This is a genomic window from Blautia argi, assembly GCF_003287895.1.
Lineage (GTDB): Bacteria > Bacillota > Clostridia > Lachnospirales > Lachnospiraceae > Blautia > Blautia argi.
In genome coordinates this window covers 1,031,201-1,088,871 of record NZ_CP030280.1, presented here as the reverse complement: position 1 = coordinate 1,088,871, position 57,671 = coordinate 1,031,201, and the positions used below count along the sequence as shown (strand labels likewise).

General features: G+C 43.0%; 55 protein-coding genes and 6 pseudogenes (2 of these 61 running past the window's edge). 4 read left to right on the top strand and 57 right to left on the bottom strand.

Features of this window, described 5'->3' with window-relative positions; genetic code table 11:
* From DQQ01_RS05320 to DQQ01_RS05260, 13 genes and pseudogenes are all read right to left on the bottom strand, one after another.
* Window positions 1-624, bottom strand: partial view of a LytR/AlgR family response regulator transcription factor gene (locus tag DQQ01_RS05320; protein WP_111919005.1) — the 5' portion only. Its footprint begins 75 nt before the window's first position; 624 of the gene's 699 nt are visible here — the first part of the coding sequence; the start codon lies at window positions 622-624; the stop codon falls past the left edge of the window.
* Window positions 625-788: 164 nt separating this feature from the next.
* The gene (gene gdhA, locus DQQ01_RS05315; RefSeq protein WP_111919003.1) at window positions 789-2,123 is read right to left on the bottom strand and encodes an NADP-specific glutamate dehydrogenase; all 1,335 of its coding nucleotides are present in this window, start codon (window positions 2,121-2,123) and stop codon (window positions 789-791) included.
* A 193-nt stretch (window positions 2,124-2,316) separates the two neighbouring features.
* Window positions 2,317-3,873, bottom strand: a complete 1,557-nt coding sequence (locus DQQ01_RS05310) for an ABC-F family ATP-binding cassette domain-containing protein (RefSeq protein ID WP_111919001.1) — start codon at window positions 3,871-3,873, stop codon at window positions 2,317-2,319.
* Window positions 3,874-3,879: 6 nt separating this feature from the next.
* Window positions 3,880-4,413 carry a 2-C-methyl-D-erythritol 2,4-cyclodiphosphate synthase gene (gene ispF, locus DQQ01_RS05305; protein WP_278278187.1) on the bottom strand — a complete coding sequence of 178 codons (534 nt, stop codon included), beginning with the start codon at window positions 4,411-4,413 and terminating at the stop codon, window positions 3,880-3,882.
* Between the two features lie 23 nt (window positions 4,414-4,436).
* Window positions 4,437-6,997: pseudogene (locus DQQ01_RS05300) on the bottom strand (heavy metal translocating P-type ATPase).
* 15 nt (window positions 6,998-7,012) lie between these two features.
* Window positions 7,013-7,273, bottom strand: coding sequence for a metal-sensing transcriptional repressor (locus DQQ01_RS05295; protein WP_111918997.1), 261 nt, complete (start codon window positions 7,271-7,273; stop codon window positions 7,013-7,015).
* A 97-nt stretch (window positions 7,274-7,370) separates the two neighbouring features.
* Window positions 7,371-8,150, bottom strand: a complete 780-nt coding sequence (locus DQQ01_RS05290; RefSeq protein ID WP_111920838.1) for a ZIP family metal transporter — start codon at window positions 8,148-8,150, stop codon at window positions 7,371-7,373.
* A gap of 131 nt (window positions 8,151-8,281) precedes the next feature.
* The gene (locus tag DQQ01_RS05285) at window positions 8,282-8,971 is read right to left on the bottom strand and encodes an L-ribulose-5-phosphate 4-epimerase (RefSeq protein ID WP_111918995.1); all 690 of its coding nucleotides are present in this window, start codon (window positions 8,969-8,971) and stop codon (window positions 8,282-8,284) included.
* Window positions 8,940-10,084, bottom strand: a pseudogene (locus DQQ01_RS18365) (substrate-binding domain-containing protein). The gene DQQ01_RS05285 and the pseudogene DQQ01_RS18365 overlap by 32 nt, the downstream one beginning before the upstream one ends.
* 56 nt (window positions 10,085-10,140) lie before the next feature.
* A complete protein-coding gene (locus DQQ01_RS05275) occupies window positions 10,141-10,395 on the bottom strand; it encodes a YlmC/YmxH family sporulation protein (RefSeq protein WP_111918993.1) in 255 nt (84 codons plus the stop codon).
* Window positions 10,396-10,471: 76 nt separating this feature from the next.
* Window positions 10,472-11,495 (bottom strand): annotated as a pseudogene (locus tag DQQ01_RS05270) (sugar kinase).
* Between the two features lie 161 nt (window positions 11,496-11,656).
* Entirely contained in the window at window positions 11,657-12,682 is a 1,026-nt protein-coding gene (locus DQQ01_RS05265) for a sugar kinase (protein ID WP_111918991.1), read from the bottom strand.
* 46 nt (window positions 12,683-12,728) lie between these two features.
* Window positions 12,729-13,370, bottom strand: coding sequence for a bifunctional 4-hydroxy-2-oxoglutarate aldolase/2-dehydro-3-deoxy-phosphogluconate aldolase (locus DQQ01_RS05260; RefSeq protein WP_111918989.1), 642 nt, complete (start codon window positions 13,368-13,370; stop codon window positions 12,729-12,731).
* Between the two features lie 197 nt (window positions 13,371-13,567).
* Here DQQ01_RS05260 and DQQ01_RS05255 point away from each other — a divergent pair, with 197 nt between their 5' ends.
* Window positions 13,568-14,326, top strand: a complete 759-nt coding sequence (locus tag DQQ01_RS05255; protein ID WP_111918987.1) for an IclR family transcriptional regulator — start codon at window positions 13,568-13,570, stop codon at window positions 14,324-14,326.
* Window positions 14,327-14,563: 237 nt separating this feature from the next.
* Here DQQ01_RS05255 and DQQ01_RS18075 read toward each other — a convergent pair whose 3' ends face one another.
* The 3 genes from DQQ01_RS18075 to DQQ01_RS05240 form a co-directional block, all read right to left on the bottom strand.
* Complete coding sequence (locus DQQ01_RS18075) at window positions 14,564-14,752, bottom strand: type II toxin-antitoxin system antitoxin (protein ID WP_111920837.1); 189 nt, start codon at window positions 14,750-14,752, stop codon at window positions 14,564-14,566.
* Between the two features lie 22 nt (window positions 14,753-14,774).
* Window positions 14,775-15,743 (bottom strand): SPFH domain-containing protein, encoded by a 969-nt coding sequence (locus tag DQQ01_RS05245; RefSeq protein WP_111918985.1) that lies wholly within the window; start codon window positions 15,741-15,743, stop codon window positions 14,775-14,777.
* A 73-nt stretch (window positions 15,744-15,816) separates the two neighbouring features.
* A complete protein-coding gene (locus tag DQQ01_RS05240) occupies window positions 15,817-16,476 on the bottom strand; it encodes a DUF4318 domain-containing protein (protein ID WP_242980596.1) in 660 nt (219 codons plus the stop codon).
* Between the two features lie 172 nt (window positions 16,477-16,648).
* Between DQQ01_RS05240 and DQQ01_RS05235 the strand changes: the two are divergent.
* Window positions 16,649-18,101 (top strand): annotated as a pseudogene (locus DQQ01_RS05235) (IS66 family transposase).
* Window positions 18,102-18,360: 259 nt separating this feature from the next.
* Here DQQ01_RS05235 and DQQ01_RS18070 read toward each other — a convergent pair.
* From DQQ01_RS18070 to aroD, 13 genes are all read right to left on the bottom strand, one after another.
* Entirely contained in the window at window positions 18,361-18,489 is a 129-nt protein-coding gene (locus tag DQQ01_RS18070; protein ID WP_278278186.1) for a LytTR family DNA-binding domain-containing protein, read from the bottom strand.
* Window positions 18,431-18,796 carry a LytTR family transcriptional regulator DNA-binding domain-containing protein gene (locus tag DQQ01_RS16860; RefSeq protein WP_278278172.1) on the bottom strand — a complete coding sequence of 122 codons (366 nt, stop codon included), beginning with the start codon at window positions 18,794-18,796 and terminating at the stop codon, window positions 18,431-18,433. Before DQQ01_RS16860 ends, DQQ01_RS18070 begins: the two co-directional genes overlap by 59 nt.
* Window positions 18,783-18,914, bottom strand: coding sequence for a hypothetical protein (locus DQQ01_RS16855; RefSeq protein ID WP_278278171.1), 132 nt, complete (start codon window positions 18,912-18,914; stop codon window positions 18,783-18,785). Before DQQ01_RS16855 ends, DQQ01_RS16860 begins: the two co-directional genes overlap by 14 nt.
* Window positions 18,915-18,921: 7 nt before the next feature.
* On the bottom strand, window positions 18,922-19,671 hold the full coding sequence (locus DQQ01_RS05225) for a copper homeostasis protein CutC (RefSeq protein WP_111918983.1): 750 nt from the start codon (window positions 19,669-19,671) through the stop codon (window positions 18,922-18,924).
* Between the two features lie 122 nt (window positions 19,672-19,793).
* Window positions 19,794-21,236: an N-acetylglucosamine-specific PTS transporter subunit IIBC gene (gene nagE, locus DQQ01_RS05220; RefSeq protein ID WP_111918981.1), complete on the bottom strand. Its 1,443-nt coding sequence runs from the start codon at window positions 21,234-21,236 to the stop codon at window positions 19,794-19,796.
* Window positions 21,237-21,359: 123 nt separating this feature from the next.
* A complete protein-coding gene (locus DQQ01_RS05215) occupies window positions 21,360-21,848 on the bottom strand; it encodes a PTS sugar transporter subunit IIA (protein WP_111918979.1) in 489 nt (162 codons plus the stop codon).
* Window positions 21,849-21,866: 18 nt separating this feature from the next.
* Window positions 21,867-22,910, bottom strand: a complete 1,044-nt coding sequence (locus tag DQQ01_RS05210) for a hypothetical protein (protein WP_242980595.1) — start codon at window positions 22,908-22,910, stop codon at window positions 21,867-21,869.
* A complete protein-coding gene (gene ptsP / locus DQQ01_RS05205) occupies window positions 22,910-24,529 on the bottom strand; it encodes a phosphoenolpyruvate--protein phosphotransferase (protein ID WP_111920834.1) in 1,620 nt (539 codons plus the stop codon). The genes DQQ01_RS05210 and ptsP overlap by 1 nt, the downstream gene beginning before the upstream one ends.
* 19 nt (window positions 24,530-24,548) lie before the next feature.
* On the bottom strand, window positions 24,549-24,806 hold the full coding sequence (locus DQQ01_RS05200; RefSeq protein ID WP_111918977.1) for an HPr family phosphocarrier protein: 258 nt from the start codon (window positions 24,804-24,806) through the stop codon (window positions 24,549-24,551).
* Window positions 24,807-24,841: 35 nt separating this feature from the next.
* Window positions 24,842-25,660 (bottom strand): PRD domain-containing protein, encoded by an 819-nt coding sequence (locus DQQ01_RS05195; protein ID WP_111920833.1) that lies wholly within the window; start codon window positions 25,658-25,660, stop codon window positions 24,842-24,844.
* 250 nt (window positions 25,661-25,910) lie between these two features.
* Entirely contained in the window at window positions 25,911-26,636 is a 726-nt protein-coding gene (sigE, locus tag DQQ01_RS05190; protein WP_111918975.1) for an RNA polymerase sporulation sigma factor SigE, read from the bottom strand.
* A 13-nt stretch (window positions 26,637-26,649) separates the two neighbouring features.
* On the bottom strand, window positions 26,650-27,516 hold the full coding sequence (locus DQQ01_RS05185; RefSeq protein WP_111918973.1) for a sigma-E processing peptidase SpoIIGA: 867 nt from the start codon (window positions 27,514-27,516) through the stop codon (window positions 26,650-26,652).
* A gap of 146 nt (window positions 27,517-27,662) precedes the next feature.
* Complete coding sequence (gene aroD, locus DQQ01_RS05180) at window positions 27,663-28,442, bottom strand: type I 3-dehydroquinate dehydratase (protein WP_111920832.1); 780 nt, start codon at window positions 28,440-28,442, stop codon at window positions 27,663-27,665.
* A gap of 124 nt (window positions 28,443-28,566) precedes the next feature.
* Here aroD and DQQ01_RS05175 point away from each other — a divergent pair, with 124 nt between their 5' ends.
* Window positions 28,567-29,439 (top strand): shikimate dehydrogenase, encoded by an 873-nt coding sequence (locus DQQ01_RS05175; RefSeq protein WP_111918971.1) that lies wholly within the window; start codon window positions 28,567-28,569, stop codon window positions 29,437-29,439.
* Between the two features lie 147 nt (window positions 29,440-29,586).
* Here the strand turns inward: DQQ01_RS05175 and ftsZ are convergent, their stop codons facing one another.
* From ftsZ to DQQ01_RS05095, 16 genes are all read right to left on the bottom strand, one after another.
* A complete protein-coding gene (gene ftsZ, locus DQQ01_RS05170; RefSeq protein ID WP_111920831.1) occupies window positions 29,587-30,753 on the bottom strand; it encodes a cell division protein FtsZ in 1,167 nt (388 codons plus the stop codon).
* 190 nt (window positions 30,754-30,943) lie between these two features.
* On the bottom strand, window positions 30,944-31,930 hold the full coding sequence (locus tag DQQ01_RS05165; RefSeq protein ID WP_111918969.1) for a cell division protein FtsQ/DivIB: 987 nt from the start codon (window positions 31,928-31,930) through the stop codon (window positions 30,944-30,946).
* 11 nt (window positions 31,931-31,941) lie between these two features.
* Window positions 31,942-33,198, bottom strand: coding sequence for a UDP-N-acetylglucosamine 1-carboxyvinyltransferase (murA, locus tag DQQ01_RS05160; protein WP_308778961.1), 1,257 nt, complete (start codon window positions 33,196-33,198; stop codon window positions 31,942-31,944).
* A gap of 68 nt (window positions 33,199-33,266) precedes the next feature.
* On the bottom strand, window positions 33,267-34,358 hold the full coding sequence (locus DQQ01_RS05155; RefSeq protein ID WP_111918965.1) for an FtsW/RodA/SpoVE family cell cycle protein: 1,092 nt from the start codon (window positions 34,356-34,358) through the stop codon (window positions 33,267-33,269).
* 67 nt (window positions 34,359-34,425) lie between these two features.
* Complete coding sequence (murD, locus tag DQQ01_RS05150; RefSeq protein WP_111918963.1) at window positions 34,426-35,802, bottom strand: UDP-N-acetylmuramoyl-L-alanine--D-glutamate ligase; 1,377 nt, start codon at window positions 35,800-35,802, stop codon at window positions 34,426-34,428.
* 10 nt (window positions 35,803-35,812) lie between these two features.
* Window positions 35,813-36,772, bottom strand: a complete 960-nt coding sequence (gene mraY, locus DQQ01_RS05145) for a phospho-N-acetylmuramoyl-pentapeptide-transferase (RefSeq protein ID WP_111918961.1) — start codon at window positions 36,770-36,772, stop codon at window positions 35,813-35,815.
* 60 nt (window positions 36,773-36,832) lie between these two features.
* Window positions 36,833-38,494, bottom strand: a complete 1,662-nt coding sequence (locus tag DQQ01_RS05140; RefSeq protein WP_199797997.1) for a peptidoglycan D,D-transpeptidase FtsI family protein — start codon at window positions 38,492-38,494, stop codon at window positions 36,833-36,835.
* Window positions 38,495-38,614: 120 nt separating this feature from the next.
* Window positions 38,615-40,768, bottom strand: coding sequence for a peptidoglycan D,D-transpeptidase FtsI family protein (locus DQQ01_RS05135; protein WP_242980593.1), 2,154 nt, complete (start codon window positions 40,766-40,768; stop codon window positions 38,615-38,617).
* Between the two features lie 12 nt (window positions 40,769-40,780).
* A complete protein-coding gene (locus DQQ01_RS05130) occupies window positions 40,781-41,263 on the bottom strand; it encodes a hypothetical protein (protein ID WP_111918959.1) in 483 nt (160 codons plus the stop codon).
* A 30-nt stretch (window positions 41,264-41,293) separates the two neighbouring features.
* Window positions 41,294-42,235 (bottom strand): 16S rRNA (cytosine(1402)-N(4))-methyltransferase RsmH, encoded by a 942-nt coding sequence (gene rsmH, locus DQQ01_RS05125; RefSeq protein ID WP_111918957.1) that lies wholly within the window; start codon window positions 42,233-42,235, stop codon window positions 41,294-41,296.
* An 18-nt stretch (window positions 42,236-42,253) separates the two neighbouring features.
* Window positions 42,254-42,685, bottom strand: a complete 432-nt coding sequence (gene mraZ / locus DQQ01_RS05120; protein ID WP_111920828.1) for a division/cell wall cluster transcriptional repressor MraZ — start codon at window positions 42,683-42,685, stop codon at window positions 42,254-42,256.
* 259 nt (window positions 42,686-42,944) lie between these two features.
* Window positions 42,945-43,094, bottom strand: coding sequence for an aspartyl-phosphate phosphatase Spo0E family protein (locus DQQ01_RS05115; RefSeq protein ID WP_111918955.1), 150 nt, complete (start codon window positions 43,092-43,094; stop codon window positions 42,945-42,947).
* A 20-nt stretch (window positions 43,095-43,114) separates the two neighbouring features.
* Window positions 43,115-44,212: a redox-regulated ATPase YchF gene (gene ychF, locus DQQ01_RS05110; RefSeq protein ID WP_111918953.1), complete on the bottom strand. Its 1,098-nt coding sequence runs from the start codon at window positions 44,210-44,212 to the stop codon at window positions 43,115-43,117.
* A gap of 83 nt (window positions 44,213-44,295) precedes the next feature.
* A complete protein-coding gene (locus DQQ01_RS05105; protein WP_009262838.1) occupies window positions 44,296-45,426 on the bottom strand; it encodes a tyrosine-type recombinase/integrase in 1,131 nt (376 codons plus the stop codon).
* Between the two features lie 99 nt (window positions 45,427-45,525).
* Window positions 45,526-45,726 carry an excisionase gene (locus tag DQQ01_RS05100; RefSeq protein WP_111918951.1) on the bottom strand — a complete coding sequence of 67 codons (201 nt, stop codon included), beginning with the start codon at window positions 45,724-45,726 and terminating at the stop codon, window positions 45,526-45,528.
* A gap of 160 nt (window positions 45,727-45,886) precedes the next feature.
* Window positions 45,887-47,374 (bottom strand): AAA family ATPase, encoded by a 1,488-nt coding sequence (locus DQQ01_RS05095; RefSeq protein ID WP_334293941.1) that lies wholly within the window; start codon window positions 47,372-47,374, stop codon window positions 45,887-45,889.
* 150 nt (window positions 47,375-47,524) lie between these two features.
* Here DQQ01_RS05095 and DQQ01_RS18065 point away from each other — a divergent pair.
* A pseudogene (locus tag DQQ01_RS18065) lies at window positions 47,525-48,975 on the top strand (DDE-type integrase/transposase/recombinase).
* 269 nt (window positions 48,976-49,244) lie between these two features.
* Here DQQ01_RS18065 and DQQ01_RS05085 read toward each other — a convergent pair.
* The 12 genes and pseudogenes from DQQ01_RS05085 to rsgA form a co-directional block, all read right to left on the bottom strand.
* Window positions 49,245-49,676, bottom strand: coding sequence for a hypothetical protein (locus DQQ01_RS05085; RefSeq protein WP_242980591.1), 432 nt, complete (start codon window positions 49,674-49,676; stop codon window positions 49,245-49,247).
* A 15-nt stretch (window positions 49,677-49,691) separates the two neighbouring features.
* Window positions 49,692-51,239 carry a MobQ family relaxase gene (gene mobQ, locus DQQ01_RS05080; protein WP_111918949.1) on the bottom strand — a complete coding sequence of 516 codons (1,548 nt, stop codon included), beginning with the start codon at window positions 51,237-51,239 and terminating at the stop codon, window positions 49,692-49,694.
* Window position 51,240: 1 nt separating this feature from the next.
* Window positions 51,241-51,663: a DUF3847 domain-containing protein gene (locus tag DQQ01_RS05075; RefSeq protein ID WP_111920827.1), complete on the bottom strand. Its 423-nt coding sequence runs from the start codon at window positions 51,661-51,663 to the stop codon at window positions 51,241-51,243.
* Window positions 51,664-51,865: 202 nt separating this feature from the next.
* Window positions 51,866-52,270, bottom strand: a complete 405-nt coding sequence (locus DQQ01_RS05070) for a single-stranded DNA-binding protein (protein WP_003019276.1) — start codon at window positions 52,268-52,270, stop codon at window positions 51,866-51,868.
* A gap of 337 nt (window positions 52,271-52,607) precedes the next feature.
* A complete protein-coding gene (locus DQQ01_RS16015; protein ID WP_165854708.1) occupies window positions 52,608-52,778 on the bottom strand; it encodes a glycine zipper domain-containing protein in 171 nt (56 codons plus the stop codon).
* Between the two features lie 27 nt (window positions 52,779-52,805).
* A complete protein-coding gene (locus DQQ01_RS05065; RefSeq protein WP_111918947.1) occupies window positions 52,806-53,018 on the bottom strand; it encodes a helix-turn-helix transcriptional regulator in 213 nt (70 codons plus the stop codon).
* Window positions 53,018-53,332 carry a DUF6442 family protein gene (locus DQQ01_RS05060; protein ID WP_111918945.1) on the bottom strand — a complete coding sequence of 105 codons (315 nt, stop codon included), beginning with the start codon at window positions 53,330-53,332 and terminating at the stop codon, window positions 53,018-53,020. Before DQQ01_RS05060 ends, DQQ01_RS05065 begins: the two co-directional genes overlap by 1 nt.
* Before the next feature lie 182 nt (window positions 53,333-53,514).
* Complete coding sequence (locus DQQ01_RS05055; RefSeq protein ID WP_111918943.1) at window positions 53,515-54,033, bottom strand: ClbS/DfsB family four-helix bundle protein; 519 nt, start codon at window positions 54,031-54,033, stop codon at window positions 53,515-53,517.
* A gap of 796 nt (window positions 54,034-54,829) precedes the next feature.
* A pseudogene (locus tag DQQ01_RS05045) lies at window positions 54,830-55,651 on the bottom strand (IS256 family transposase); the annotation flags it as partial.
* 591 nt (window positions 55,652-56,242) lie between these two features.
* Window positions 56,243-56,878, bottom strand: coding sequence for a thiamine diphosphokinase (locus DQQ01_RS05040; protein ID WP_242980590.1), 636 nt, complete (start codon window positions 56,876-56,878; stop codon window positions 56,243-56,245).
* A gap of 13 nt (window positions 56,879-56,891) precedes the next feature.
* A complete protein-coding gene (rpe, locus tag DQQ01_RS05035) occupies window positions 56,892-57,551 on the bottom strand; it encodes a ribulose-phosphate 3-epimerase (protein WP_111918941.1) in 660 nt (219 codons plus the stop codon).
* A 5-nt stretch (window positions 57,552-57,556) separates the two neighbouring features.
* Window positions 57,557-57,671, bottom strand: partial view of a ribosome small subunit-dependent GTPase A gene (gene rsgA, locus DQQ01_RS05030; RefSeq protein WP_111918939.1) — the 3' portion only. The gene runs 764 nt beyond the window's last position; the window shows 115 of its 879 coding nt (coding positions 765-879); its start codon lies off the right edge, out of view; it ends in the stop codon at window positions 57,557-57,559.

Genomic DNA, 57,671 nt, shown 5'->3' with positions numbered 1-57,671 from the left:
TACAGAAGCAAATTTAATTTTTCCTTTGTTGTATTCCTGAATATAAAACAAGTTGACACAGTACTGCTTGTTAATCCGGTAAAAGCATCGGGAATCCAGCACTTTCTCTAGAACATTTAAAGAACACTCTTTTCTGTATCTTTGGTTGCCAATAGAAAATTCCGTATATCCATTATATGCTTCTGCATACAAAATCTTAGATTGCACAATACTATATTCCACTCTGTCTTTATATACACTTATTTTTTCTCTTCCGATAAGCTGCTGCTCATATGATTCTAATGCTTCCTTGATTTCTTCTCTATCAAATGGTTTTGTGACAAACCGGAATGCTCCAAATTTAAAAGTTTCCTTGAATCGCTCTACCCGGCTTGTTGCCATCACGATTTTACAGTCAGCATAAAGACTGTGAATTTCTTTTCCTGCCGAAATTCCATCTATTTCCGGCATTTCTATATCAAGAAAAATCAGATTCAGATTTGCTATATTTTTCAACAAGTCTGATGCTGAAAAATAACAAAAGATTTCATATTCTGTATTGATATCCTGCAAAATATTTTCCAGAATCTCTTTTAGCTGATAAACCACTGCTTTCTCATCGTCACATATTCCTATCCTTACCATGAAAATCCCCTCTATTTCAAAGTTCTAAAAAAAGGATACCTCTTCTTTTTTTCTTTTGCAACCTTTTCCCCTCAAATGCGACCACCCCGGTAAGAGAGTTTCCTCTCCCACCGGGGCAGTCTTATGCGGAGTTCTATTCTATTTCTCAAATTTGATTCACTGTATTAGCAAATACCCTGTGCAATCATAGCTTCTGCAACCTTCTCAAAGCCTGCTGCATTAGCACCTACTACATAATTGCCTTCAAAACCATATTTCTTGGCAGCGTCTGCCATGTTGTGGCAGATATTTACCATAATACCCTGTAATTTTGCATCTACTTCTTCAAAACTCCAGCTTAAACGCTCGCTGTTCTGGGACATTTCCAGTGCGGAAGTAGCCACGCCGCCTGCGTTTGCAGCTTTACCGGGTGCAAAGATTACACCGTTTTCCTGAAGGTATTCGGTAGCCTCCAGTGTTGTCGGCATGTTTGCGCCTTCTGCCACTGCAAAGCAGCCGTTTGCCACCAGAGCCTTTGCATCTTCCAGAGTCAGTTCGTTCTGTGTTGCACACGGAAGAGCTATGTCACATTTTACAGTCCATACGCCTTTTCCTTCGTGGTATTCTGCGTTTGGTCTGTAGCTTGTATATTCGCTCAGACGGGCACGTTTTACTTCTTTGATGTCCTTTAATGCTGCCAGGTCAATGCCTTCCGGATCGTATACCCAGCCTGTGGAATCTGAACAGGTCACTGGTTTTGCACCTAACTGGTACGCCTTTTCAATAGCATAAGTTGCCACATTTCCGGCTCCGGATACTGCAACGGTTTTTCCTGCCAGTTCTTTTCCATTGATTTTCAACAATTCCTCTGTAAGATACAGAAGTCCGTATCCTGTTGCCTGTGTTCTTACTAAAGAACCGCCATAGGTCAGACCCTTTCCTGTCAGCACGCCTTCATATGCATCACGGATTCTCTTATACTGTCCGAAAAGATAGCCGATTTCTCTTGCACCGACACCAATATCACCTGCCGGTACGTCTGTGTCCGGACCAATGTGGCGGTATAATTCTGTCATAAAGCTCTGACAGAATGCCATAACCTCTCTGTCAGATTTGCCTTTTGGATCAAAGTCAGAGCCACCTTTTCCGCCACCGATAGGAAGGCCTGTCAGGGAGTTTTTGAATACCTGTTCAAAGCCCAGGAATTTAATAATTCCCAGATATACAGACGGGTGGAATCTCAGACCGCCCTTGTAAGGTCCGATTGCGCTGTTAAACTGTACGCGGTAGCCTTTGTTTACCTGTACGTTTCCTTTGTCATCTACCCATGGAACGCGGAACATAATGACTCTTTCCGGCTCTACCAGACGCTCCAGAAGCGCTTCCTTACGGTATTTTTCTTCATTGGCATCTACAACCGGTCTTAAAGAATCCAGAACTTCCTTTACTGCCTGGTGAAATTCCGGTTCTCCCGGATTTTTTTTAACAACTGCTTCAATAACCTCATCTACATATGACATGGCCGTTCCTCCTGTTAAAAGATATTGTATTCACTATGTTTTGTATTATAATGCCATACTCTCAATTTTGCAAGTTTATTTTTCAATTCCTGCATATTTTTTGATTATACCTTATATTCCACATTTTTATGAAAACGAATTGCATGTTTTATTTTTTACTGTTTCATTTTCTTTTTCACAGTAACGCGTGGCCTTACTGTATTCTCGTACTCCAGGATGAGCAGTCCCAGACATCTGTGGCAAGCCCTTCATAAAATTCCGGTTCATGGCAGACCATGAGAATGGTTCCCTTATATTCCTTTAAAGCCCGTTTCAGTTCATCCTTTGCGTCCGCGTCCAGATGATTGGTGGGCTCATCCAGAATCAGCACATTGCTCTCCCGGTTGATAATTTTGCACAGACGCACCTTTGCCTGCTCGCCACCGCTTAACACCCGCACCAGACTTTCGATGTGCTTTGTAGTCAGTCCGCATTTTGCCAGGGCTGCCCGCACCTCATATTGCGTATAGGAGGGAAATACGTCCCAGATTTCCTGAATACAGGTATTTTTATTTCCTTTTGGCATTTCCTGCTCAAAGTATCCGATTTCCAGATAATCGCCCAACTGTACCTTTCCGGACAACGCCGGAATCAGACCCAGAATGCTTTTTAAAAGCGTGGTCTTTCCGATTCCGTTAGAGCCGGTGAGTACAATCTTTTCTCCTCTTTCCACCCGCAGATTCAAAGGCTTTGAAAGAGGTTCCTCATATCCAATCACCAAATCTTCTGTTTCCACCACAAAGCGGCTGGGGGTTCTGGCTGTCTTAAAGTGAAATTCCGGCTTGGGTTTTTCCTTTGCCAGTTCAATCACGTCCATTTTATCCAACTTTTTCTGTCTGGACATTGCCATGTTTCTGGTTGCCACCCTTGCCTTATTTCTTGCCACAAAATCCTTCAGTTCACTGATTTCCTGCTGCTGGCGGTTATAGGCTGCCTCAAGCTGAGCCTTTTTTACGGCATAGACCTCCTGGAAATGGTCATAATCCCCTACATACCGGTTCAACTCCTGGTTATCCATATGATAAATGAGATTCACAACACTGTTTAAAAACGGAATATCGTGAGAAATCAGGATAAAGGCATTTTCATATTCCTGTAAATACCGCTTCAGCCATTCAATATGCTCCACGTCCAGATAGTTGGTGGGCTCGTCTAAAAGCAGAATATCCGGCTTTTCCAAAAGCAGCTTGCCCAGCAGGATTTTCGTTCTCTGACCGCCGCTTAAATCCGTCACATCTCTATCCAGACCAATGGCGGTCAGCCCCAGAGCCCTGCCGACTTCCTCTACTTTGCTGTCAATCACATAGAAATCATGCATGGTGAGCAAATCCTGTATGGTCCCCAGCTCTTCCATCATCTTTGTCAGTTCTTCTTCTGTGGCTTCTCCCATGCGGTCACAAATCTGATTCATCTGCTCTTCCAGCTCAAAAAGCCAGGAAAAAGCAGACTTCAGTACATCGCGAATCGTCATGCCTTTTTCCAGCACGGTGTGCTGATCCAGATAGCCTACACGGACATTTTTTGCCCACTCGATTTTGCCCTCGTCCGGCACCAGATTCCCTGTAATAATATTCATAAAGGTAGATTTTCCCTCGCCATTGGCGCCTACCAGTCCGATATGCTCTCCTTTTAATACTCGGAAAGAAACGTCCTGAAAAATGGCACGGTCACCAAAACCGTGGGATAAATTCTGCACATTTAAAATACTCATCTTACTCTACTCCCTGTTGCAGCACCCGCCGCAGCCTCTCTGTATTCTGTCATCTCCCATAAAGTCCTGCACATGGGTAAGCGCACAGACCGCATGGGCAGAAATGCCTTCCTGGCTTCCCGTAAAGCCCAGCCCCTCTTCTGTGGTTGCCTTAATATTTACCTGATCTTCTTCCAGATGCAGCGCCTCTGCTACATTGGAAATCATGGTATCTATATAAGGCAGAAGCTTTGGCTTCTGGGCAATAATGGTGGCATCAATGTTATTAATCACATACATCTTTTCCTCCAGCAGCTTTCCCACATGCTGCAAAAGCTTTATGCTGGAAATCCCCTTGTACTGGGGATCTGTGTCCGGGAAATGCCTTCCGATATCTCGAAGAGCCGCTGCTCCCAAAAGAGCGTCCATAATGGCATGCACCACCACATCTGCATCTGAATGTCCCAAAAGCCCTTTTTCCCAGGGAATCTTCACCCCACCTAAGATTAAATCTCTGCCCTCTGTCAGCTTATGGACATCATATCCCATTCCTACTCGAATCATCTTTTTTCACTCCCGATTTCTTACTCTACGGATACGACTTCATAACCTGCCTCAACCACTGCTTTTGTCAGGTCTTCTTTTGTCACCTTTGCTTCTGCTTCCACATAAGCCTCTTTTTTCTCCAGATTTACCTCTGCCTTTACACCCTCCATGGCATTTAAAGCCTTTGTCACTGCTGCCTGGCAGTGTGGACACATCATTCCTTCGATTTTCATTGTATACATCATTTTTTCCTCCTGATAATTCTATTATTTCTGCAATATGGGGCTCTTCTTCTCTTTTTGGCGCCTTCAGTACATGGAAGAACCGCAGCCGCAGGGCATTAGATACCACAAAAAGACTGCTGAGGCTCATAGCCGCTGCACCAAACATAGGACTCAACTTCAATCCGAATATGGGATAAAGAAGTCCTGCTGCCAGTGGAATTCCACAGGTATTATAGAAAAATGCCCAGAACAGATTCTGTTTAATATTCCGGATAACTGCCTTGCTCAGACTGATGGCTGTCACTACGTCCAGCAAATCGTTTTTCATCAACACAATATCCGCACTTTCAATGGCAACGTCTGTTCCTGCCCCAATGGCAATCCCTACATCAGCTCTGGCAAGGGCAGGCGCATCATTAATGCCATCTCCCACCATGGCAACCACCTGTCCGGATTCCTGGATTTTTGCCACCCTCTCGTTCCTTGTCCTGTGGCAGAACCTCAGCAATCACAGTATCTATCTCAAGCTGCTTTTGAATGGCTTTTGCAGTTCTGGCATGATCCCCTGTAAGCATAATAACCCGAATCCCCAGTTTTTTCAACTCTTTTACTGCCTGTGCACTGGTGGGCTTCACCACATCTGCCGCACCGATTACACCGAGCACCCTGGATTCTTCTGCAAAAATCAGCGGAGTCTTTCCTTCTTCTGCCAGCTTTTCCATAAGCGGCTGTATTTCCCTGCAGTCAATTCCATGCTCCTGCATCAGCTTTTCGTTGCCTGCATAAAACATCTGTCCTCTGATTTTTGCCTGTACCCCTTTTCCGGTAATGGAAAGAAACCCCTCTGTTTTTGGAATGGAAAGCTTTTCTTCCCTGACTTTCAGGAGAATCGCCTCTGCCAGCGGGTGCTCGCTTCCCGCTTCCAGAGCTCCTGCTATTTTCAGAAGTGCTTCCCTGTCTGTGTGCAGGGCATGAACATCTGTTACCACTGGTTTTCCCTGGGTAATAGTTCCTGTTTTATCCAATACTACACTCTGAATATTATGGGCGACTTCAAGGGCCTCTCCAGATTTAATGAGGATTCCATTCTCTGCCCCTTTTCCTGTTCCCACCATAATGGCAACCGGCGTGGCAAGTCCCAGAGCACAGGGACAAGAAATCACCAGCACTGCAATTCCGCAGGATAAGGCAAACTCAAAGCCTGCCCCGGATAAAAGCCAGCCCGCAATGGTAAGAAGGGAAATTCCCATAACCGCAGGAACAAAAATCCCTGCGATTTTATCGGCCATTCTGGCAATGGGCGCTTTACTTGCGCTTGCGTCCTCCACCAGGCGGATAATCTGGGAAAATACTGTATTTTCCCCTGTTTTATCTGCTTTCATCTTAAAGAAACCGGTTTTATTCATGGTAGCTGCAATGACCCGGTCGCCGGGAAGCTTGGATACGGGAATGCTCTCTCCCGTAATGGCTGCCTCGTCCACACTGGTACTTCCCTCCAGCACCACGCCATCTGCAGGAACGCTTTTTCCGGGTTTTACATGAAGCACATCTCCCGGAACAATCTCCTGTGCAGGAATTTCCACAATCTCTCCATTGCGCTCTGCAAGAGCTGTCTTAGGCGCCAAATCCAGCAGTTTTTTCAGGGCATCTCCTGTCTTCCCCTTGGAACGTGCTTCCAGATATTTTCCTATATTAATCAACGCCAGAATCATGACTGAAGATTCAAAATATAAATCATGGCGATACTGGTTCACCAGAGAAAAATCCTGTACGCCCAGCCCGTGTCCCATTCGGTAAATGGCAAAAATCCCATAAACCAGAGAAGCGCCTGAACCCACGGCAATCAGCGTATCCATGTTGGGCGCACCGTGAAACAGCGTACTGAAGCCTTTGCTGAAATACGCCCGGTTTATATACAGCACAGGCAGACACATGAGAAACTGGGTAAAGGCAAATGCCACGGCATTTTCTGTTCCAGAAAGAAAGGACGGCAGTGGAAGACCTGCCATATGCCCCATGGCAACGTACATCAGAGGAATTAGGAAAACAAAAGACCAGATAGTTCTTCTCTTCATCTCCTCCAAATGCTTCTGCACCGGATTTTCTTTTTCCTGTTCTGCAAATCCTGTACCTGCATTGATATTTTTTCTTTCTCCCTGTTTTGCATCTGCCGGGGAAGCGCCGTATCCTGCATGAATCACAGCGTCAATAATCCCTTTTTCCTTTAAAACAGTTTCATCGTACTGTACCTGCATACTGTTTGTCAGCAGATTTACACTGACCTCCTCTACACCTTCCAGTTTACGGACACATTTCTCCACTCTGGAAGAACACGCGGAGCAGGTCATACCTGTTACGTCAAATTTTTCCTTCATATATCCCTCTCCCTCCTACATGATTTTGCCCAGCATGGCAACCAGCTCGTCCACCTTTTCCTCCCGCTCCTCATCGGTTTTGGCATTGGTAACACAGCTTTTTAAATGCGCAGTTAAAATTTCTTTGTTTGCCTTGTTTAAAATTGCCTCTGTAGCCATAAGCTGATGAGAAATATCCATACAGTAGCGGTCTTCCTCTACCATTTTTAAAATTCCTTCAATCTGCCCTCTGGCTGTTTTTAATAATCGGTTTATCTTTGCTTTATCTGCCTGCATCTCTTCATCTCCCTACACCCCGGTGGGGTATATTCTTGATGAGATTACTCTAACATAAAAGAGAGAAAAAGACAAGTCCTTTTCTCTCTTTCTCCTTTTATCCCAAAGCCACATCTAAAATCATCATCAGCGTAAATCCTGCTGCAAACCCCATGGTTCCTATGTTGCTGTGTTCTCCCCGACTGGCTTCCGGTATCAGTTCTTCCACCACTACATAAATCATAGCTCCTCCTGCAAAGGCCAGAAGATAGGGAAGCACAGGCTGTATAAAACGAAACAGCAGAACTGTTACAAAAGCTCCTAAAGGCTCTACAATCCCGGAGAGAATTCCGTAAAGAAAAGCCTTTCCCTTCCCCATACCTTTTTCGCTTTTCAGAGGCAGCGAAATAATCGCCCCTTCCGGAAAATTTTGAATGGCAATTCCCAAAGACAGCGCCATAGCCCCTGCCAGGGTAATTTCTGTCTGCTCTGCCAGCATACCGGCAAATACCACGCCTACTGCCATTCCCTCGGGAATGTTGTGCAAAGTCACTGCCAGCACTAACATAGTTGTTTTTTTCAGATTACTCTTTTTTCCTTCCGGCTGACTTTCTCCTATATGCAAGTGGGGAATGATTTTGTCCATGCCAAGAAGGAAGAACATTCCCAGCAAAAAACCTGCTGCTGCAGGAACAAAGGCAAATTTTTCCATGGACGCAGACATGTCCATAGCCGGAATCAAAAGCGACCACACTGCCGCTGCCACCATAACGCCTGACGCAAAACCCAAAAGCGCCTTCTGAAGCAAGGGTTTTATTTCATTTTTTAAAAAGAATACACAGGCAGCGCCTAAGGCCGTACCTGCAAATGGAATCATAATCCCTGCAAAAAGTTCCATAACTACCTCCTTTTTCATCATCTTATTATAGCCTTCTATAAAATACACCATTTTTATCTATTTTTCAATGAACTTTCTGAAGCCAAGAAAAACACTCAGGTTTCCCCAAGTGTTTTTCTGTGTTTCTTTTTTTATTTCTGTCCATAATAAGCATTTGCCCCATGTTTCCTGTAGTAATGCTTATCCTGCAGTTCCTGGGGGGCTGGCTGTACCTGTGGGTTGATGCTCTCGCATCTGGCTGCCATTTTTGCCACTTCTTCCAATACAACCGCATTATGCACTGCCTCGTGTCCGTCTTTCCCCCAGGTGAAAGGACCGTGGTTCTTGCAAAGCACTGCAGGCACTGCTTCATAATCCTTATCCTTAAAATAATCTGCAATGAGAAGTCCTGTATTTTTCTCATATGCCCCTTCAATTTCTTCTTTTGTCAGGCAGCGCACACAGGGAATTTCTCCGTACATATAATCTGCATGAGTGGTTCCGTAGCAGGGAATTCCTCTTCCTGCCTGCGCCCAACTGGTTGCCCAGGAAGAATGAGTATGTACGATTCCTCCGATTTTCGGAAATGCCTTATATAGTTCCAGATGTGTTGGAGTATCAGAAGAAGGGTTGTATTTTCCCTCAATCTTATTTCCATCTAAATCCATAATCACCATGTCCTCAGGTGTCAGCTTATCATAATCCACACCGCTGGGCTTAATGGCAAAATATCCGGTTTCCCGGTCTATCTGGCTTACATTTCCCCAGGTAAAGGTCACCAGGTTGTATTTCGGAAGCAACATATTTGCTTCATACACTGCTTTTTTTAATTCTTCTAACATTTTCGTTTTCCTCCTGTTCTCTCCTGTCTTTTACAGAATTCCCCGGTATCAGCTCCGGCTGAATAAGACGGGGAATCCGGCTTTTTTCCTCCGGTATTTCCCGGATTTTCTCCAAAATCAGCTCTGCCGCCATTTCTCCCAGCTTCTCCTGTGGGTGTGCAATGGTTGTCAGAGAAAGGTTACCGCCCGTCATAATGGAATTGTCATATCCCGTAACCGAAATATCCTCAGGCACCTTTTTTCCCAGCTCCTCTAAAGCGCGAATCACATCTGCTGCAATCTGGTCATTATAGCACACAATACCGTCCACACACATGCCCTGCCTCCAAAAGCTGCTTTGCTATAAGCGCCGGCTTGCTTCTTCTGTCCTCTGTGTGAAACCATACCACCCGATCCGGGTCATAGGAAAAGCCAGCCTCCTGCAAAGCTCTCACAAAGCCCTTATGCCTCTCCTTCCCCTGGAAATCGTCTGCCTTAAAAATCCCCACCAGATTTTGATGTCCCATTTCCAGAAGATATTTTGTCACCAGGTATCCTCCCTGACAATCGTCCATTAAAATATGAGGTTTCTCCTGCATCTGAGGATACACGCCCTGTATGAATACATAAGGAATGTGATATTCCTCCAAAAGCCCATACAAATTCATATGTCTGCACAAAATCTGGCTTTTGCTGGGCTCAATAATCAATCCGTCAATATCCTTTGAAAGAATTTCCTCCAGTACCTTTGCTTCCTTTGTCCTGCTGTTTGCCGTATTCTTCAGAATAATACTGTACCCGTTTTCTGTCAGCACCTTATCCATACCCTGGATCAGCCTTGGGAAAATATAATCAGAAAATATATGTGGTAATCACCGCAATATTGCCGGATTTGCGCAGATGACACATGCGCTCCGAACAAAAGGTACCTCTGCCGTGCTCTGCCACAATATACCCCTCCTGTATGAGCATGGACAGAGCCTTTCGCACGGTATGTCTGCTGATATTATAGCGGGCAGACAGCTCATTTTCTGAGGGCAGCTTTTCTCCTGCCTTTACCTTTCCACTCAAAATCGAGGACTTCAGCTCTTCCATAAGGGCATAATATTTTGTCTTACCGTTTTCCTGCGTCATAATCCCCTCCTTTTTTCTTATTGTACAACTTGTATGCATGTATTCACAAGTTGTTCTTACTCTTTTTTCAAAAACTTTTCCTCCTGAATTTCCACCAGAATAATGTCCTCTCCAATCTGACGGATACAGGAAAAGGGAATCACATATTCACTGACAGAACCGAAAAATCCGCACATCTTCCCCTGTACAGGTACAATCAGCATTTCAATCTGTCCTGTACAGCAGTCAAATTCCACGTCCAGAGGACAACCCAGAGTTTTGCAGGTGCAGATATTAATAACTTCCTTTTGCTTTAATTCACAGACACGCATAAAAACTCCCTCTGTATTCACAGTCTTAATGTATCCTATGAATACAGAGGGAGTTCAAGCACATCTTCCGCAGAAATCAGCGATCCATTTCCAACTGAAGCCCTGTTTCTTTATGATTTTTAATGATCCGGTCAATTTCCTTTAAACCGCAGGAGGGCAAATCTCCCGGAATGGTATTTTTTACTGCACTGGTGGCATTTCCATACTCAAGAGCCTTCTGACAGTCAAAGTCATAAGCCAAAAGTCCGTACAACGCCCCTGAAATATAGGCATCTCCGCTTCCGATACGGTCTACCACTTCAATATTGTGGTACGGCTCTTCCTCATAAAACTTATCCTTCTTTGCATTGTAAATCACAGAACCAAAGGTATGTACCTTGGGGCTGTGTACCACTCTCTGTGTGGACGCTACAATGGAAATAGGATATTCCCGGGTAAAACTCTTCATAATAGAATGCAAATCCCCTTCCTTTAAGAAAGTAAGCTTTGCTGTTTCCTCTGAACAGAAGAAAATATCCACATAAGGCAAAATACTTTCAATACATTCCTTTGCCTCAGCCCCGGTCCACAGATTTCCCCGGAAGTTTACATCAAAGGAAATAATTGCACCCTCCTCCTTAAACCGCTTAATCATTTCCACCCCGTTTTTCCTGGTGTTTTCTGAAAGAGCCAGAGTAATTCCGCTGGTATGGAAACAGCGGGTGGAAACAAACATTTCCTCTGGCAAATCCGCTGTCTGGATTTTACAGAAAGAGGCATGACGGCGGTCATAACACCACACTGGGCTTTCTGGGATAAGCGCCGCTTTCATAATAATAAATCCCAAGTCTGGCGTCCGGTTCTTCGTCATACACCAGATAATCATCGCTGACGCCGCAGAAGCGCACACGGTTCTTGGCATAGGTTCCCAGGGCATTGTCCGGCAATTTGGAAATTATGCCGGTACGAAGTCCCAAAAGAGAAGCCCCGGACACCACATTTAACTCCGCGCCTCCTACTTGCTTCTGAAACGTATCGCCTCTTACAATCCTCTCATTATTCGGTGGAGAAAGACGCAGTAAAATCTCCCCCAGTGACAGTAAATCAAAATCTTTTTTCATCTTCTGCTGCCTCCCAAACTTTTATTTTTTATAAAACTTCCCACAAAACCAGAAAGGGCGCCGTCTTAAGTCCTATTTTCTATGCACTTAACACGACACCCTTCTCTATAGAAAACGTTCTCTAATGGCAATAAGAGTTTTCTTTTCCAATATACAGTTTATTATCTCTGAACACGGCCTGAGCCATCTCCGCCCGCCAGTTTTGCAACCTCGTCCATGGATACCATGTTGAAGTCACCTTCAATAGAATGTTTCAGGCAGGAAGCTGCTACAGCAAATTCGATAGTGGACTGTGCGTCATATCCGTTTAAGCAAGCGCAGATCAGTCCGCCGCCAAAGGAATCGCCGCCGCCTACACGGTCCACAATGTGCATTTTATATTTTTTGCTGAAGTAGTAGTCTGTTCCATCGTATAACATAGCAGACCAGTTGTTGTCATTTGCAGATAAGGATTCACGCAGAGTAATGGCAACTTTCTGGAATCCGAAACGGTCAGCTAACTGTTTTGCAACATCTTTGTAGCCTTCGTGGTTTACAGTACCTGTTGTAACGTCTGTGTTTGCTGCCTTGATGCCGAATACGTCTGCTGCATCTTCTTCGTTTGCAATACATACGTCAACATATTTGCAGATTTCGCCCATAACCTGACCGGCTTTTTCTTTGGACCACAGTTTATTTCTGTAGTTTAAGTCACAGGAGATAGTAAGACCTGCTTCTTTTGCAGCTTTACAAGCTTCCAGACAAATGTTTGCAACTTCATCATTTAAAGCTGGTGTAATTCCTGTAAAGTGGAACCAGTCAGCTCCGTCAAAGATTTTCTTCCAGTCAAAATCAGCTGTTGTAGCAGTTGCAATAGAAGAACCAGCTCGGTCATAAATAACCTTGGAAGGTCTCTGGGAAGCGCCTTTTTCCAGGAAGTAGATACCTACTCTGTCACCGCCGCGAACAATGTCTGTTGTGTCAACGCCATATTTTCTTAAAGAGTTTACAGCAGCCTGTCCAATTTCATGTTTTGGAAGTTTTGTAACGAATTTTGCATCAAATCCGTAATTTGCCAAAGAAACTGCTACGTTTGCTTCTCCGCCGCCGTAAGTTGCACCAAAGTTGTCTGCCTGTACGAAACGGTAGTAGCCTTCCGGAGCCAGTCTTAACATAATTTCACCAAAAGTAATTACTTTCTTTGCCATTTGATTTAATCTCCTTTTTTCTTATCTTTTATTTTCTTTTGTTTTCTTATTTATTTCTGATTTCAGCAACCAGATTTACAGCTTCTGCTGTCAGGTCTTTGATTTCATCAAATTTACCTGCTTTTACTAAATCACCTTTTACCATCCAGCTTCCGCCGCATGCGATGATTTTGTCACAGCTTAAATAGCTTTCCAGATTTTTTGCGTTTACGCCGCCTGTAGGCATGAATTTCAGTCCTACATATGGAGCTGCCATTGCTTTAATGGTTGCTACGCCGCCGAACTGCTCTGCCGGGAAGAATTTTACAACCTTTAAGCCTCTCTTAACAGCCTGTGCAACCTCAGAAGGAGTGATGCAGCCCGGGAATACCGGAATTTCTTTTTCCAGACAGTAATCTACGATTTCAGGGTCAAAACCGGGGCTTACAATAAATTTCGCACCTGCTGTCACTGCGCGGTCTACCTGGTCAATGGTCAGAACTGTTCCTGCTCCTACAAACATGTCTGGATATTCTGTTGTCATAACCTTAATAGACTCTTCTGCTGCTGCGGTACGGAAAGTAACCTCTGCACATGGAAGACCTCCTTCTACCAGCGCTTTTGCCAGAGGCGCTGCATCTTTTGCATCTTCCAGAACCACTACCGGCACTACTCCTAATTCTGCAATTTTCTCTGCAACTGTACTCATAATTTGTTCCTCCTTAAATAAAACATGTGTTTCATATTGTGAAATGTCGTTTCGTCATGTGGTATTTCTTTAATTTGAATTATACTACGGTGTAAAAAAATGTCAAGAACAAAATCGAAAAAAATCTCCTGTTGCCACAATCTTTTGAAAGTGATACAATAGCGTCGATGTCAATATAGAAACTCAGGAGAAATAACATGGAAAATAAAAACCCCATTCAGGTGGCTGACCGTCTGTTTCTGGTACTGGAAACCCTGGCTGAAACAGGACCTGTACCCCTTGCTGATTTGTGCCGCCACCTTGATTTGAATAAAAGCACGGTTCACCGTCTGCTCAGCTCCCTGATTTACATGGGATATGTGAAGCAGGATTCGGAAACCGGAAAATACGCTCTGTCCTTTAAGCTGCTTACCCTTTCCAACAAGCTGATGAGCCATATGGATATTCTGGAAACCGTTCGCCCGTTTTTAAAAAAGCTTTCCGAGGAAACCGGGGAAACGGTACACTTTGTACAACTGGACGGCTTGGACGCTGTATATATTTATAAAGAGGAGTCCTACCAGAACTCCATTCGCATGGTTTCCAAGGTAGGTAGCCGTATTCCCCTGTATTGTTCCGGTGTGGGAAAAGCCATGGCGGCAGACATGAAGGAAACCCAAATCAGGGAAATCTGGGACAACAGCCCTATCCGAAAACTAACGCCTCATACTATCATTCATTATACCCAATTTCTTGATAAAATAAAAGAGGTTCAGCAAAAAGGATATGCCTTGGACGATGAGGAAAACGAGCTTGGCGTGCGTTGTATTGCGGTCAGTATCCCGGACTTTAAAGGACGTCCTAAATACGCCTTTTCCATTTCCGCCCCTGTGGCAAGAATGTCAGACAAACGCATTGAAGAGCTTTCCAAAATCGTACTGCATATCAAAAAAGAAATTACTGCAAATATGCGCTAATTAAGATTTCCTATGAATCAAAAGAGCCGTCAGGAAAATCCCCTGCAGACCTTCTGCTGTTGGATTTCCATGACGGCTCTTTTTCCTTTTATACATTTCTGTTCCTAACTTTTATACAAATTTTACGGCTGTTCCATACGCTCTTCCGCAATGCGACGGGCTTCTTCCATTATTTCATTATAAAAGGTCCGTTCCCGGTATCTCTTCAATGGTTACGACTAGCATGCCCTCTCCTCCTTATTCCTCTTTCTGGTGCTTCTTTCTATATTTCACACATTCTGTCAGCAGATATTCTATCTGTCCGTTCATAGAACGAAAATCGTCCTCCGCCCACTGGGCAATTTCATTCCACAGGGTCGCTGACAGCCTTAAAGGTACCTGTTTTTTCGCTTTTTCTTTTCCCTTCGCCTTATTTTCGTTTTCCAGAATGTGTCACCGCCTTACTTTTTTAATAGATGCTTCCGCTGTTTACAATGGGCTGCGCGTCTTTGTTTCCGCACAATACCACCAGAAGATTGCTGACCATGGCAGCCTTTCTCTCTTCGTCCAGCTCTACAATTTCATTTTCGTTTAATTTTTCCAGCGCCATTTCCACCATTCCCACAGCGCCCTCTACAATTTTCTGACGGGCGTCAATAATGGCTGCCGCCTGCTGTCTTTGAAGCATGGCTGAGGCAATTTCCGGCGCATATGCCAAATGGGTAATTCTTACTTCCAGGATTTTAATTCCTGCGTTTTCTACCTTTTCCTGCAGTTCTTTGCACATAATATCCGCAATTTCCTGACTGCTGCCTCTCAAAGACTTTTCGTCCTTGCCTTCTGTGGCATCATAAGGATATTTTCTGGCTGTGTTTCGGATAATGGAATCACACTGAATGGAAAGATAGCTTTTGTAATTCTCTACATTAATCACTGCCTTTGTGGGATTTACCACCTGCCAGATTGCCACTGCCCCGATTTCCACCGGGTTTCCGGTTTCATCGTTGACCTTCTGCTTTTCATTGTTTAAGGTCATGGTCTTTAAAGAAACCTTTCGGCTGACACCCTTTCCGTTTGCCGCTATTTTCACCGTAGGATTAATTGCGGTAACAAAAGGATTCACCCAGAAAAACCCTTCTTTTTTCAGTGTTCCGTAATAATTACCAAACAAGGCCAATACCAGAGCTTCTTTTGGATTCAACACCTTTAATCCGCACAGCAGCACAATTGCTGCCAACACCACCAGCGTTCCCCCGATGATAGCCGTAACCCCCAGAGGGTCCGCGCCCTTTCCGTCGCAGACAATACAGCCCCATACAAAGGCTGCAATTCCTGCCGCAGTCAGTAAAATGCCCAGAACCAGCATACCAAAACCTGACTTTGCCTGCAAGACCTTTTCTTCCTGAAGCTTATTTGCCCCCTTGTTTTCTTCACCCATACTTATTCCTCCTTGCACGTTTTATTTTGATATCATTTTGATATCATCATAATATACCCGCATTTCGATTTTGTCAATGAATAAATTTCAAAGAATACATGGGGCCAAACTGTGAATAGTAAGAGTCTAATTCTACAAAATAATGTTCTCCGTCCATACATATCTCTGCAGGCTTATCTCTTTTGACAAATTCCAGACTCCTGTGATTTTTCAGACAGTACCGCTCAATTTCAATGCAAAAGGCTTCAACAGACTGAGGACATTCCTCCAGGTCAGCCAAAAATACCTGCCTTGGACGGAAACGCCGGTTAAATTCCCCTGCACACCGGTTCATATAAAGGTAATCCCAGATGAGAAATCCTGCAACTAAAAGGGCGTCCAGAAGCAAAATGATACGTACCGGCTCTTTCTTTCCCAGCAATGCCGCTGCAGCTAAAAACAAAGGAAAAAGATTTCCGATCCAATAGATTCCGGAAGCGCCTTTCATAAAGCTGCTTAAAGTTCCTGATTCCCCTGTTCTCTCTTTTCTGTAATAGAAAAAGAAGAAAACCATGCCAAAAGCAACGTAGCCCAACAACACAGGCAACAGAAAAGGTAACATCTGCAGCGCAAATGCTTTGTCCTTTTGCAGTCCCAGATACACAACGGTCACAAGAAACATCACACAGCCCAGCACGCTTCCCTGTACCAGAATTCTTTCTGCTTTTTCTGAAAGTCTTTTCTTCATCTTCATAACAATCCCTCCCTGATTTTCTCGGTAGTGTCAAAAACTACCCATTTTTTATTGTTTAAATCTATTAAAAACCTTGATTTTTAGGGAAATCTGCAATAAAAAGAGCATTGACCTCCCTTTTTTGGTATAATGTCAATCGCCAAACCAACATCCCCGAAAGGAGCCAATGCTCATGGACATTATACAATACTTACTTTCTTTTATTCAATACCAACACCAACAAATCTGCTGGCTTTTAAATTTTATCTGCAGATATATCCCTCTTAAACAGTGGGCTTTCGATGATTCTCATTCTCCCAAATATCAAAAATTCAAAGTTGATGAACTTCCGGTCATTAAAACCTTTGTCAAACAGGACTGGCAATTCCTTCTAGAATACTATACATGGAAGTATCACAAATCACTCAAACCAGTGCAACGACGCAATGGAAAATCCATTCCTGAAGATACCATCTGCCCCTTATGCGGTGCTCCACACCATTTCATCTATGACAACAATGGTGGAAACGGACAATACCAGTGTAAAGTTTGTGGTCAGACTTTCATCTCAGGTGAAGTAGCTTCTGCACCTGTTCGTTTCATCTGCCCTCACTGTGGTAAGACCCTTGTAGCTAAAAAAGATCGCAAGTTCTTTCGTATACATAAATGTGTAAATCCGAAATGTCCTTATTATCTGCACAATCTCAAAAAAGTTGAGAAGAAGGATCTAAAAGAGGACTATGGCAAAAATAAATATAAACTCCATTACATCTACCGTGAATTCACTGTAGATTTCTTTACCATGGATTTAAATTCACTACCTAAGAATGCTTCATCCTTAAAATTTTCCAAACACAACGCACACGTCATGTCTCTTTGCCTGACCCTACATATCAACCTTGGATTATCTCTAAGAAAAACATCCCAAGCACTAAAAGACCTTTACAACATCAGCATCTCCCATCAGCAGATTGCTAACTATTGCAAAACTGCGGCTGTTTGCATTAAGCCCTTTGTTGATCATTATGACTATAAAACAGGAGATGTTTTTACCGCTGATGAAACCTATATCAAAGTAAGAGGAATCAAAGCTTATATCTGGTTTATCATGGATGCTGCAAGTCGTTCTATCATCGGATACCAGGTCTCAGACAACCGAAGTGTCGGTCCCTGTATCCTTGCAATGAGAATGGCTTTTCGACATCTCACAGAACTACCGAAAAAATTTAAATTCATTGCAGATGGATATAGTGCATATCCACTAGCTGCCATGGAGTTTGCTAAAAAATTTAAAGATGATTTTAAATTTACCATCACACAGGTTATCGGTTTAACCAATGATGACGAAGTTTCAAAAGAATTTCGTCCTTATAAACAGATGATCGAACGTCTCAATCGCACCTACAAAGTTTCCTACCGAACTACCAATGGTTTTGATAATTATGAAGGTGCCAATTACGATTTAGCCTTATGGGTTGCTTACTATAATTTTCTGCGCCCACACAAGCACAATCATTATCAGGTACTCAACAAAGCTGATATGCTAAATGGCGCTGATAATATGCCAGGTAAATGGCAACTGCTCATTTTCTTAAGGACAACAGACCATCTTAAACCTTCAAACTGAAAGTTCTAATTGTTCTTAGATTCCGAGCCTGAGGTAATATATCCAGCCATCGAAAGCAACGCTTTCGGCTTGCCCTTGATGGCACGCAAAAGAACTGCTACACTGCTGTATTCGACGGAAGAAGTTCTAACTGTTCTTGAGTTCTTCGCCGTCGGTGATTTATCTACAGCAGTTCTTTTGCGTGCTGTCAAGGGTGGCGTAAACTTACCTCAAACTAACATATCTGCAATTTTCAAGGTTCATCTGAGCCTTTTTCTTATCGCTCAGTTTTTCATAACTCAGTTGACACTACCATTTTCTCTCAGCTCTTTTACATATTTTCTGGAAAGATAGGCAGCGTCCCCGTTTTCAAACTCTGCCAGCATCAGTCCTCCTCCTAGTGGTTTGTATTCCTTTACTGCATGCAGATTCAGAATAACGGATTTTGACACCCGCATGAAAAAAGCAGGGCAGCGCTCTCTCCAGTTCATAGAGCTTTTGGTTTACTTTATAAATGTCCTTTCTGGTATGCACATACTGCTTTTCCTGCATGGCTTCAATATAGTAAATATGTTCCGTCTTTACAGGAACAGAAACGCTGTCCTTCCTGCATAAAAGATAGCCGGAACGAAAGCCTTCCTCCTCAATATACTTTACCAGTTTCTCAATTTCTTTTGTTTCCTTCTGAACAAAAATCTGAACCTCTTCTTTTTCCGTGTTCTTAATCTTGTTCACCTGCACCTGCATCTTTCCACCCCTTTTCTATGACCTTATTATAGTAAATCCTTTGGGAGAAATCTATGGTTTTCGGGCAAGAGGCATTTCCTGCCCGGTAAGCGGCACTGCGGCTCATTCTCTCCTCAGAAAAGACTGTTTATGACGTTTCTGGCGTTTCTCACTTTTTCTTCTGAGGTCTGCCAGATTTCATATTCCGAAAAGCCCGGAAATCCCATGGACACCTGGGGATTCCGAAACTGCATCAGACTTTCTTTTTTTACCTTTCCTGACATATGATAAGAGGTAATTCCTGTTTCCCGATACAAAGGCTCTATATTCTGACTTTCCACGCCTGCCCCTGCCAGGATTTCCACTCTCCCACGGCTTTTTTCCTGAAGCTCCTTTAAAAGTGCTCTTCCTTCCCAGGCGGAATTTCTCTGTCCGCTGGTGAGTATGGTCTTCACGCCCAGACTGCACACCTGCTCCAGGGCTTCTAAGGGATTTTCGCACATATCAAAGGCTCGATGCAGGGCAATCCCCGCGTCCCCTGCACAGACCAGCAGTGTCCGGATTTCCTCTGTATCCAGACTTCCGTCCGGTCTTAAAACCCCGGTTACAATGGCATCTGCTCCCATTTCCGCAAACTGCTGCGCTTCCTCCCTCATCTGCTCTCTTTCATAAGAGCTGTAGCAAAAATCTCCAAATCTCGGCCGCAAAAGCACCCGTATTTTTAAATCCGTATATTCCCGGATTCTGCGAAAAAGAATCAAAGAGGGCGTCACGCCTCCCACTGCCAGATCCCCGCACAGTTCAATCCGGTCAGCCCCTCCCTGATATGCTGCGATTGCAGATTCCACACTGTCTACACATACCTCTAAAACACCATGTTCCATTTTCTTCTGCCTCCTGTTTCTTCTGATTTCTTTTCAATATATAGGAAAAAGGACCGCTGTTTCAAATCCTGCACCTGAAACAGCAGCCCCATATCTTAAAAAGGGATTAGAACTTCCTTTGTTTATTTACAAAGCTTTTTAAATTCATCAGCCACAAACTGAACCTTTGTTCCGATAATAACCTGAACAGCAGTTTTGCTTGGTCTGATAACGCCTGCTACACCTGCAGATTTGATTTTCTTTTCATCTACTAATGTGTAGTCTTTGATTTCAAGACGAAGTCTTGTAATACAGTTGTCAATAGATGTTACATTAGCAGGACCGCCGACACCTTCCAGAACAATTTTTGCAATACCTGTGAAGTCATCATTTGCCAGTTCTACTTTTGTTTCATCAATATCATCGTCTTCTCTACCAGGTGTCTTCATATCGAATTTTACAATTACAAATCTGAATACAACATAGTAGATAACACCAACAACCAGACCGATTGGGATTAACCACAGTGGGTTCTGTGCAAACGGAGCTTTATAGCTCAAAAGCCAGTCAATAAGACCTGCACTGAAGTTAAATCCTGCACGCACAGGAAGGGCTGCTACAACTGCCATGGACACACCTGTCAGTAATGCATGTACAACATACAGAGCCGGTGCAAGGAACATGAAGGAGAATTCCAGAGGTTCTGTAACACCGTTTAAGAAAGAAGCAAATGCTGCGGACATTAAAAGACCTGCTGCAACTTTTTTCTTTGTTGTTTTTGCTGTGTGGTACATAGCCAGAGCTGCTGCTGGAAGACCGAACATCATTACAGGGAAGAAACCAGACATGTACATACCTGTTTCACCTAATACGCCGCCTTCAATCTGTCCCCAGAATTTACCGATATCACTGATACCTGCAACGTCAAACCAGAATACAGAGTTCAGTGCATGGTGCAGACCGAACGGGATTAACAGACGGTTGAAGAAACCGTAAATACCTGCTCCCACTGGTCCCAGGTTCATAATGAATTCGCCAAGTGCGATTAATGCATTGTAAACGATTGGCCATACAAAGAACAATACCAAACTGGAAATCAGGGACGCGCCTGCTGTAACAATGGCAACACATCTCTTTCCACTGAAGAAGGAGAAAGCGTCCGGTAATTTCGTGTTTTTAAATTTGTTGTAGCATGCTGCTGCAATCAAACCACATAAAATACCGATAAACTGTGTCTGTGTTTTTGCAAAAGCAGGGTCTACCTTTTCTACTGCTGTTTTTGTAAGCATAGCTACAACATCTGTAGAAAGTAAGGTTGTTGTCATCAGCCAGGAAACCAGACCTGCAAGACCTGCCGTACCATCGTTGTCATCAGACATACCAACAGCAACACCAATTGCAAACAGAATTGGCATCTGGTCAATCAGACAGCCGCCGCCCTTTAATAAGAAAGCAGCAATTACGTTATTAGCACCCCAACCGGTAGGGTCGATCCAATATCCAATACCCTGCAAAACAGCTGCAACCGGAAGACAGGCAACCGGAAGCATAAGAGATTTTCCCAATCTCTGAAGATATCTCATCATAATCAAAATCCTCCTCTTTTCCTTGTTTTAATCCCTTTTTTTGTACAATGGAAACCCGTGAAAACGCGCCGCCATTATGTATTTTATACCGGAAAACCCGGTGATAAAATCTTATGTGTTTCTCTATTTCATCTTAATGCTGACCAGATTTTCTCCCGGCGCTACTTCTTTACCGCTGATTCCTTCTACGGCTGCATAGTCATCTGTATTACATACCAGCATAGGGGTCACAACATCATATCCGGCTGCCTTTACTGCTTCCAGATCTACAGTTAAGATCAAGTCCCCTTTTTTTACTTTATCTCCGGCTTTTACATGACCTTCAAAGCCTTGTCCCTTTAATTCTACGGTATCCAGTCCCACATGGATTAAAATTTCCACACCGTTTTCGGCTGTCATGCTCACTGCATGCAGGGTGTCAAACACCATAGCAATTTCTCCGTCTGCAGGCGCATAGATTTTTCCCTCTGAAGGAATCACTGCTGCTCCCTGTCCCAGCATACCGGTGCTGAAAGTCGGGTCCTTTACCTCTTTTAAGTCTACTGCCATTCCCTTTACAGGCGCACCGAGATAAAAGGCGCTGTCCTGTTTTTTCTTAAAAAACTGAAACATTTCTGATTCTCCTTTCTGTCATTCATATGAAAAATAATCTGCTGCTTTTATATGAGCAAAGGCTTCCTGTTCTGTCAGATAACGCTCTCCCCCAAGAGAGCCTGCCTTTACCCCGGCTGCATCTACATAAATGGTCTGCCCATTCATGGAAACGGCACAGAACACATAGCTGTCTTCCTGTACCCAGCCGCCCTTCCAGGTTCCTGCAACCGCATGGGCTTCCATGCCTGCCCGATTGCAAAGCTCTGCCAGTATTTTGGCATATCCCAGGGCAGTTGCCTTTTTTTCAATCACTGCTGCCAGATGATTTCTCTCATAATAGGCATCCAGCATTTTCCCCATGTTAGGAACAGGCTCCCCGACTTCGGACAGACTGTCTGTATAAGTCATATTCCCGTCCAGCCATTTCAGAAAATAATCTACCGTAGATTTCTCACCGCTGTCTTTTGGAAGACCCTCTAAAATTTCCGAAAGAATTTCTTCGGTCTGCTTCTGCTTTTCCTGGATTTTTTCTTCCTTCTCTGAAACATTTACAGAAAGACTTTCCCTGATTTCTTCCATATTGGTTACGGTTCCGTCCTCAGAAAAAACACCCGGCGTTTCAATGCCCTCTGCACAGGACAAAAATAAAATCACTTTGGAAATTTCATTTTCCGTAATGCGGTTTAAATTCTTATCTTCATGCTGCACATAAATTTCGTCCTCTGTCATGGGAATTTCCACAAAGCCGTAAAAATAATTGTCCCCTTCATATTCCAGGGTACTTAAAATCCTCTGGTATTCTTTTCCGTTTACCGGCTGGGGCAGAGTGAGAACACCGCCCTTTTTCTGCTCCATATTTTCCTTCAGAAAAAGGTAAACCTCCTGCTCCTTTTTGGTAAGCTGAGCCGAATAAAAGGTACTCTCTGCAGACTCTCCCTTTCTTGGACTGTCCTTTAGTTTTCCGGAAAGTGTATTGGAAAGAGTCAGCTTCCTCTGCCAGCCAAAAAATGCAACCAGAAAAATCACCATTCCCCCAATGAAAAGGGCTGCTTTTTTATGTTTTTTTATATAATTCATCATTATTCCATTTCCCGAACAATCTTTCTCAGCTTCAGTACCATGGACGGCGCTACGGAAATCTCATCAAATCCCATACGCACAAAGGTTTCTGTAAGTTCCGGGTCTGCTCCCAGCTCTCCGCAGATACCTGCCCACTTTCCTGCAGCATGGGCATTGTCCACAACCATCTGAAGCATCTTTAAAATTGCCTTGTGATGCGGATTGAAAAACTCCTCCAGCTTTTCGTTCTGACGGTCAATGGCAAGGGTATACTGAGTAAGGTCATTAGTTCCCACACTGAAAAAGTCCACCAGTTCTGCCAACTCATCGCTAATCATAACCGCCGCAGGGGTTTCAATCATAATACCCTCTTCCACATCTTTGTATGGAGTTTGGGAAGCCGCCAGCTCCTCCTTGACTTCTTTTACAATCGACTGAATCCTTTTGACCTCTTCCACAGAAGTAATCATGGGATACATAATAGAAAGATTTCCGTATACAGAAGCTCTGAAAAGAGCTCTTAACTGGGTTTTGAAAATCTCGGGACGGGTAAGGCAAATGCGAATTGCCCGATATCCCAGCGCCGGATTTTCTTCCTCTCCCAGATTCAGATAATCTGCCTGCTTATCTGCTCCGATATCCAGAGTGCGGATAATTACCTTTTTTCCTGCCATATTCTGAAGCGCCTGCTTATAAGCCTGGAACTGCTCCTCCTCTGTGGGAAGTTCATTTCTTCCGATGTAGAGGAATTCGCTTCTGAAAAGCCCAATGCCTCCTGCATCGTTTTCCAGAACATAGCCCACATCTCCCACACTTCCGATGTTGGCGTAAATATGAAGCTTTTTGCCGCTTTTTGTCACATTTTCTTTACCCTTTAACTGTAAAAGCAACGCTCTCTGCTCCTGCTCTTCTTCCAGCTTTTTCTTTGCCTGTGCCTGCACTTCTTCCTCCGGTTCCAGAATAAACTGTCCGGTAAAGCCGTCTGCCACAGCCAGCATTCCTGATGAAAGCTCCTCCAGATTCATATCAACGCCAATCAACGCCGGAATGTTCATCATACGGGCAAGAATAGCGGTATGAGAATTGGTAGAACCGTGAACTGTTACAAACGCCAGAATTTTTTCTTTGTCCATCTGTACGGTTTCGCTGGGGGATAAATCGTCTGCCACCACAATCACCGGTTCCTCAAATTCCATATCCGGATTATCCTGTCCGGACAGGTTTCGGATAAGCCGCTCTGAAATATCCTTGATATCTGCTGCTCTTGCTCTCATGTAATCATCGTCCATGCTTGCAAACATTTCGGAAAAATTATCCCCTGTGGACGCAACTGCATACTCTGCGTTCACTTCCTGAGTACGGATAATATTTTTAATGGATTCCTGATAATCCTCATCTTCCAGCATCATCTGATGCACTTCAAAAATTGCGGCGCTGGCCTCCCCTACTTCTTTTAACGCTTTTTCATACAGCTTCTGGAGCTGCTGCTGGGATTTCTCCTTTGCTGCCTCAACTCTCTTTAATTCTTCCTCTGGATTCTCTGCCTTGCTTCGCTTTACCACATTGGCCTCTTTTTTCAAAACAGAGATTTTTCCAAGAGCCATACCCTTATATACAGACTTTCCCTGAAAACATTTCATCTCTTTTCCCCCGCGTTTCTTATAAATTGGCTTCAAAGAACTCCTTCATACCTTCAAAAGCTTTGTCTTCATCGCCGCCTTCTATCTGAACCTCTACGGTCTGTCCGCATTTTACTGCCATGGACATCACAGCCATCAGTCTGGAAACATCTGCGCTTTTTCCGTCTTTTGTAATGGTGATCTTACTTTCATACTTCTTTGCCTCTTTTGCCAGCATACCTGCCGGTCTTGCATGAATGCCCATTTCATCTTTGATTGTGTACACAAAATTCTTCATGTTCTTCTCTCCTTTATTCTTATAATCATAAATGCCTAAAGAATCCGCTGAATATGAATGGCAAGAAATCCTATTTCTTCCCGATCCAGCCTCTTCTCCAGCCTTTTTTCCATATAATGACAAATCAGCTCCGAAATTTCTCCGGCCTTTGGATACTGTTTTCTTACAAACTCATTCAACTCTATATTCACTGCTTCCCCTGTCCTTGCCCGGATAACCATATAATACAAATGACTCATAAGACGGATATAGGAAAGGGATTCTTTGTAAATCTTATCTCCCAGATATTCCTCCAGCATGGTAATGCAGTCATCAATAATCTGCGTAGTCTTTAAAGTATCAGACACCTGCTCTCCGGAAAGCCCGGAATGAATGTGAAGGGCAATAAAGCCTGCCTCATCATCTGAGATTCTGTATCCTGTCATTTTCTCAATGATTTCCCGGCTTTTTAAAGCAACGGCATATTCCTTGCCAAACAGAATTTTAATATCCGGGATAAAAGGGTTTGCCAGAAAGATTTTTTCCTTTTCCCTCTTTGCGGCAAAAGCAATATGATCTGCCAGAGGCAGGAGAATATCTCTCCTTATGGTATCAAAAACCTGCTCTGCCTCTTGGATAATCTTCCCTGCTGCCTCCAGGTAAACCGGATCAATGGCATTGACCGCGCTCATGGCAGAACTCTGCGTTTCTCGCACCACCGGGGTATAGACAGAAGCACCCTCTATCTCTTCAAACTCTTCTCCCGTTTTTCTGCCAAAGCCGATTCCCTTTCCAAGCAGAATCCGCTCACTGCCGTCTTCCCTTACTCTGGCAATCAGGGCATTGTTATTTAAAACCTTTAACAGATAATACATGCAGGCTTCCCCTTCCTTTAGAAAAAGCAAAAAAGGCATAAACATCCTGCTTCAGCCACCTTCAGTCAACTAAAACAGATTCGTTTATGCCTGCTTTACCAGTAACACACTACTTGTTTTTATATTTCCTTCTTCGTCTTGTTCATTGTGAACATCTTAAACTATATACTATAAACGCCTTTATCGTCAAGCTGTATTTTTTTTACTAAATTTTCATTTCATTTTTATGAGTTTTTCACAATATTATTTTTTATTCATATCGGACAATTTCTTTTTTTAGTCTTTTCATAATCCGCTTTTCCAGTCTGGAAATATAAGACTGAGAGATTCCCAGAAGGTCTGCCACCTCTTTCTGAGTTTTTTCCCGTCCCTCTGGCATATTAATTCCAAAACGCAGGCACACAATGGTCTGCTCCCGTTTTGTCAGCTTCCCAATAGCTTTTCCCAGAAGCTTCCTCTCTACTTCATTTTCAAGATTCCGGGAAATCACGTCCTCGTCTGTTCCCAGAATATCGGACAAAAGCAGTTCATTGCCGTCCCAGTCCACATTTAAAGGCTCATCTATGGAAACCTCAAGTCTGGTCTTGCTGTTTCTTCTGAGATACATCAGAATTTCATTTTCAATGCATCTGGAGGCATAAGTGGCAAGCTTGATTTTCTTCACCGGATTAAAGGTGTTAATAGCCTTGATAAGCCCAATCGTCCCTATAGAAATCAGATCTTCCACACCTACGCCTGTATTGTCAAATTTTCTGGCAATGTAGACCACCAATCTTAAATTATGTTCAATCAGACAGGCCTTTGCCTCCTCACAGTTTTCTCCCTGCAGCTCTTCGAGCTTGACTGCCTCCTCCTCTGTGGGAAGGGGTGCAGGCAGAACTTCTGTCCCTCCAATGTAATGAATCTCATTTCCTCTTGGCAGCAAAATTCCTGTAAAGCCAGTAAATGAACCCCCTCGTTTTGCACAAACGTCCATTTTATACTCCTCCTCAACTCTTTAAAATACCGGGATTTATAATCATTTGAAAACTGTTGTCAGCAGAAAGAGCTGTCCGGGACAGTCCGATAAAGACGTCCCGCACTTCCCTCTTTCCCTCCTCTGTATACACGGTCATGCAGTCTGCACACACCACCGGAAGCAACCCCTTTTGGCATCCCACGCTGGTATAGAACAAAAATCTGGGCTGCAGCTCTTTTAAGGCTTCTGTTTCCTCCCAGCCGTCTTTTTCCAGCTTCATTTTGCAGAATTCCAAAAGAGCGTCTGCTCCCTTTTTGTCAAGCAGCGGCAAAAAGCTGCTGTACTCCATAACACATACCGGTTTTCCTGTTCCGGTATCTCTTAAACGGTTTCCCGTATCATACAGTCCTTTTATTTTTATTTTTCTGTCCTTTTGCGTAATCTGAACCTCACACAAAAGGCTCCTTTTTCCTTTTAAGTATTTACAGAGTTTTATGCCTGTGTATAAAATCAGGTAAGCGGCAGTTGTGATAACCAGAAATGGAAACTTCCTCTTTCCAAGAAAAGGTTCAGCAAAAAGCAGAATCCCCCCCAGAAGAAAAGAAGCTCCGAAAAAAGCGGCAAAAGCCATAAACAGTCCGTTTAAGCTTTGAAAGCCACAGCCTGTATAAATCATTGCCAGTACGGCAATACTGTAAAAAATCACAAGGCCTGCTGTGGAAATTTCTCCTGCAAAGATCCAGAAGCCGCATAAAAAAGCAGCTCCTATAAAAGCCCCCCAAAAAGCGCGCCACGGGCTGGCAGTACCCCTTCGCAGCAGATTGGCAAGACAAAGCGTCCAGAAATTCATCAGCAGATTTACCGCGAAAAACACATCTATGTAAAATTCGCAGTACACAAAACACCCCCTAACCTCTTCAGGGACTCTTCTACTTATCTGGAATAAGTACAGTCCATTATAGAGGCTTGGGGGTGCTGATTTTGTCAAAACGGCTTGCCTGATTTCAAAATTTTTTCGACAGTGCAAAACGTCTTTTTTCCACCTTATGTTACCTGCTTTATGTTAATTTTTTCTGTTTTTAATTCATGAATCGCCTGCAGAAACCTTCTCAGGGATTCTGCAGGAATCTGCCCTGGAGCAGAAGCGGACAATCCTGCTGCAAAGGTAATACAGGAAGAAAAGTCCTCTCCCAAAATACGGCTTACCATACCTGTTTCTCCCATGGACATGGACACCACCGGCTTTTGAGTATCTTCCTCAGACCGCAAAGCAGCCGTCATAAGCCGCAACACGTCCTCCCTGTTTTGGGGCATAACTGCAAGTTTCAGGACATCTGCGCCCCATTTGTGCATCTGTATCAGACGCTGCACCATTTCTTCTGTGGGGGGCGTCCTGTGAAAGTGATGATTGGACGCAAGAACCGTTGCTCCCCTTTCCTTTAATACAGAAACAAGCTCCTCTGCCCCTTCCGGACAGAAAAAAAGCTCTGCATCAATCAGGTCTGCATATCTGCTGTCCGCTGCCTTCTTTAACAAATTTACATAATCCTCATACATAATTTCCCGGCAGCCACCCTCTCCTGCTGTGCGGAAGGTAAATAAAAGGGGAATTTCTCCTAAATTGTCGCTTATTGTCTTCAACATTTCCCACATGCTTTCCTGGTTTTTCAGACAATCCACTCTCCATTCCACCAAATCCGGCGTAAATTCCCGGATATATGCCAGTTCTTTTAACAGTTCTTCTTCATTCTTTCCAGTCATGGGAATACAGATTTTTGGTATTCCCTGTCCTAAAACAAGATTTTTGATTCTCAATGGCTTCATATGTCTTCCTCTTTTTCTCATGCTCTGTTTGTTTTTCCTACAGTATAGCACACTTTTTCACTTGACAGCAACGCAGTTTCACCTTAAAATTTTTTGTAAAGCATATATTTCAGGAGGATTCGTTATGACACAGATTACCGGAAAAACCGGACTTACAGGGCTTTTAGGCAGCCCGGTTGCCCACAGCATCTCCCCTCTTATGCACAATTACAGCTTTCAGGCTCTTGATCTGGATTATGTGTATCTGTGCTTTGATGTGAAGGAACAGGGCTTAAAGGCAGCAGTGGAAGGGCTTCGCGCCTTAAATGTCAGAGGTTTTAATCTCACCATGCCGGATAAAAACAGGGTTTTGGAATACCTGGACGATTTATCCTGCGCTGCCCGGCTCATTGGCGCTGTAAACACGGTAGAAAATCAAAACGGACGGCTTATAGGTCACAATACAGACGGCATTGGCTTTATGCGCTCCGCAAAGGAGCAGGGGCTGGAACTGAAGGGCAAAACCATGACACTTCTGGGCGCCGGAGGGGCTGCCACTGCTATCTGTGCTCAGGCTGCACTGGACGGAGTGGCACAGCTTCATATTTTTCTCAGAAGTACCAGCGCACACCTTCCCAGAATGGAAACCCTGGCAGAAAACCTCTCTTCCACGACAGACTGTTGCCTCCAAATTCATGATATCCAAAATCTTTCAGCTCTGCAAAACGCAGCCGAGGACAGCGCTCTTCTCGTAAACGCCACTTCCGTAGGCATGGCGCCTGACTGCGAAAACTGCCTGCTGCCTGAGGATTTTTGCTTTCCTTCTAACCTGACTGTGGCGGATATTATCTACAATCCCTGGAAGACGAAACTCCTCTCCCTGGCAGAAAACGCTGGCTGTAAAACCTTTAACGGTTATTCCATGTTGCTTTATCAGGGCGCTGAGGCCTTTCGTATCTGGACAGGCAGAGATATGCCTGTGGGAAAGGTACAAAACTATCTGCAAATGCAGGAATAGTGGTTCTCTGGCATATAGCCAAAAGCGGTTCTTCTTACATCAGGAACCGTTTTCAATTTTCCTCTTAAAACCTAAAAACCGCCGATTTTCAGAAATGCTTGTCTGAAAATCGGCGGTTCTCTTTTCCTTTATAGAAACCTTATTCTCTTATCTTCTGTTTTTCAAAAAGTCAGGAATCTGAATGTCCTTTTTCGGTACACTGCTTGTAAAAGTCGGCGGTGTCTGCTGGAAAGTCGGCTGCTGGAAGGTTGGCATCTGGTAGCTCGGAGCCTGCTGCTGAGGCTGTTCCTGCTGAGGAGTTGCCTGTGTTCTCACCGGTCTTGCGCCTGCTTTCGCAGTCTTTTTATTTCTTTCCACGCTTGCTTTTCTGGTAGTTTCATCGTCCAGACCTGTTGCAATTACCGTAATTCTTACATAATCTGCTTCTTTGTCGTCATATAATGCACCAAAGATAATGTTGGTATCTTCGCCTGTCAGATCCTGTACATAAGTTGCCGCATCGTTTGCGTCCATCAGAGAGATATCTCCTGACACGTTGATGATAACATGAGAGGCGCCCTGGATTGTAGTTTCCAGAAGCGGACTGGATACTGCCTGCTGTACAGCGTCCATAGCCTTGTCATCACCTTTTCCTTCACCAATACCAATATGAGCCACACCTTTGTCAATCATGACTGTCTGAACATCTGCGAAGTCCAGGTTAATCAGTGCCGGCAGGTTAATCAGGTCGGTAATACCCTGTACTGCCTGCTGCAGAACCTCGTCTGCTTTCTTTAATGCTTCCGGCATAGTGGTACGGCGGTCAACGATTTCCAGAAGACGGTCGTTTGGAATAATAATCAGTGTATCTACATTTTCTTTTAATTTTTCGATTCCGGAAAGGGCGTTGCTCATACGGGTTTTTGCTTCAAAACGGAAAGGCTTTGTCACAACACCCACAGTCAGGATTCCCATTTCCTTTGCAACTCCGGCAACAACCGGTGCAGCGCCTGTTCCTGTTCCGCCGCCCATACCGCAGGTAACAAATACCATATCTGCGCCCTGGATTGCCTGTCTGATTTCTTCAATGCTTTCCTCTGCTGCCTTTTCACCGATTTCCGGCTTTGCACCTGCACCCAGACCCTTTGTCAGCTTTTCGCCAATCTGGATAACCGTCGGCGCTTTACAAAGTGTCAACGCCTGTTTATCTGTATTTACTCCGATGAATTCTACTCCGCCAATGGCTTCCTCCACCATTCTGTTTACTGCATTATTTCCAGCTCCACCTACACCTACAACAATAATCTTTGCAGATGATTCAGCCTCGTTTGTCATAATTTCTAACACGGTATTTCCTCCTTTAGCTCCCTTGTATGGCTTGAAATGTGTATCACATTCATTTTCTTTCAATATACATATAGATATATAATAAATGCTTTTTTTAAATTAATCAACTGGTAAATTCACTTTTTAAAAATTTTTTAGACCTTTTTAAGAATTCTCTTCCTTTTTTCCAAAAGTTTCGTCAGCCTGCTGAATCTGAGCCGTCGCTGTACTCAATATCTGAGCCGTTTTTCTCCTGCCCGGACTCTGTATCCTGGGTATCTGAAACACGGTCTTCCCCGGAAGGATCTTCATAAGCGCCTGTTTCTTCCTCTGAGCCTTCCTCTGCGTCTGTGTCCGCCCCATCTTTTTCCCGGTCCCCCGACTCGCCGGTATCTTCATCGAGAATATCTCCTGATTCCTCTCCCTCCCGGGCATCTCCGGAATCTTCATCGGTATCCGCCTTTGCCTCCGCATTGTCAAAAACCACGCTTGCTGTATCCTCTGTAACATTTTCCAGATGAAGCACCCCTTTCATGCCTTTAAGCTGGGGGAGAATCCCGATAAGACGATTCATTTTCTCGTCCATATTTTCATCATTTCCCATATTTACTTCCACAGAGCCATAGTACAGAATCAACTGCTTCAAATCATTGAACATCATGCGGTCCGGTTTTTGTTCTGTCTTTTCCAGCATTTTTCCCACACTTAAAATAGTGTTCAGCCTTTTTTCCTTAATGCCCTTTATCTTTTCTCCCTGCTTTGCCCCTTTTACGCTCAGACCATCTATGAGAGGCACATCTTCAATGGGCGCATCTGTAATAATCTGAATCACACCCTGCCGGTCAAAGTTTAAACATTTTCCCTCAAAGGTAAAATAACCGATCATCTGCTTTTCTTTCACCTGCACTACCAGAGTGTTTCTATCTTTTCGCTTTATGGTTACACGGTCAATAAGTTCTTCCTCTTTTGTTTTTTCTCTGGTATTAATAAAACGCTCTGCCAGCAGTGTATTCTTTGCTGCAGGCGCGTCCAGAACCATTTTCTTAATTTTATCATCAGAATAAAACTTATTTCCTTTTATCTCTACCTTTGTAACCCGAAATCCCACGCAAAATACAATGAGAAAAACCAGGATTCCGATTACAAGAATCTCTGCCGCGATTCTGCGTATACCTTTTTTGCTCATAAACTTCCCCTTTAGTCCTTAAAAATCTTTGCTCCAAGCCTGGTCAAATCACCGCAGAGATCCTCATAGCCCCGTTCAATAAAATGACGGTTTCTCACACAGGTTTCTCCTCTGGCAGCAAGACCTGCCAGCACCAGTGCCGCACCTCCCCGCAGCTCCTGTGCAAATACCTCCGTACCCCAAAGGACGCCTCCGTGAATACTTGCACAGTTTTCGCAAACAGCAATATCTGCCCCCATTTTCCGAAGCTGAGGAGCGGCTTTAAAGCGATCTTCAAAAATCCGCTCTTCCATACAGCTTTCTCCCTCCGCGACAGCCAGAACTGCCATCAGAATTGACTGCAAATCCGTGGGAAATCCCGGATACACAGCCGTCTGAAGATAAGGAATGGGCTTCTTTGCATTCTGACCTGACAAAACCAGTTTACCACTGTTTCCGGTGTATTGTCCACCAATTTTCTCATAGGTGCTTAAAAGCGCCCCCATTTCCTCTGTCGGTGCATTGTGCAGCACACAGCTTCCTCTGGTAATGGCACAGGCGCACACATAGGTGCCGGCTGCTATACGGTCTGCCGGAACGGTAAATACAACGTCATGAAGCGGTTTTCCTCCGGTAATCACAAGTCTTTCACTGCCAGTCCCCTCTATCTCTGCCCCTGCCTGCCTTAAGAATCTGCAAAGCCAGAAAACCTCCGGCTCTTTTGAACAGCCGGTAAGCACCGTAACACCCTCTGCTCCCACAGCTGCCAAAATGGCATTCTGCGTAGCTCCCACACTGCTTTTTGGAAAATGATAGCTGCCTCCTGAAAGTCTATGGGCTCTGGCACAGAGAAAATCCTCCTCTTCCCAAATTTCCGCTCCCAAAGCTTTCAGGGCTGCCAGATGTAGATCCACAGGACGTCTGCCAATCACACAGCCTCCGGGATAAGGCACTCTGGCCTCCCCACAGCTTCCCAAAAGACTGCCAAGAAGCACAACAGAGCAACGCATACCCTTTCCAAGGACTCTATCTACCTGATTTCCCGTTATCTGTGCTGTATTCAGAAAAAGGGTATGCCCCTCCCAATGGCTCTTCACCCCCAGCCTGTTCAGAATTTTCTCCATTGCAAACACATCTGCGATTTTCGGACAGCCCTTTAAAATGGTTTCCCCTTTATTTAAAAGAGCGGCAGCCATCATTGGCAATGCCGCATTTTTAGACCCCTGTATTTTCACTTCGCCGTTTAAAGGAATTTCGCCAATAACCTTTATTCCATTCAAGCCATACACTCCTCTTATATTCTGATGAAAAATCCCTCATACTCTATTCTATGCCTCTGATTCGATTGTGTGCAGACCTAGGGTTCCTGATGTCGGCTCACAGACAGGGCAATACCCATTTCTCCTAAAAGGAACAGTACAGAGGTTCCTCCATAGCTGACAAAAGGCAGTGTAATTCCTGTGTTTGGAATGGTATTGGTCACCACCGCAATATTTAGAATCACCTGCATTGCCATATGTCCCATGATTCCTGCTGCAAGCAGAGCTCCGCACAGATCCCGGGCATGGGTGGAAATTACCATAAGCCTCCAAATAAGCATGCCAAACAAAAGAATCAAAAGACAGGCGCCTACAAGACCTGTTTCCTCACAGATAATGGAAAAGATCATATCATTCTGGGCCTCAGGCACAAAGCCCAGCTTTTGCAGACTGCTGCCAATCCCTCTGCCGAAAATTCCACCGCTTCCTATGGCATAAAGTCCCTGTATCGTCTGAAACCCCTTTTCATACGCCTCCGGATTTCGCCAGATTGCCAGACGCTCCAGACGGTAGCTTGCCATGCCCAGAAAAATCCCGATAAATACCACACCTGCTGCACCAATACCCAGAAAGGGCAGATATCTGGGATTAGATACAAAGATTAAGATGACCCCAATTCCCAGAATAATAATTGCCGTACTCAGATTGTTGGTTCCCACCAGCCCCACAATAGGCAAAAGCAGCGCCATGGTACCTGCCATATGAAGGATTCCCTGCTTTTTCTCTGCGCCTCTTATAATCACCCAGGTCAGAAGCAGGATTACTGCCACCTTTGCAAATTCGGAGGGCTGAAAAGACAGAGGACCTATGGAAAGCCATCGCTTAGAACCATTATACTCATCACCAAACAGAAGCACAGCAAGGGAAAGTAAAAGGGAAATCAGATAAAAAAAAGGCGCAAAACGCACCAGAACATGATAGTCCATACAGGAAATCAGATACATTCCCATAAGCCCCAGAGAAGTTGCAAAGAGCTGCTTTTTAAAATAATAGGCAGAATCATGAAATTTGACTCTGCCATTATACGCACTGGTGCTGTAGAGAAATACCAGACCGCAGACCAGCAAAAGCAGCACCAGTAAAAGCAATCCCTGATCCTGGCGTTCTGTTTCTTTTCTTTCTCTCTCCATTTTTATGCTTCCCTTCCGGCAGGATTCCCTTCAATATATGAAACCACGCCGAAATTTAGAAGTTTTTTTATTTCTGTAATTTTCTCACATATTCCTTAAAGCAGTCGCCCCGCTGTTCATAATTGTCAAACTGTCCCCAGCTTGCACAGGCAGGGGAAAGCAACACGGCATCACCCTTTTGGGCCTTTTCGGCGCAAATTTTTACTGCCTCCTCCAGGCTGTCTGCCAGAATGGTCTGATAAAATCCGCAGTCATGAGCAGCCTGTTCAATCTTTTCTCTTGTTTGCCCGATTAACACCAGATATTTTACCTTTCCGTCAAAAGACTGAATCCACTCCTCATAGGAGGACTCCTTGTCATAACCTCCGCCGATTAACAGAGTCGGGCGGTTCATTGCCTGAATCCCCTTAATGGCCGCATCCGGGTTGGTTCCCTTGGAATCATTATAATAAGCCACGCCGTCAATCTCTTCCACGAACTCAATTCTATGGGCAACTGCGCGAAACGCAGAAGCTGCCTTTCGGATAATCTCCCTGGGCACTCCGGCGCAGTATGCCATAGCTGCGGCTGCCATTACGTTTTCATAGTTGTGCTGTCCCAGAAGCTTTAATTCCTCAGTACGCACCAGCTCTATCTCTTCTGCCTCTTTCTTAAAGACAATACTTGTCCCGTCCAGGTACACCCCTTCCTCCAACTTTCTCTGACTGGAAAAGAATACCACCTTTGCCGGGCAGCGGCTTCCGAAGCCGCGAAGTTCTTCATCTTCATAATTTAAAATACAGTAATCGTCCTTTGTCTGATTTGCTGCAATCAGTTCTTTTACACGAATATATTCCGCCATGGTATGATGACGGTTTAAATGATCTTCTGTAATGTTTAAAATTGCAGACACATGGGGCGCAAAGGTATGGGCAGTTTCCAACTGAAAGCTGCTGATTTCCGCTACAGTATAGCTATCCTCTGTCATGGAAAGGGCTGCCTCTGTATAAGGATTTCCGATATTTCCCACCACAAATACAGAATCCGTATATGCCTTCATAATTTCTCCCAAAAGGGCTGTAGTAGTGGTTTTCCCATTGGTTCCCGTAATGGCAAGTACCGTTCCCTCGCTCATACGGTACGCCAGTTCTACCTCTCCCCACACCGGCACACCGGCTGCCTGCATACGCTCTACCGGAGGAATATCAAGAGGTACTCCCGGACTCATAACTGCCAAATCCAGAGTGGAAATCACCTGATCTGTCAGCTCTCCCAGAATAATTTCACAGGAGGAAGCTTCTGGAAGCTTCCCTCTGACTGCTTCTATTTCCAGTTTTTCATTTCCGTCATACAGGACAACCTGTGCCTCTGCTGCTTCCAGAAGCTTTGCCGCACCGATTCCGCTGATGCCGGAGCCAAATACCAGCACTCGTTTTCCCTGTAATTCCTTTTTTCCTAAGCTCATAATTTTACTCCTATACCCCCATTAATGCAATCAGACATAAGATAGCCGTGATAATGGAAAAAACGGCCACTACCCTTGTTTCTGACCATCCGCACAGCTCAAAGTGGTGATGAATGGGCGCCATTTTAAAGAAACGCTTTCCATGGGTTGCTTTAAAATAAGTGACCTGAATCATAACAGACAGCACCTCTACCACATAAATCAGCCCTATAATGAGAAGGAACAGGGGCATCTGCAGCATGTATGCCGTACCTGCCACAAAGCCACCAAGAGCCAGCGAACCTGTATCTCCCATGAAAATCTTGGCAGGATACACATTAAAGAGTAAAAAGCCCATTAATGCTCCCACAACCGCACAGGTAATAGGTTCAATACCGCTCTTTGTCCCAATGGCGATTACAGAGAAAAAGGTAGCAACCATAATGGTAACTGAGGAAGCCAGTCCGTCCAGACCATCTGTGAAATTGACTCCGTTTACTGTACCAATTACCACAATAAAAATAAGGGGAATGGTCAGGATACCGAAATCCAGCTCATGTCCCGGCATAAACGGAATTTTCATAGTCATAGGCACATCAGTAAATTTCACCAGATAAAAAGCAAAAATTGCTGTAACTACAATCTGGCATGCCATTTTCTGCATGGGCATCAGTCCATCGGAACGCTTCAGCACTACCTTTAAATAATCGTCCAGAAAACCGATGATGCCAAAGCCCAGAGTCAGAAACAGCACCGGAATAATCTTCGGATAATCTTTCACATAGAACAGGGACGTCACCACTGTAGAGAGCAGAAAAATAATACCACCCATGGTAGGTGTTCCTGCCTTCTTTAAATGGGACTGTACCCCTTCCTTACGTTCTGTCTGTCCCATTTTCAGTTTTCTTAAATAGGGAATTATCACCGGTCCTAACAAAACACTGACTGCAAAGGCAATCAGTACCGGGATAACCATTTTAAAATCTGTCATAGTACACCTCTTTTTTATGTATTTTTGCTCTTCCTAGTATAATGCTTTTTCCCTCATTTATCAACCTTCAATCCCCATATAGGGCAGAATATTCAAAAAGATATCTTTTATCACAGGCGCGGCAATGGTTCCTCCATAATAAATTCCCTGGGGATTGTGAATCACGCAGATTCCCAGCACCTGTGGGTTGTCGGCTGGGGTAAAGCCTAGGAAAGACGAGATGTAACGGTTAGCGCTTCTTGGCAGGGTCTGGGATGTAGCAGTCTTTCCCCCAATGGTTCTGCCCTCTATAGCAGCATTTTTCCCCGAGCCTTCTGATACCACCTTCTCCAGAATATACCGAACCTCCTGCGATACCTGCGCTGTGACAATTCCTGTCTTCTCCTCATATTTCAGTGTCTTCACCAGATTACCCTCCCTATCTGTCACCTTTACCCCAAAGTGCGGCGTAATTCTTCTGCCTCCGTTAATAAGAGAACTTACCGTAGTAGCAAGCTGTATAGGAGTAATCTGAAAAGACTGTCCAAAGGAAATGGTAGCGAGTTCTACCTCTCCGATATTTTCCTTTTTATGCATAATGGTCCCCGCCTCCCCCGGCAGGTCAATACCTGTTTTTTCCAAAAGCCCAAACTGCTGAAAATAGCGGTAATAATTGTCCACGCCCAAACGCAGCCCTACCTCAATAAACACCGGGTTGCAGGAATTCATGGCTCCTTCCACAAAACTCTCCGCCCCGTGTCCTGTCCTTTTATGGCAATGAATCTTTCTATCCTCCACCACCCGAAAGCCCGGACAGGAAAAACGATCCTCCCGGCTTACCACTCCCTGGGAAAGCCCGGCTGCCATAGTAATAATCTTAAAGGTAGAGCCCGGCTCATAAGTATCATTTATCGTCCGGTTTCTCCACATCTGGTTACAGGCGTCCTGCTTTTCCTTTTCTGTCATCTGAGAGGTATCTGTATTCAGGGTAAATGGCTCATTTAAGTTAAATTCCGGAACATTGGCATTTGCATAAATTTCTCCGTTCTGAGGATTCATAAGGAGAATGGAAACAGCCTCTGCCTGTTTTTCCTCCATAACCTTTTCTGCTGCCTGTTGGGCATACATCTGAATATTTTTATCCAGACTTAAATACAAATCATATCCCGACACCGGCTCTGTCCTGTGTTCTCCCAGCTCAGACAGCTCCACGCCTCTGGCATCTGTCGTAGTGAGAATCTTTCCGTTGATGCCTTGCAGCACGTCCTCATACATAACCTCTAGCCCTATAATCCCCTGATTATCGCCCCCGGTAAAGCCCAGCACCTTTGACGCCAGCTCCTCATAAGGATAGTCCCGCTTAAAGTCCTCATCTACCTTTACACCGGAAAGACCGTAGCTTCGGATTTTGTCCCCAACGCTTTTTTCCACATTGGTTTTCACCCGCTCAATGGCTGACACGGTTTCCACCCGCTTTTTGGCAGTTTCATAAGGCAGCCCCAGTTCCTTTTCCAGCATACGGATAACCTTTTGTGGTTCTTTTATCTGACTATGAATCACAGAAATCGTACACACGGCTCTGTTGTCTGCAAGCACCTCTCCCTTACTGTCCAAAATCCGTCCTCTGGCAGCCTTGATATCCCGCTCTCTTTCATGGAGCTGCTCTGCCTTTTTTGCATAATAATCTGAGCGGATTACCATTAGATAGACCATGCGGCCCATGAGCCCCAGAAGCATCAACATACAGCACAGAAATACCACAACGGTTTTCTTTTTATGATAGGTTCTGTTTTTTCTCAATTCTATGCCCCACAAACAGCTTATCCCTATACTATATGGCCGGTTTTCTGCTTTTTAGAACCTTTATCTTCTTATATCATCTTCCAGTTTTTCCATACCGTAGGCATCTTCTTCGTAGGTGGAATCGTCCTCCTCAATGCCTGCATCTTCATTGGTAATACCGTCTGTTTCTTCATCGTTTGGCTCCTCCTGGGGATCCCCATCTCCGAAGCCCTGGTCCAGAATAGTTCCGTAGGGATTGGAAACACCATCCTTTACAATATCTGTCATTTCCGGCACTCCGTAAAAGCCCTCCCACAGTACGGTTTCCTCGTCTGTAGGCTCGTCCTGATAAATATTCATGTAAGGCAGCACCTCGGACATAATCGCCTGCGCCAGATACTGAGGATAAGTACTGGACGCCTGTTCCTCCACGTTTGGGGTATCCACAACAGCGTAGACCACAACCTCCGGCTTGTCCAGAGGCGCAAAGCCGATAAAGGATACCAGATAATTTCCTTTTTCCTTTTCATTCAGCTTTTCCGCTGTTCCTGTTTTACCACCCATGGAATAGCCCTTTACCTTAGAAGATTTACTGGTACCGCTCTCCACACTCATTCCCATATATTCTCTGACGTCAGCAGAAACCTCCTGGGATATGGGCTGCTTTAAGATTGTAGGCGTAATGTTTTTTACCACCTTTCCGTCCTCATCAGTAATCTCCTTTACCAGATGGGGCTGATAATAAATTCCGCCGTTAATGGCTGCGGACATGGCTGCAATTTCCTGTATCATGGTACAGTTAAATCCCTGTCCGAAAGCAGAAGTAGACAGTTCCATTTCATACATATTGTCTTCTGAAAACAAAAGCCCGGTTTCCTCACTTGGCAGATCAATACCGGTTCTGGTGCCGAAATTAAATTTATTCTGATATTCCAGAAACAGACTTGCCCCCATTTTTCTTCCGATTGCCATCATACCGTCATTACAGGAGTTCTGAATAACTTCTCCCAGACTTTCTGCCCCGTGGCTGTCCGGATAAACAGCGCAGCGGACAAAATCCTCTCCGATTTTCTCTCCGCCGTCACACATAAAGCGGCTCTCTTCTGTAATTGCTCCGGATTCCAGGGCGCTTGCCACTACAATGGGCTTCACAACTGATCCCGGTTCAAAATTCTGACTGATACAGTAATTTTTCCACATGGAGAACAGAGCCTCCTTTGTCTGTTCATCGTCCATATTGGCAATTTCCAGTTCTGTATAGCTTCCGCTTAAATCCCTGGGGTTGTTCAAATCATAGGTTCCGGAGCTTGCCATAGCCAGAATCTCTCCGCTGTTGGGGTCTTCTACAATGACTGCAATGTTCTCGGCCCCCTTTTTCTTAGCGTTTTTCTTATTGTTTGGGCCTGCAGACAGGGCACGGTCAAAAGCGGAAATGTATTTTTCCACAATTTCCTGAATGGTGGCGTCTATAGTGGTTGTCAGGTTCTTTCCATTTTCTGCTTCTACAATGGTATGCTCCAGGGTTCCATTTTCCCCCATATAGCCGAATCTTCGTCCATTGCTGCCGTTTAAGGTACTGTTGTAATAACCCTCCAGCCCCCAGGTGGCAGTGTCTGCAGAATCTGTAAACCCGATGACATCACAGGCAAGACTCTCCAGAGGATAAATTCTCTTATAGCTTTCTTCAAAGTACACGCCTTTGACACTCTGCCGTCTGGTAATTTCCGCTTCTCCCAGGGCCTCCTTTTCTTCCTTGCTCTCCGGGACTGCCAAAGATGCCTCAAAGGCCTTTTTCTCTTCCATAGTCACTTCTTTTTTCAGTATCTGATACTGGCTCTCTTTTGTCGATTCCCCAGTTATCAGACCCTCCGTGGTTTCCTGGTCAATGCCGAAATACTCCTCCAGGGCAGCCTTTGTCGGATCCTTGTATTTCTTCTGGTTCCGGTTGATTTCCACACAGTCTAACACCAGATTATAGACCTTTACACTGTTTGCCAGTATAGTTCCATTTCGATCTGTAATGCTTCCCCGCTTAAAGGGAATTGTGGTATTGGTATACTGCTGCTGGGACTGGGACAATACCTGCTGGGAATATTTATTCCCGGATTTGGCATTGATAATGGTAATTCCTCCCAGTAAACTGACTAAAGCCAGCAGAGCACATGCAAATACCCCCGCCAGCTTTAGTTTCATCTTCTTTGTAAGTTTTCTCTGTTTTGCTTCGTCTTTTCTCAATCTTCCACCTGCTTATTCTTCCGGTATATCCTGATATTGTCTTACATAGCTGTTATTTCCCGGAACATAGTATTTAATCTGATCTTCAGTTACATATTCCATACCCAGTTCATCAATGGCGCGATCTCGGATTTTGTCCAAATCCATGCCGCTTACCACATCACTGTAATAAGCATCGTTGTCTGCTTTCAATTCATTGAGTTCCAGCTCCAACTGCGCCTTGGCGCTTCTCTGGGCTGTAAACTCCGCAGTCAGTTTGATATAATGTACGCAGGCACCTGTTGCCAATGCACAAATAAAGGTCAGAAAGACGATATAGCCTCTCCCCATGCTTGTACTGTTAGCCCGGTTCTTCTGTACCGTCCTGCTCATTTTTTTCTTTGGCCGACCAGGTACCTCTTCCAAACGGCGCGCAGCATTTCCATCTTCAAAATACGCTCCGCGCTTTTGCACTTTTCTATTGTCGTATTTGTTTCGGTTCCTTGTACTTGCCATGAAACTCTCCCTTATCAGGTTATTTTCCAACTACTGCTTCACTCTTTCAAACACCCTCAGCTTGGCGCTCTTTGAACGCTTGTTGTATTCCAACTCCTCTGCGCTTGGCAGAATGGGTTTTCTGGTAATCACTCTTCCCTTCGGCTGGTTTCCGCATACGCATACTGGAAATCCGGGAGGACAGGTACATGGATTTTCATTTTTCTTAAAAATCGTCTTTACAATCCTGTCTTCCAGGGAATGGAAGGTAATAATGCAGATTCTTCCTTCATCATTCAAAAGGTCAATCATATCGTCCAGCGTATTCTTCAACACGTCCAGCTCCTGATTCAACTCAATCCGGATTGCCTGAAATGTTTTCTTTGCCGGGTGCCCTCCGACTGCCCGCACTTTCATGGGAATAGCCCGCTTAATAATCTCTGTAAGCTCTCCCGTTGTTTCTATATCCTTTTCCTGTCTTGCAAGACAGATATGCTTTGCAATATTCTTTGCAAATTTGTCTTCCCCGTAATCCCGTATAATGCGGTACAGCTCACTTTCGCTGTAGTTGTTTACAATATCCTTTGCTGTACGGGGATTTCTCTGATCCATACGCATGTCAAGAGGGACATCTTCTCTGTAAGTAAAGCCTCGCTGGCTGTTATCCAGCTGGTAGGAAGATACCCCCAAATCTAAAACAATCCCATCGACTGATGTGATTCCTATCTTCTGTAGTTCTCTTTTCATGTTGCAATAATTGCTGCGGACGATGATTACCCGATCTTTAAAATCCTGTAACCGCTCTCCCGCAGCTCTTATTGCAGCTTCATCTTGATCTATACCTATCAAGCTCCCCTTGGCAGATAACTGCTGACATATCGCATAAGAATGTCCGCCGCCTCCCAGTGTTCCATCAACATAGATTCCGTCGGGTTTTACCCTTAAATTCCCAACTGTTTCTTCCAGTAATACGGATTGGTGTTTAAATTCCATTTTTCTCTCCTAGCATACTCAGATCATAATGCCCATACTCTGCATACCCTCTGCAATGGCATTCATGTCCTCGTAATTGCTGTTTTCCAACCATTTTTCCTTACTCCAGACCTCTATCCTTGTAAGATTTCCAGTTAATACCACATCTTTGTTCAGACCTGCAAATTCCCGCAGCGTTGCCGGCACGAGAATTCTCCCCTGCTTGTCCAGTTCACATACGGTTGCGCTGGCTACAAAGAAACGTAAGAAGGCTCTTGCATTTTTATCATTAAGTGGTAAAGCTTTCAGCTTTTCTTCAAAGGTTTTCCATTCGTCATTGGGATAAATAGACAAACAGCCATCAAGACCTCTGGTAAGCACGAACACTTCTCCCAACTCCTCCCGGAATTTGGAGGGAATAATCATTCTTCCCTTTGCATCAATTGTATGACTGTACTCTCCCATGAACATATGAACAACACCTTCTTTCGTGAAGAAGCGAATCTCCCCTTCGCTCCCTCCATGGTCCATACGGGGTACTTCTGCCACAAGCCACCCATTTGCTACCACTTATCACCACTTTCTACCACTTATGTGTTCATTCTATACCAAGAATGGGAAACGCGCAAGGGGGAACATATGTTTTTACTCAAAAAAAGAAGAGGGAAAAACCCGGAAAAATCAACGTTTTCCATAATTTTCCACCTCTTCTGTCCGCTCTTTCAAGCGCTCAGGCCTGCTTTTGCATATATTCTTCAATCAGCGTATCCAGGGATTGGCTGATAGCCAGGATTTTGGAAAAGCCTGCTTTATCTTCAATGGCTTTGTCGAGGATTTTTCTTGCTTCCTCGATTTTCTCCTGCAGTTCTCTCTGGGTCATGGCACCCTCCTTATACGTCTTTATACGTTAAATCGGAATAAAATTACATCTCCGTCCTGCACTACATATTCTTTTCCTTCCATGCGGACAAGTCCTTTTTCTCTTGCTCCTGCATAAGAACCGCAGTCCAAAAGGTCCTGATAATTTACCACTTCTGCCTTAATGAAACCTCGTTCAAAATCTGTGTGGATTTTTCCGGCAGCCTGCGGTGCCTTGGTTCCCACCTTAATGGTCCAGGCTCTTGTTTCGTCCTCTCCTGCAGTCAGGAAGCTTAACAGTCCCAGCAGACGGTAGCTTGCTACTATCAGTTTCTCCAGACCGGACTGTTTAATTCCTAAATCCTCCAGAAATTCTTTCTTTTCGTCTTCTTCCAGCTCGGAAATTTCCTGCTCGATTTCTGCACAGAGGGCAAAAACTTCACTTCCCGTTTCCTTTGCATATTCCCTCACCTTCTGCACATGAACATTGGAATCTCCGTCATCAGCCAGATCATCTTCAGAAACATTGGCTGCATAGATAACCGGTTTCCAGGTGAGAAGATTGTATTCCTTCATATATAATTCCTGATCCTCGTCCTCAAGCTCCAATGTTGCTGCCGGCTTTCCGTCCTCTAAATGCGCTTTCACAGCCTTCAAAAATTCCAGCTCCTTAGCTGCTTCTTTGTCCATTCTGGCAGACTTGGTTGTCTTTGCAATACGTCTTTCCAATATTTCCAAATCGGAGAAAATCAGTTCCAGATTAATAGTTTCAATATCTCTCAATGGGTCAATACAGCCGTCTACATGTACCACGTTTTCATCTTCAAAGCAACGTACCACATGGACAATGGCGTCTACTTCACGAATATTTGCCAGAAACTGGTTTCCCAGTCCCTCTCCTTTGGAAGCGCCTTTTACCAGACCTGCAATATCCACAAATTCAATTACCGCAGGCGTTACTTTTTTAGACTGATAAAAATCGCCTAAAAGCTTTAACCGCTCGTCCGGTACTGCCACAATGCCCACGTTGGGGTCAATGGTACAGAAGGGGTAGTTTGCGGATTCTGCCCCTGCCTTTGTTAAAGAATTGAATAATGTACTTTTTCCTACGTTTGGAAGTCCTACGATACCTAGTTTCATTTCTTCTATTTCCTCCTATAAATCCTTAGATTTCAAGGGATTTCAGCATACTTACTTTAACAGGTGGGCCATTTAGTGGGCCATCATATTGCCATAAGCGCTTCTGCTACCAAATCAATTTCTTTTTTCTTTTCTTCTTCGGTAGTATGAACATATAAGTTCATGGTAATTCCAATATTTGAATGGCCCAGTAGCATTTGAAGTGTTTTGGGCTTCATACCTGCTTCAATACATCTGGTAGCAAATGTATGTCTCAAAATATGCATTGAAAATCTAGGAATCTGTGCTTTGTCACAAATCTTAAACAATGCCGTATCATATGTACTGTTCTTAACTGGTGTCCCCTTTCTGCACAGAAACACAAACTCTTCCCATTCTTTTGAAATTTCTGAAATCCACTTATTCTTTTCTTTTTGTTTATTCAGTATAGTAACCGCTTCTTCTGTTAAAGGTATCGTACGATAACCTGATTTACTCTTTGGTTCTCCAATACGCCACTCTTTTACACTATAACGGTATTCCATACTCCTGCGAATCTGAATTGTTTTAGATTCAAAATCAATATCTTCCCATTTCAATCCAACTAATTCGCCTGTTCGCAATCCGGTTTGTAGAATAAATCGATACTGATTTTCATAACTCTGCCCTTCTGCATATCTCAAAAATATTTTTTGCACATCTCTTTCTAATGCAACTTTCTTCTCCGAAGGTTTTCCCATATCACTCTTCACTGACCTTTTACAGGGATTCGTTCGTAATACTTCATTTTCTTTTGCATATTCAAGCATATTATATAATGTAATTCTTGCTTGATAAATCGTGGACGTACGATAGCCTTGATCCGCCATATCATAAAATATCTTTTGACAATGTAGAGGTTTCACATCTGATAATGACATTTTCCCAATCAATGGTTTAATATTTCTTATATATCTCTCCGTATAATTACGAACCGTATTCGGACGGACTGTTTTCTTCTTTATTCCAATCCAGTAATCAAACCAATGATCCACCAACATATCAGACGGCATTGAAATATCACTATGTTCATCTACATAAATCGCATCTGCAAGCCAAGCTCTACACTCTTGTAGCTTTTTGAATCGTTTATGCTTTCTCTTTCCAAACCGATCTACAAATCTTGCGGAGTATAATCCTGTACTTTCCTGTGATATACCCACACCAAGTTCTTTGCCTTTTAAATCTTTTCCCATATTTTAGCTCCTTTCAAAGAAGCCCTAATACAGTATTTTATATTATACCATACCATTTTATCTTTGTGAATATTCAATTTCCATCTCATCTCCTATCTCTTAAATCTCTATATTTTCTGAAATAAATCTTTCAAATTCTTTTCTCTTTACAAGTTTTTTAGCTCCTACATAAAGTACAAATGGACATCGTGGTTCTTTTAATAAATTACTAATTCTATTTTGTCCAATATTACTATATTCAGCTGCCTCTTCAATTGTAAGAGCCACCTTTTCATAAATCGGTACATATGCTTTATTCATAATATCCTTTCCCTGTTTTTACGTGCATAGCATAAATTTCACCTCGCAATACACACGACCATTTTTTGAAATAAATGGTAAATATCTTTGACATTGGCGGCTGGCAAAGGTATCTATAAAGGCTGCCAATGCCAAAGTAATTTTTTGCCAATGTCTTCCTTTATTCTGTTGTTAACGCAACTGTTTTTCTTCCCTGACACCAGTCGTAGCTCAGTCTGTTTTCCAGCTGCTTTCTTGCATCTCTTCCTGTTCTGGAAGAGATCCCATAGGCTAGTAGTTCTGCCTCTAATTCTTCTAAGCACATCACTTTTCGTTTGGTTAATAACTCCAGGATCAACTTCTGTGCCTTTTCCAGTTTTGTTTCCTTTTTCGTTCCTGCTTTCCCCATCAGCAGATCTTCAATGGATATATCGTATTCCCCTAACCATTTTAAGCCTTCTTCTCCTAAAGAAAACGCTACCGGATTTTCCTTCTTAGCAAGAGAATCCTTTTGCTGATATACCACTCGGATATCCTGTTCCTTCTCTTTTTCCACCTTTTCTACAAATAAGATGCTTCGTACTGCCGCTGCGATATCAATAGATCCCAGGGAACGGTAATCGCTCTGACTTCCCGATGACTTATTCAAATGTCCAATGAGAACAATAGCACATCCAGTTCTCTCTGCAATCGTACTGAGATGTCGAAATAAGGGACGGATCTCATTTGCTCGATTCATATCCACATTGGCTCCCAGATAAGCCTGTATGGGATCCATGATCATGAGGCGTACATTGTTCTGACGGATGGCTTTTTCAATCCGATCGTCCGTCATAGAAAGCTGTTTTTCATCTTCATTGATGAATCGCACCCTTGTCATATCTGCACCACATTTTGCTAATCTAGGCTTAATGGTATCTGCTATCCCATCCTCTGCTGTTTGATACAATACATTAAAGGGTTCTATGGGAAGTGCATTGGGAAGTTCTTTTCCATTCGTACAGTATGCGGCGATTGCCATTGCAAGCCACGTTTTTCCTTTTCCCGGATTCCCCTGAATCAAAGTAACCTTTCCAAAGGGAATGAAGGGATACCATAACCACTGAACCACCGTTTCCTCAACCTCCGACATCTTGGTGACTGGAATCAGAGTTTCCCTGTTGTCTCGCAAGCAGATTTGTTTTGCCATTTCTTTTACATGAAGTCCTGCAACCAGACATTCATTCCAATCTTTTTTGGCTGGCTCTAAACGAAATACACAAAATTCCTCTGGAATCATGGAAACAAACTGCCTGCATCTCTCATTTCCAGGCTCATCATTATCCAGGCACAAATAGATAGACCTAATGTTTTTATGCTCCATATAGACCTGTTTCATCGCTGTTTCACTCAATCCTCCCAGAGAAATATAACTATGCTTTTCCCATTCTTCCGGAACTGCGGTGATATAAGACAAAAGATCAATGGGAGATTCAAACACAAACAGATTTTCATCCGTTCCTATATGGCCAAATCCATAGGTCTTTTCTGAACCTCTTGCTTCTCCACAATATCGTTTCTCATCGGTTCCCCGCATAGCTGCATATCTGGGATTCTCTTCTTTATCTCTTCCAACGAACACCACATTGTGATAGTTTTTACTTTCATAAATATCCCCCTTTGCAATCATCGGTAGTGTCAAAAACTACCCATTTTTTATTGTTTAAATCTATTAAAAACCTTGATTTTTAGGGAAATCTGCAATAAAAAGAGCATTGACCTCCCTTTTTTTGTATAATGTCAATCGCCAAACCAACATCCCCGAAAGGAGCCAATGCTCATGGACATTATACAATACTTACTTTCTTTTATTCAATACCAACACCAACAAATCTGCTGGCTTTTAAATTTTATCTGCAGATATATCCCTCTTAAACAGTGGGCTTTCGATGATTCTCATTCTCCCAAATATCAAAAATTCAAAGTTGATGAACTTCCGGTCATTAAAACCTTTGTCAAACAGGACTGGCAATTCCTTCTAGAATACTATACATGGAAGTATCACAAATCACTCAAACCAGTGCAACGACGCAATGGAAAATCCATTCCTGAAGATACCATCTGCCCCTTATGCGGTGCTCCACACCATTTCATCTATGACAACAATGGTGGAAACGGACAATACCAGTGTAAAGTTTGTGGTCAGACTTTCATCTCAGGTGAAGTAGCTTCTGCACCTGTTCGTTTCATCTGCCCTCACTGTGGTAAGACCCTTGTAGCTAAAAAGATCGCGCAAGTTCTTTCGTATACATAAATGTGTAAATCCGAAATGTCCTTATTATCTGCACAATCTCAAAAAAGTTGAGAAGAAGGATCTAAAAGAGGACTATGGCAAAAATAAATATAAACTCCATTACATCTACCGTGAATTCACTGTAGATTTCTTACCATGGATTTAAATTCACTACCTAAGAATGCTTCATCCTTAAAATTTTCCAAACACAACGCACACGTCATGTCTCTTTGCCTGACCCTACATATCAACCTTGGATTATCTCTAAGAAAAACATCCCAAGCACTAAAAGACCTTTACAACATCAGCATCTCCCATCAGCAGATTGCTAACTATTGCAAAACTGCGGCTGTTTGCATTAAGCCTTTGTTGATCATTATGACTATAAAACAGGAGATGTTTTTACCGCTGATGAAACCTATATCAAAGTAAGAGGAATCAAAGCTTATATCTGGTTTATCATGGATGCTGCAAGTCGTTCTATCATCGGATACCAGGTCTCAGACAACCGAAGTGTCGGTCCCTGTATCCTTGCAATGAGAATGGCTTTTCGACATCTCACAGAACTACCGAAAAAATTTAAATTCATTGCAGATGGATATAGTGCATATCCACTAGCTGCCATGGAGTTTGCTAAAAAATTTAAAGATGATTTTAAATTTACCATCACACAGGTTATCGGTTTAACCAATGATGACGAAGTTTCAAAAGAATTTCGTCCTTATAAACAGATGATCGAACGTCTCAATCGCACCTACAAAGTTTCCTACCGAACTACCAATGGTTTTGATAATTATGAAGGTGCCAATTACGATTTAGCCTTATGGGTTGCTTACTATAATTTTCTGCGCCCACACAAGCACAATCATTATCAGGTACTCAACAAAGCTGATATGCTAAATGGCGCTGATAATATGCCAGGTAAATGGCAACTGCTCATTTTCTTAGGACAACAGACCATCTTAAACCTTCAAACTGAAAGTTCTAATTGTTCTTAGATTCCGAGCCTGAGGTAATATATCCAGCCATCGAAAGCAACGCTTTCGGCTTGCCCTTGATGGCACGCAAAAGAACTGCTACACTGCTGTATTCGACGGAAGAAGTTCTAACTGTTCTTGAGTTCTTCGCCGTCGGTGATTTATCTACAGCAGTTCTTTTGCGTGCTGTCAAGGGTGGCGTAAACTTACCTCAAACTAACATATCTGCAATTTTCAAGGTTCATCTGAGCCTTTTTCTTATCGCTCAGTTTTTCATAACTCAGTTGACACTACCCAATCATCTGATCTACCAGTTGTTCCGATAGTTTTCTCTGTTCAATGAGATACTTCCTTGCAACCTCACAGCTTTCATTTCTTTCTGGCAATTCCAATCCAGGCAAGGGGATGGGGCAGACCTTCTGTCTGCCTGCATCTTCCTTCGCCGTTCTTCTGTTGGTTTCTCCAACTCCCTCTTCTCCTAATAATTCTTTGACTGCCTCTGCAAAAGAAAGACCGTAGAATTCTTTCATAAAATCGATGGCATGACCGCCTTTATTCTGACTAAAACGATACCATTCGTTCTTGTTGATCATCACACTGTCATGTCGTAACCACCGGTATTCCTTTCCACATCGTTTGAACTGTTCTCCTCTCCCAGAAAGAAAAACATATAAATCGGTATCATCTGCTCTTTGAATCTGTTCTCTTGTATATTCTTCCATCTTCTAAAATTCCTCCTATAATTCCATTCCATGATGTTTCTTCTTTGGTTTCATGGTTCTCACTGCTTCTTTTGTTTCTGTGGATTGCTCCCGTTTGTTTGTTTCTGGAAGAGAGACACCTTCTCCTTCCTCTGCCATCAAAGCTTCCACATCATTTTTGACTTTCTCATACTTTCGTAGCATCGCATGGATCCGTTTATCTTCTTTTCGTAAAGCAGCAATCTCTTCCGATAAACAATCTGCTTCTCGCTTCCATTTTCCTTCTGGTATTTTTCCATTCGCATCCAGATTTTCTTTTAAGATCCTTTCCGAACGATAATATCCGTTAAGTTCCTTCTTATGTTCCTCTTTGAATTTTTCCCTGCCAAAATATTTGTTCTTTAATTCCAGATAAACAGGTCTCGTTTCAAAATACTCTTTCATTGCATAAAGGTTGACATTGACCCTTTGTAAAGCAGCTAGTTGTTTTTTCAACCTCTGGCTCACTTCCTTCAGCTGAGTATCGAATTCCTGGATTTTCTCTGTCAGCTGTTCCGGGGTTCTCACATCCTGCTCTTCCAGAAAGCGGATCGTCTCTGCAAATTGTTTCAGATTTGTATTCTTCGCCTTTTGTGTTCCATAAGCGTAAGATTCTGCAACTGCATTTCTCTTGTCATAATAGTTTCTTAGATAATCTGCTAAAGTTGGCTGATGTAAGAACAGCATCCGTTCCATCAACTGGCTTTGTCGAAGCAAAGACCATTGAAGAAGATTCTTTGCCCGTTCTTTCATATCATTTAAGGCTCGGATGAGTCGGTTTAAACTTCCCAATGCGGTTGAAATTCCTCTTGCTTCCATTGCCTGTACGTTCGGTCCTTCATGCACCATCGGGATCTTATCAATCCCCCGTTCCTCATAAGATCTGGCATCGACTCTTTCTGTAAGTCCTTTTTCTTCATACAGTTCATTACACATCCTCGCCCAGGCACTTCTCAATTCTTCCAAGGTTTCTTTCCTGCTCCAATCCGTTGTATGTACCGCCCGAAATACCGGTTGTCCTTTCTGATTCAAAACCGGCTGTCCATCCGGTGTTAATACTGGAACCTTTTTTTGTTTTTGTCCCCAGGTACCATCTTCCTGTAAAGGGCGGATGGGAACCATGATGTGCATATGGGGATTGGGTATTTTATCCTTTGCCTTCTTCGGATCATGGATTGCCAGATCAGCGATCATCCCTCTTGCGACTAACTGTTCTTCTACAAATCTTCTTGCAAGCTCAATATTTTCTTCCATAGAAAACTCATTCATCAAGGCAATATCAAAGCTGTGTGCCAGCTGTGCTTTCTTGTTTCCTTCAATCCATTCCACCTCATTCCAAAGGGTCTCCCTGTCTTTGAATCTCTCCGGAGCCTGTTTGGGAAGATGGATCTCCGCTAATACCACACCGCCTTTTGTCGTATAATCACTTACTTCCCCATAATATGTACATTCCAGTTTTGTACCGGCTCGGTAAGCAGCACTAGCAATGGCAGACTGCCCTTTTCCTCTGGATAATTGATTTAGATGAAAGTGATAACATCCCATCTTACTCATCTCCCTGTGGCAGTTCACCTCGCTGCATCGCCTTTAATAGTGCTTCCTCTTCTGCGAATTCTCGTTCCTTCGCTTCTGCAGTTTCCGCCCGTCCACGAACCATTTCATGAACGACATCACAAAACTTACAAGCGGGATCATGAAGAAGTTCATCCATCAGCTGATAAAATTCCGCCTCTGTCAGATATTTGGTATCTTTACAGATTGCTTCTATGGCTGCTCCCTTCTGGATCAACAGATGGGTTCGTGCCTTTCGCTTTTTCTTTTTCTGTGTGTCTAGATAGTTCAAGGATCTCTGGATCCTATGCTCTGCCTGTTCCTTCTCAAGCTTTGCCTGTTTCAATGCAGCTTCTGTTTTTTCAATCTCATAAAGTGCTTCCTTCGTATATTCCTGAAATGTTTTCTTCTTCGCCATATCGTTCTTTTCCTCCTTTTTCAACTCTTCCATTTTCTCTGTTACGGGATAGGCATTTCTGCCGGAAGGGAAACCCTTCTTCGGATGGATCATCCGCAAACACTTTCGGAATTCCCCTTCAGAAAGATGCTACTTCCGTAGGACGCACATACCTTTTAAGGTATATAAGTGCGCTCTTCTGCTTTCAGCATCCGAGTTATTCTTACTCAAACGGAAGTTCTTCTCCATCTGGAAGATGCATAAATCCATCCGGATCGGTATCTTCTTTCTTTTCTGATCCTGACAGTTTCTTCCCTTCTGCGAAATAATGTTCTTCTACGATCACATTGATGGTATAAACTTTATTCCCCTCCTGATTCACATAGCTTCCTGTCTGGATCCGTCCGCTTACTAAAATCTTCAACCCTTTTTGCAGATATTTTTCTACAAACTCAGCATTCTTCCCAAAGGTAACACAAGAAATAAAATCTGTTTCTGCCTTTCCATCCTTTCGATATCGCCTGTCTACTGCCAGCGTGTATCTTGCCATTGCAGTACTGTTTTCATCCTGGAGATATTTCACCTCCGGATCTTTTGTCAGTCTTCCCATTAAGATTGTTTTGTTCATGTAGTTTCTCCTTTCTCTTTTCGTTTTTTCTTTGTTCTTGAATCAGGCCCGATTCTTTTAAGGCAAATGTAATTTGTTCCTCATATATCAGAACGTAGAGAGGGCTTTTTACAAATAAAAAAGGAATTTTATTTTTTTGCTCTCATATAACGAAAGGCTCAGAGGGGAAAATACAGGGTGGAAAAGGAAATTTTTTATTTTTCTGCACAAAAAAATACCCCTATGACTTCAAAATCGAAATCATAGGAGTATTTAGTCCTACCTACTCAGTGGGGTGTTTTACATTTTGTTTTACACATGTTATTACAGTGTTTTTCGGTTCGACAAGCTGAAATTGTTATTCATCTTTTGTTTTTTTCTTATAAACAATTGTTCCAACAGAACTTCCAAGACATATGCCAATTGCTATGCCTAACGCAAGATTATCTAAAATAATTCCGAATACTACACCTAAACATAACCCGACTGAAATTCCATTTCCAAAATAATTTTTTTTATCCTTCATCATAATACCTCCTGCAAAGTCAACTTTTTATTATTCATCAAAATAGAATAATTCCTCAAATTTTTTATCAAGTGCTATACATATAATCAATGCTAATTTCGCCGTTGGATTAAATTGTCCTGTTTCAATAGAACTAATTGTATTTCGGGATACCCCAACCATTTCTGCTAATGCCGATTGCGAGAGTTTTTTTTCTGTTCTTGCACGCTTTAAATTATTTTTTAATACCAATTTATCATCCATTAGAATAACCCCATACAAAATTTATAAAAAAAGTAAACTGCCAATAGTAAAAATACAACACCGCAAATTATACTCCATTTCTTCTTAAGTTTAATCCCTTCATAGGTAAATCCCAATCCTGATGTACAAAACAAAATAGAAATTATATCTGCCGGAGACTCCATACAAAATAGTTTAATGAACATTATAATAATGCCTAAAACAGTAAGCCCCCAAAGAGAAAAAGCATCTCGTTTTGTACGCACACTCTTTTCACGTTCATCTCCATAAATATTTTCTTTTTTACTTCTAGCTAAAATTTCTTCCTTATTCATTGATATTCCCCTTTCTTAAATGCCAAGTTTTATTTACATTCATAATATACCACTACCAAGTTTACTTGTCAATTATTTCCCAAGTTTTCTTTGCATTAAATCAATGAATATAGAAGCAAGAGAAAATACTTACTTTCATAATTTTAAATTTTCTTAACTCTTTTAATTCAATAAGCTGGGATTTACAGTGCTATCTTTTTCCATTTTCTAATCTTAGTTCTAAAAGTTCCGAAAGGAGCAACAGTATTAACGTGAATGAACTTGTAAACTTCCCATACCGCTGCTTTTGTAGCATCATCGGCCCACTTTCTCATATGTGGTTGAAATAGTTCTTCCTCACTCATTGAGTCAATCATTGTATGGATAGATGTAATATTTTCTTTTAATCTATCTTTCAATTCTGATAATGAAAAATGTGAGTAAGTATCTGTAAACCATTGATATAAATCGCCTAACTGATTCCACTTAAACATATCTGATGGTGTTTTCACTTCAATTCCATGTTTCTCATCATCTTCCCATTTCAAAACTAATGTCGTCCATCCAACTTGATAAGCAAGATTTTCTGCCGGAGTTCTATCTACTTCGATTATTCTCTTATCTTTTAAAGATTCAGGAATATTATCAAATTCAGAGATATACTTTTCAAAGCTTTTATTTATCTCATCTTTTAATTCCTCTTTATCCTTGTATGTTCTCAAAATATCCCCTCCACAAATTCTAATTTATCATTTTCTTTCAGTATATCATAATTATAATCTTTCCACAAAACAAAAAATTTTAATTCCTACGGATTTTTCTACAAAGCATATAACCACATATTATTACACTTCATCAAAAAAACTTTCTCACCCTATATTGAAAAATCGTAACTGAATATCCGACATTCTATCCATCAATAGTTTCTCTTTAACAAATATCATCTTAGTACGGTATCCTGTTCCATCTGGTGTAAGTTTTACTACACTTATTATAACTTCAAAAGCAAACGCCCAAACTGCTTTCTTATTAAAAAAACTTAGAAGAGACATTCTCCTCTAAGCCTTTATACTTTATCATAGAATACTTTTTACTTTTATATTTCCTCATGGTCACGATGCTTTTTTCGCTTAAATCCTACCTTTTGAACACAGGATATTACATGTAAAGATTTTACCCCCACTAAAGACTCTTACCTCACCTCATAAACAACCTTCACAAAAACGCCTCTTTTGTTACATCTATATGTAAAGAACTATCTGCTTTTTTACATTTAAAACACGCTATACCAAATTGTAAAGATTTTACTTTCAAATTTATTTATAAAAAAAGCTGTAAGATTCCACTATTAGAATTCTTACAGCTTTCATTCTCATCATGTCACATCCCTAAATTATAATTATTTATCTTGTAACACTCACACAAAAATCTATGGGTTATTTTCGGGTTATTTCTTCCACACAAATACCTTCCAAGTATTGATTTTACTGACTTTTTAAGGAGTTCTTCAAAGAGTGCCGTGTTTCTTACCTGGTGTACAATACAGCGCTGGTATTCCGTCTTTGGAAAAGCTGCTGCGATCGCTTCTTTGATTCCGGTTAAACCATCGGCACAGATGATTAATACATCTTTGACACCACGATTTTTCAGTTCATTCATAACGGAAAGCCAGTATTTTGCGCTTTCGTTATCGCCAACACTGATGGTTAAAACTTCTTTTTTTCCTTCCGTGTTGATTCCCAGAATCACGTAAGCAGCAAGCTTTCGGATCACGCCATTATCCCTTACAGAATAATGGATTGCATCAATGTAGAGAATGGGATAGACCTCGTCCAGTGGCCGGTTCTGCCAGTCTTCGATCTGTGGCAGGATCTTATCAGTCACATCAGAAATAAAGCTTTCAGAAGTTTCAAAGCCATAAATATCTTCGATGGTTTCGGAAATCTGCCGGGTAGTCATTCCTTTGGCATACATGGAAATGATCTTCTGATCAATATCGGAAATATCTTTCTGACGTTTTTTCACAACCTGTGGTTCAAACGTTGATTTGCGATCCTGTGGCACTTCGATTTCCATCGAGCCATACCGGCTGTTGACCTGTTTCCGCTTATAACCATTGCGATAATCATCATTATCTGAGCGTTCGGATTTTTCGTAACCAAGATGATCATCCATTTCAGCTTCCATCATTTCCTTAATGGTGCCGCCTAAAAGATCCTTGAGCGCATCCTGAATGTCTTCTGCAGACTGGATATCGTACTCTTCCAGGAGCTGATGGATGATGTTTCGTTTTCCTTCTGTCATTTGTACACGATGTACAGGTTTCTTTTGTCTTGCCATAATAAAAGGCCCTCCTAATGATATTTATTGTATCATAGAAGAACCTTATAAACATTATTTTACAGAAAAAGTTTCATACTCTCATCCAAATCAATTCTTACGAAAAAGGCCTAAAAGAGATATTTCTCCTTTAAGCCTTTATACCTTATCACAGAATACTTTTTGCTTTCTTTTTTCCTCATGGTCATGAGGATTTTTTTACTTAAATCATACCTTATGAATATGTGTTGTTGCATATAGAAATCTTAACTTCCACAACAATCACTTATTTAGAATCATGCCTTTCTCCGCTTAAAAACTTTCCATCATTTCTACTGTATTAGGACTTTCATAAAAATCTTTCCAAGACAAGTGGGCCACAAAGTGGGCCATTTTTCAAAAACTTATATGAATTTATATGGAGTTATATCCGAGTCCCAAATCCGCTAAATGCTCTAGCTATCAGCATTTAAAGGCTTTTAACGACTTATACGGACATACATGAAATCAGGCGAATAATAACGATACCTAGTTTCATTTTTATCTTTACCTGTTCAGAAACCCTTTATTTATGCGGGTTTCTGCCTTTCTCTATATTTTATTACACCCTTTTTACGCCTTGTCCCTGGACAAAATCATGAGCACCAGCCCTTCCCGAAAGCTCACCGTCGCAGTTTCGTCCACAATTTCATTGCTAACACCAATGCCGTCTTCATTTTCCATGGTGTATTCTGTCAACGGATATTTAAACCCGCGAAGGGTCAAGCCCTTTACGCAATCTCCCATGGAGAAAAAGGAAACATAGTTTCCAAACTGCTCTTTTTTACAAAGTTCTGTGGGCTTGTCCAGCAGGGTAATCGCATTTTGTTTATCCAGAATCCATGCCTGGCAGCCATGCTTGGCAGCCGTTATAAGAGATTTCAGATTCCCCATGTAATGGTCCAGCCTTCCTCCGGTTGCACCCAAAAGAAAAATCCGGTCGCTCCCCAGTTTTAACGCCAGTTCCATTCCTATAGCAGTGTCTGTAGCGTCTTTTTCCGGCTGATACCTCCGAATCTTCGTATCCGGCTGGCTCTCATAATACTGAAGCGCTTCTTTATCAATGCTGTCGAAATCTCCCAGAATATAATCCGGTTTCACCTGATTTTCATAACAGAAATTCAGCCCTCTGTCAATCCCTATAACGCAATCCGGGGCTGTTGTCCGGATTACTCTAAGGCATACGTCCGATCCAGACAGCCGCCACATATCAAAACTGTGTTCATGATTCCTTCATCATTCCTTTCAGTTCCTGGACATTTGCTGCAATATCTCCTTTAAACACTGCGGATCCCGCTACAATCACATTAGCGCCTGCTTCCAGAACCTCTGAAATCGTATCCTTATTAATGCCACCGTCCACCTGGATATCCAAAGTCAGATTTCTTCCCTTTGCCATTTCCCGTATCTGACGTACCTTATTTGCACAATAAGGAATATATGCCTGTCCTCCAAATCCCGGATTAACCGTCATAATTAACACCATGTCTACGATTTCCAGCACATTTTCCAATACCTGGACAGACGTAGCCGGATTGATGGCAACTCCCGCCTTGCAGCCTTTTTCTCTGATAAGACGCAGCGTTCTGTCCAAATTCGGGCATGCCTCTGCATGAACGGTAATCAAATTCGCTCCTGCCTTTACAAAATCCTCAATCAGAGGAGTGGGATCCAGCGCCATAATATGCACATCAAAAAACATGTCTGTAGTCCTTCGCAAAGACTCTATAACCGGAATCCCCATGGAAATAGACGGGACAAACTGTCCATCCATGACATCTATGTGAAGCCAGTCTGCTCCTGCCTCATATGCTTTTTGAACATCTGCGCCCAAATTGGCAAAATCTGCAGCTAAAATCGAAGGTGATAATTTGTATTCCACGCCTTCTAGTACCTCCTTTTTTCTTCCAGTTCTTTATACATTTCCAGATAATTTTCGTATCGCTGTTTGTTGATTTTTCCCTGCTCCAAAGCCTCTTTTACCCTGCATCCTGGCTCATGG

What these genes read in the sequence shown, in the direction of transcription:
- ftsZ (WP_111920831.1), bottom strand. Translation starts at nt 30,753, where the DNA reads ATGACAAACGAGGCTGAATCATCTGCAAAGATTATTGTTGTAGGTGTA.
- DQQ01_RS05070 (WP_003019276.1), bottom strand. Translation starts at nt 52,270, where the DNA reads ATGAACAAAACAATCTTAATGGGAAGACTGACAAAAGATCCGGAGGTG.
- nagE (WP_111918981.1), bottom strand. Translation starts at nt 21,236, where the DNA reads ATGATGAGATATCTTCAGAGATTGGGAAAATCTCTTATGCTTCCGGTT.
- DQQ01_RS05255 (WP_111918987.1), top strand. Translation starts at nt 13,568, where the DNA reads ATGGAAAATAAAAACCCCATTCAGGTGGCTGACCGTCTGTTTCTGGTA.
- DQQ01_RS05155 (WP_111918965.1), bottom strand. Translation starts at nt 34,358, where the DNA reads ATGGAGAGAGAAAGAAAAGAAACAGAACGCCAGGATCAGGGATTGCTT.
- DQQ01_RS05140 (WP_199797997.1), bottom strand. Translation starts at nt 38,494, where the DNA reads ATGTTGATGCTTCTGGGGCTCATGGGCCGCATGGTCTATCTAATGGTA.
- ptsP (WP_111920834.1), bottom strand. Translation starts at nt 24,529, where the DNA reads ATGAAATGTTTTCAGGGAAAGTCTGTATATAAGGGTATGGCTCTTGGA.
- DQQ01_RS05295 (WP_111918997.1), bottom strand. Translation starts at nt 7,273, where the DNA reads ATGCAGGCAGATAAAGCAAAGATAAACCGATTATTAAAAACAGCCAGA.
- sigE (WP_111918975.1), bottom strand. Translation starts at nt 26,636, where the DNA reads ATGGACGTTTGTGCAAAACGAGGGGGTTCATTTACTGGCTTTACAGGA.
- DQQ01_RS05195 (WP_111920833.1), bottom strand. Translation starts at nt 25,660, where the DNA reads ATGTATTATCTGTTAAAGGTTTTAAATAACAATGCCCTGATTGCCAGA.
- DQQ01_RS05225 (WP_111918983.1), bottom strand. Translation starts at nt 19,671, where the DNA reads ATGGAACATGGTGTTTTAGAGGTATGTGTAGACAGTGTGGAATCTGCA.
- DQQ01_RS16855 (WP_278278171.1), bottom strand. Translation starts at nt 18,914, where the DNA reads ATGAGCCGCAGTGCCGCTTACCGGGCAGGAAATGCCTCTTGCCCGAAA.
- DQQ01_RS05130 (WP_111918959.1), bottom strand. Translation starts at nt 41,263, where the DNA reads ATGGCAAGTACAAGGAACCGAAACAAATACGACAATAGAAAAGTGCAA.
- rsmH (WP_111918957.1), bottom strand. Translation starts at nt 42,235, where the DNA reads ATGGAATTTAAACACCAATCCGTATTACTGGAAGAAACAGTTGGGAAT.
- DQQ01_RS05200 (WP_111918977.1), bottom strand. Translation starts at nt 24,806, where the DNA reads ATGAAGAATTTTGTGTACACAATCAAAGATGAAATGGGCATTCATGCA.
- DQQ01_RS05265 (WP_111918991.1), bottom strand. Translation starts at nt 12,682, where the DNA reads ATGGCAAAGAAAGTAATTACTTTTGGTGAAATTATGTTAAGACTGGCT.
- mraY (WP_111918961.1), bottom strand. Translation starts at nt 36,772, where the DNA reads ATGACAGATTTTAAAATGGTTATCCCGGTACTGATTGCCTTTGCAGTC.
- DQQ01_RS05240 (WP_242980596.1), bottom strand. Translation starts at nt 16,476, where the DNA reads ATGAAGATGAAGAAAAGACTTTCAGAAAAAGCAGAAAGAATTCTGGTA.
- DQQ01_RS05085 (WP_242980591.1), bottom strand. Translation starts at nt 49,676, where the DNA reads ATGGAAGAATATACAAGAGAACAGATTCAAAGAGCAGATGATACCGAT.
- DQQ01_RS05065 (WP_111918947.1), bottom strand. Translation starts at nt 53,018, where the DNA reads ATGGATGATAAATTGGTATTAAAAAATAATTTAAAGCGTGCAAGAACA.
- DQQ01_RS05095 (WP_334293941.1), bottom strand. Translation starts at nt 47,374, where the DNA reads ATGATTGCAAAGGGGGATATTTATGAAAGTAAAAACTATCACAATGTG.
- DQQ01_RS05215 (WP_111918979.1), bottom strand. Translation starts at nt 21,848, where the DNA reads ATGTTTCAGTTTTTTAAGAAAAAACAGGACAGCGCCTTTTATCTCGGT.
- aroD (WP_111920832.1), bottom strand. Translation starts at nt 28,442, where the DNA reads ATGAAGCCATTGAGAATCAAAAATCTTGTTTTAGGACAGGGAATACCA.
- DQQ01_RS05245 (WP_111918985.1), bottom strand. Translation starts at nt 15,743, where the DNA reads ATGGGTGAAGAAAACAAGGGGGCAAATAAGCTTCAGGAAGAAAAGGTC.
- gdhA (WP_111919003.1), bottom strand. Translation starts at nt 2,123, where the DNA reads ATGTCATATGTAGATGAGGTTATTGAAGCAGTTGTTAAAAAAAATCCG.
- mraZ (WP_111920828.1), bottom strand. Translation starts at nt 42,685, where the DNA reads ATGTTCATGGGAGAGTACAGTCATACAATTGATGCAAAGGGAAGAATG.
- DQQ01_RS05105 (WP_009262838.1), bottom strand. Translation starts at nt 45,426, where the DNA reads ATGGGAAAAGATTTAAAAGGCAAAGAACTTGGTGTGGGTATATCACAG.
- DQQ01_RS05290 (WP_111920838.1), bottom strand. Translation starts at nt 8,150, where the DNA reads ATGGAACTTTTTGCAGGGATTATGATTCCATTTGCAGGTACGGCCTTA.
- DQQ01_RS05210 (WP_242980595.1), bottom strand. Translation starts at nt 22,910, where the DNA reads ATGATGAATTATATAAAAAAACATAAAAAAGCAGCCCTTTTCATTGGG.
- DQQ01_RS05165 (WP_111918969.1), bottom strand. Translation starts at nt 31,930, where the DNA reads ATGAGCAAAAAAGGTATACGCAGAATCGCGGCAGAGATTCTTGTAATC.
- DQQ01_RS05115 (WP_111918955.1), bottom strand. Translation starts at nt 43,094, where the DNA reads ATGACCCAGAGAGAACTGCAGGAGAAAATCGAGGAAGCAAGAAAAATC.
- DQQ01_RS05040 (WP_242980590.1), bottom strand. Translation starts at nt 56,878, where the DNA reads ATGTGGCGGCTGTCTGGATCGGACGTATGCCTTAGAGTAATCCGGACA.
- DQQ01_RS05285 (WP_111918995.1), bottom strand. Translation starts at nt 8,971, where the DNA reads ATGTTAGAAGAATTAAAAAAAGCAGTGTATGAAGCAAATATGTTGCTT.
- DQQ01_RS05275 (WP_111918993.1), bottom strand. Translation starts at nt 10,395, where the DNA reads ATGCGTGTCTGTGAATTAAAGCAAAAGGAAGTTATTAATATCTGCACC.
- ychF (WP_111918953.1), bottom strand. Translation starts at nt 44,212, where the DNA reads ATGAAACTAGGTATCGTAGGACTTCCAAACGTAGGAAAAAGTACATTA.
- mobQ (WP_111918949.1), bottom strand. Translation starts at nt 51,239, where the DNA reads ATGGGATGTTATCACTTTCATCTAAATCAATTATCCAGAGGAAAAGGG.
- DQQ01_RS05260 (WP_111918989.1), bottom strand. Translation starts at nt 13,370, where the DNA reads ATGAGTACAGTTGCAGAGAAAATTGCAGAATTAGGAGTAGTGCCGGTA.
- DQQ01_RS05310 (WP_111919001.1), bottom strand. Translation starts at nt 3,873, where the DNA reads ATGAGTATTTTAAATGTGCAGAATTTATCCCACGGTTTTGGTGACCGT.
- DQQ01_RS05100 (WP_111918951.1), bottom strand. Translation starts at nt 45,726, where the DNA reads ATGAATAAAGCATATGTACCGATTTATGAAAAGGTGGCTCTTACAATT.
- DQQ01_RS05175 (WP_111918971.1), top strand. Translation starts at nt 28,567, where the DNA reads ATGACACAGATTACCGGAAAAACCGGACTTACAGGGCTTTTAGGCAGC.
- murD (WP_111918963.1), bottom strand. Translation starts at nt 35,802, where the DNA reads ATGAGCTTAGGAAAAAAGGAATTACAGGGAAAACGAGTGCTGGTATTT.
- DQQ01_RS16015 (WP_165854708.1), bottom strand. Translation starts at nt 52,778, where the DNA reads ATGATGAAGGATAAAAAAAATTATTTTGGAAATGGAATTTCAGTCGGG.
- DQQ01_RS05075 (WP_111920827.1), bottom strand. Translation starts at nt 51,663, where the DNA reads ATGGCGAAGAAGAAAACATTTCAGGAATATACGAAGGAAGCACTTTAT.
- DQQ01_RS05060 (WP_111918945.1), bottom strand. Translation starts at nt 53,332, where the DNA reads ATGAATAAGGAAGAAATTTTAGCTAGAAGTAAAAAAGAAAATATTTAT.